Raw genomic sequence first — 51301 nt, 5'->3', positions numbered from 1 at the left:
TTGGCGCAAAAACTAAATGATACTTGCATTCCCATGTGGTATGGGCTAAACTATTCATATCCATTTTGGATACCTCCTATGTGATTTTTGTGGTTGGCAAACCCACAACTATTATAACATAGGAGGTTTTTTGCTTGAAGCTAAAGCTAGTTGGGGACACACCGGCATAGCCGGTGGTTTTATTGTACCGAGATACAAAAAAAGAATCAGACGGTCTGATAAAAACCGTCTGATTCCTGTTATTATAATTGAGTAACTACTTTGCGGGGTGCTGTCATCTTCATACAGCGAAGCAGCTTGTCGTTTGGTTCAAAAATAATCTTTATCCGCTCTGAACCGGACTGGCTGATCAGTGTATAAGTTTTGGCATCCGGAATTCGGGAAGAAAAGTCCAGTACTTTCATGGTGCCTGTTTCATGATCTCTGGCTTCTGTAGAACCGGTAGGCGCTACAATCTGAATTTCCTCCATCGATCCTTCCCAGGCTTTCTTACGTTTGCTTTTGCCGTAAATTCTGTCTATGGACAATGTATTGGTCACAAACAGATACTCGTATTCCACTTCACTGTTGCGGAATACGACGTAGGTTGCAGCTCCGGCAGCGAACAATATGATCACTCCAAAGATACCGAAAACCGGAGAGATGGACAGGAAAAATGCGATCACGCACAGAATTCCCATCACAATTTTCAGTAGCATGGTATAAGCCGGAGACTTCCTCTTTACAAGCCATTCTGCATACATTTCATTCATAATAATACTGGATCCTTTCTCATACCTGCAAGGCGTCTCTTTCGTACAAATCTTACATCATATCCATTCCGCCCGGAGCCGGAACTGCAGGTGCTTTTTCCTTAATATTAGCAACAACAGACTCTGTTGTCAATAAGGTAGATGCAACACTGGTAGCATTCTGAAGTGCACTTCTTGTTACCTTTGTAGGATCAAGAATACCTGCATCAACCATGTCTACGTAAGCTTCTTTGTATGCATCAAAGCCAGTGCCAACTTTTGATTCTTTTACTTTATTGATGATGACGCTGCCTTCCAGTCCTGCATTGGCTGCAATGTGGTATAACGGAGCTTCAAGAGCCTTTAAGATGATCTTTCCGCCTGTCTTCTCATCGCCTTCCAGTCCGTTTACAAGACCTTCAATCTCAGTGATTGCATGGATATAAGCAGAACCGCCGCCTGCGATTACACCTTCCTCTACTGCTGCTCTTGCTGCAGATAACGCATCTTCCATACGAAGCTTTGCTTCCTTCATCTCAGTTTCTGTTGCAGCACCAACACGGATTACTGCTACGCCGCCGGATAATTTAGCAAGTCTTTCCTGTAATTTTTCTTTATCAAAATCAGAAGTTGTTTCTTCGATCTGGCTCTTAATCTGACCGATTCTTGCATCAATGGCAGCCTTGTCACCGGATCCGTCAACGATAACTGTATTTTCCTTCTGGATCTTAACAGATTTTGCACGGCCTAACTGATCAAGAGTTGCGCTCTTTAATTCGTAGCCCAGTTCCTCAGAGATTACTGTACCGCCTGTTAAAACTGCGATATCCTGTAACATCTCTTTTCTTCTGTCACCGTAGCCAGGAGCTTTTACACCTACTACATTAAAGGTTCCTCTTAATTTGTTAACGATCAGGGTTGTTAATGCTTCGCCTTCAATATCTTCAGCAATGATAAGAAGTCTTGCGCCGGACTGAACAACCTGCTCTAATAATGGAAGAATCTCCTGAATGCTGGAAATCTTCTTGTCAGTAATAAGAATATATGGATCGTCAAGATTTGCTTCCATCTTCTCCATATCGGTGCACATGTAAGCAGAAATGTAGCCTCTGTCAAACTGCATACCTTCTACAAGGTCCAGTTCTGTCTTCATGGTCTTGGACTCTTCAATGGTGATAACGCCGTTGTTGGAAACCTTCTCCATAGCGTCAGCTACCATCTCACCCACTTCATCATCTGCTGCAGAGATCGCTGCAACTCTTGCGATGGAAGCTTTTCCTTTGATCGGCTCGCTCATCTTTGCGATTGCATCTATCGCAGCCTGGGTTGCTTTTCTCATACCCTTTCTTAAAACGATTGGGTTTGCACCAGCAGCTAAGTTCTTCATACCTTCATTAATCATAGCCTGAGCCAGTACGGTTGCTGTTGTGGTACCGTCACCGGCAACATCATTGGTCTTGGTAGCAACTTCCTTTACCAGCTGTGCGCCCATATTCTCAAAGGCATCTTCCAGTTCAATTTCTTTTGCAATGGTTACACCATCGTTGGTGATTAACGGTGCTCCAAATGATTTATCAAGTACAACGTTTCTTCCTTTCGGACCTAATGTAACGCGAACGGTATCTGCTAACTGATTCACTCCTGATTCAAGTGCTTTTCTGGCTTCTACGCCATATTTAATCTGCTTTGCCATGATTCATTCCTCCAGTTTAAACTTTATTTTGTGATCTTATATTAGGAAATCACGCCTTTTTTATCAAAATCTGCTGTTACCTGACGGTACTGCGTTTATTATTCAATTACTGCCAGAATATCACTCTGCTTTACAATTACATATTTCTCGTCGTCTTCTCCGGTTTCGATCTCTGTTCCTGAATATTTGGAGAAGATTACTTTATCGCCTGTTTTCACCTGCATGGAAACTTCCTTACCATCTACAAGACCGCCAGGTCCTACTGCGATGACTTCCGCCTGCTGCGGCTTTTCTTTTGCCTGACCCGGCAGAACAATACCGGACTTTGTTGTCTCCTCTGCAACCAATGGTTTTAACACAACTTTGTCAAATAATGGTACTAATTTCATTGCAATTCCTCCTCATAACCTTCTTATTATTTCTTTCTTATGGCCTATAGAAAGAAGTTATTTTTTATTCACATAATATGTTATATCACTCATTATTAGCACTGTCAATAGTTGAGTGCTAACTTTATATTTTTTTTACATTTTTACCATATTTAATCGGATTGAGCCGTTACTTACATAGTTTATAGAAATTTTCTTATTATATACCTTTATTTTTTTTCGGGTAAGTATTACAATAGGTTAGAGAATGAAAGGAGTGTTTTAAAATGGCAAAAAGAGGTAATGGTTTTGGGAAATTCGTGGCACTTGCCACTATCGCCGGTGCTGTTGCCGCCGGCATCTCTTATTTTACAAAATACAAATCCTTCCATAAGGAGCTGGAAGAAAACTTCCATGATTTTGAAGATGACGGGAATGATGACATTTCCAAGATTGACAGTACGATGAACCGCAACTATGTTTCTCTTCATGCTAATAAGGATGAGCTGAAGACAGCAGCCTCCGATATGGCAGACGCAGCGAAAGACGCAGCAACTGCGGCAAAAAACATGATGAAGGATGCAGCTACCATAGTAAGCGATACAGCCAGGGAAGCAGCTTCTGCAGTGGCTGATACAGCGAAGGATATGTTTGATTCTGCAATGGAAAAGGAAGATACGCAAGAGGAGGATTCTGACATTACAGAAGACGGCGGTCTGGATTATTCCGCTTCTGAATCAGGACAACCTGCTGCAGATGAATCACAGATAGACAACACAGTAACAGCGGGATCTTCCGATGATACCACCACCATTGTGGAGGAAGAATTGCAATAAATTTTCTGCTGTATGCAGGTAAAAGGAGTATTTTTTGAAGGAATGTCTCAGAATATACTCCTTTTTTAGTGTTTCTTTCATGGGCAGAAGGCATTAGCTGATAATCATACGGCACCAAGGTTCCATTTGACAACAGCTTAAAATGGTAAACGATAATAGGGAATTCTTTTGCATTCCTCAAATCCTAATTTCCCTGCAAGCTTTCTGGAACCCATATTTCCCGAGTTGCAAGACCAAACAGGTTCCAAGCCATTTTCGAGACAATAATCGATCAATCGTGCGCAAACCCTTGCTGCAAAGCTTAAACCGCGGTACTCTGTGCCCGTCTCAATTCCAATTTCAAGTTTACGGTCAATTACACAGGATGCGAAGGCGGTAGAAGCTGGGATCCTATCTTTTAATAACAGCGTAAATCCAATCCCATTCTTTTCGAAATCACAGTAGCTGTTCCAAAAATATTTCGGCACTACGTTTCCAGCCAGCTGATTGAAAATATCTTCTGTCATTGAGACAATTTCGGCTAGTTCATTTGGAAGACTTCTCCTGAAGGCAAGATACTTTTCTTTCCGGAAGGTAAAATTAATTCTCTGATATTCCAGGACTTTATCAGCTTCCGCTGCCGACGGATCACTGTACGGCTCATCCGCCCCTTTTTTGATTAAATTATCCCCTAAAAGAGTTTCCATCTTCGAATATAGCGCGGCAGGATATACCTGAAGCCATTCCGCTCTTTTTCTGCATTTGTCAGAATTGAGCAGATGTGGTTTCAGTTCTCCATAAAACGCTTCATTACCGTTTTCTCCATATAGTAAAGACATTCCATAGGGATGTTGAAGATAAAATGAAGCTGGTGAGGTGTTATCATCAGCAAAAACTTTTCCGTCTGCTTTTCTCTCCAATACTGACATGGCAAATAAAGTATTAATCTTAGCTGCCTGTAATGTCAAAATCAGATTTTGAAACATTTCTTTTTTTAATTCAATCATTAAGACTGCCCCCTTATATTTTAGTGGCTTTAGTATATAATGCAATTACTTATAGGTCAAATATACAATATTAAATCTGTACTACTACAGACCGGGCATTGAGGATGCATAATTGTCAAATATAAAAGCCGCTGTTTTCACCAGCGGCCTGCTTTAAGTAAAGAAAATATAACTGATTTACCCAGGTTCAATACAGTATTCAAACCCGGCATCCCGAATCATTTTTATCGTGCTGTCAATGCTCTCACCGCCTGCGGTAAGATATCCGGAAGCAAATACAGAATCTACCGCATAAAACATCCATTTTTCTTTTCCTTTTAAATAAAGCTCCCTTCCTGCCGCACACCGGATATCTGAATCCGGGTTTAAAAGTCTGGCAAGGCAAAGAACTTTTAAACAGTACTCTGAAGTGAGAATGGCAGTACTCTGATTCTCCAGTGCTGTCCCTTTTATAGGGATCAGGAAATTAATCGGAACTGCCTTGGGATTTATGGTCTGTATCTCAAACAGCATGTCCACCACATCTTCCGGCTTCTCTCCCAGTCCCACGATTCCGCCGCAGCACAGTTCAAACCCCATCCCTTTCAGCATTTGAATATTGGCAATCCGCTGCTCATAGGTATGGGTCGTGCAGATATTCGGATAATAATTTCTGCCTGTATTTAAGTTGTGGTTTATTCTGTCCACACCCGCTTTCTTTAAAGCCGCTGCCTGCTCTCTTGTGAGAAATCCGATGGAGCAGCAGACCGGAGTATCCGCTGCTTTCTTAAGTCTCTTAATTTCCTCAGCAAATGCCAGAATGGCTTCATCAGAAAAACGGATTCCGCTTAGCCCGATGCAGTGGCGTGCCAGCTTCTTTTCTTTTACCACATAACCGTCTTTTATAAGCTTGTCACTGGTAATCAGCTCATATGTATCAATATCTGTTTTCGCCTGTCCGGACTGGGCACAATAGGCACAGTTCTGCGTACAGTTGCCGCTGCGGGCATTTGTCAGCAGGTGAATATCCACAATATTTCCTTTATGCTTTTTTCTTAAGGAATATGCCGCCTCAAGGAGCTTTGGAAGTTCTTCATCCGGCATCAGGAGTATGGACCTGGCATCCTCCTTTGTAAGATTCTCATATGTATCTGTCATTTACTGCCTCCTCATATCCCGCCTTACCACTGCAGGGCTCTTTGAATCACCGAATATAAACGGCGTACCAACACAATAATAATGCATGTCTTTAATAAATCTCCAGGAAGAAACGGAATCACGCAAAGCCCAAGTGCAGCCGAAAAAGAGGTATGGGTGATATAGGAAAACCACAGGGTTCCAAAAACATAGGTAATCAGCCAGCCGGCAAGAATCGATACTGCCAGCGCCTTAACCGTCCGTTTACCAAAACGTTCCACAATCCAGCCGGTCACGTAAGCAGACACAACATAAGCGATGATATAACCTCCCGTAGGCCCGGCGATCCTGGTCAGTCCGCCGTTAAAACCAGAGAAAACCGGAAGCCCTGCCGCACCCATCAGGACAAAGGTAAGCTGGCTTAATGCACCAAGTCTTGATCCCAGTAAACAGGCAGCAAGAAAGGTGGAAAGATGAGCGAAATTAACGGGAACCGGGCCGATGGGTATGGTGACCTGAGACAGAATTGCAGTCAGAGAAGCAAACAGCGCACATAACGTAATTTCTTTTGTTTTTAAATTTTTCATGAAAAATCCCCCTGTATATTGATGTCATTTTTCACCATTATACAAAGGGATTTTTAAAATGTCAACCAAAATATATAACTCGGTTAACAATCCATCGTTCTATTACAAAACAATCCTCTATTTTTCATAAAGGAACTCTTCCGGCAGTGTCACTTTAAAATCCCGTGCCAGATCTTTAAAGTTCTCCGGTGTGATTGTCTGGAGCTTATCCGGACGTATGGATAACACTTTTACCAGAATCTCCGCAGATTTTTCAACTGTGTGCATTAATCCGAAGGTTAAATCAAAATCCTCACCGGAAGCAAACAGACCATGATGAGCCCATACTGCCACATCATATTTCTTCATCAGTTCACTGGTTGCAACTGCAATATCACGTCCGCCCGGCACCATCCAGCCAACAACACCCACGCCTCCAGGGAAAACAACAGGACATTCCGTAGCCATTTCCCACAATTCTCTTGTAAACACACGATCCTCTAATGGAAGCACAAATGTCAGCGCAATAACGTTTGCCGGGTGGGCATGGTAAATGACGCGGTGCAGCCCTTTGGTTGCATTCTTCTTCACTTCATGATTCATTAAGTGGGAAGGCAGCTCACTGGTGGGGCGGCCTCCGTTTACAAGTCCCCAGCAGATCCGGTAATTTTCTCCGGATTCATCGATCTCTATGATACAGGTATTGGCAGCCGGATCCAGAATGACATTGCGGAAATATTTTCCGCTTCCTGTTACCATAAAATATTCTCCTGCCAGATCCTTAACCGTTGTTCCGATTGGCTGCCAGGGAGTATTTCTGTTTAATTCTTCTTTTACAGACTCCACCTCTTCCGGCTTAATCCGGTAGCTTAAATTGCCTCCGTTTCTTTCATGCCAGTTCTGCTTAAAACCATCGTCACACATACGGATAAAACCTGTTACAAATTCTGCATCTAAAATCTTCATGTTTTTTCTCCTCTATTTGCGGTTTGCCAGTACTTCTTTTTCATATGCGGTAATCTGACTGAACCAGTCTTCTTTTGCAGGTACTCCGTTTAACTCACAGAAATAGTTCCATACATCGCCGACCGGGTAGAGCTTTAACTCTTCCTGAAGCATCATAAGCTCTGTAAAATTACGGGATTCCTGTAAAGCAGCCAGTTTTTCATTTGGAAGCAGAAGTGCATTTAAAAGAGCTTTCTGCATGTTTCTCATTCCTACTACCCAGGCACTTAAACGGTTGATGCTGGCATCAAAAAAGTCCAGGGCCAAAAGGACGCGGTCTGCTCCGCCCCGTACAATCTCCTTTGCAATCTCTTTCGTCTCATCGTCAAATAATACCACATGGTCGCTGTCCCAGCGAACCGGTCTGGTTACATGAAGCGCCACTTTATCAAAGAACAGCAGCATGGAAGATATCTTATCGGAAACTACTTCCGTCGGATGATAGTGTCCGCTGTCCAGCAGACAGAGAATATCATTCTTTGATGCGTAGTTCATGTAAAATTCATGGGAGCCTACCGTACAGCTTTCCATTCCGATGCCAAATACCTTGGATTCCACTGCAACGTATACCTTAGACTTATCGTAATCCATGGAAAGGATCTGGTCAAGGGAATCCTTTAACCTTGCTCTTGGTGAGGTACGGTCGGCGGGAATATCCTTAAATCCGTCCGGTATCCAGATATTCATGGTGCAGGGAGTATTTAATTCCTGGGCAAAATACTCAGAAATGCGGATGCAGGCCTTAACATGACGGATCCAGAACGCTCTTATTTCAGGATCTTCGCTAGATAAGGTGGCATTCTCTGCCTTTGGATGTGAGAATAAGGTTGGGTTAAAATCAATGCCGATCCCTCTTTCCTTTGCAAACTCCACCCATTTAGCAAAATGCTTCGGTTCCAGTTCATCCCGGTCAGCCCATTCTCCCTCTTCAAAGATTCCATAGCTTGCATGAAGATTAATTCTGTGTTTTCCCGGAATCAGGCTCAGCGCCTTGTCCATGTCTGCCATCAGTTCTTTGGGATTACGTGCCCGTCCGGGATAATTTCCAGTGGTCTGGATTCCCCCTGATAATGCACCGGCTCCGTCAAACCCGGTTACGTCATCTCCCTGCCAGCAGTGCATGGAAATAGGGATCTGTTTCAGTGCAAGAAGTGCCTGGTCCGTATCAACTCCTACTGCTTTATAGCTTTCCTTTGCCGCTTCATATCTTTCTTTGATTGTCATGGTTTTTTCTTCCTCTCTTTTCTCAGTCTAAATGAAATACCGGCTTTAACCCGTCTGAAACAGGGCTGTTGTCAGAATTGGTTTTCATAATGTCCGCCATATAGTCCCACCATTTCCGGTTAATGGGTGTATCTGCAGATTTGGCCCACTTCTCCTCATCTTCTATTTCAATATATCCATACAGCACATTGGTTTCTTCATCTAAAAATATGGAATAATTATGGCCGCCGCACTCATGAATCATCTCTTTCATCTCCGGCCAGAGCAGATTATGACGCTTTTCATATTCTTCAGCCATTCCTTCATTTAAATACATTTTAAATGATTTTCTGATCATAGTTCCCTCTCCTTTACAAAACCTCTCACAACGGCTTATATTCTTTTACAGCAAATGACCGGTAAACTGATTCTCTTGCTGATTTTAAATCTTTAAATTCCCCGCTAGCAATCATCTGCGCCAGCAGATTTCCGATTGCAGTCGCTTCTCCCGGTCCGGCGTAAACAGTCTTACCGGTTTGCTTCGCAGTTAATTTATTTAAGTAGGCTGCGTTGGAACCACCGCCGACTACATGAAGGTCTGAATATGTTTTTCCCGTAATGGATTCCAGTTCTTCTGCCGTTTCTTTATAACAAACCGCAAGGCTGTTATAAATTACTGCCGCAATCTCTCCCGCGCTTTTAGGAACGGGCTGTTTTTTATTTCTGCAGAAATTTACAACCGCTTTTATCATGCTTTCCGGAGCCAGAAAACTGCTGTCGTTGCAGTCAACCAGAGAAGGGATCGTCTCTTTTGAAGCAAGGTCACACAGCTCTGCAAAGGAATAATGCTCCCCTCTCCCGGCCAGTTCTTTTTTCACCGACTGGATCATCCAAAGGCCCATGATATTCTTTAAATACCGATAGCGGTAATCATACCCGCCTTCATTGGTAAAATTAGCTTCCATGCTTTCTTTGGAACAATCCGCAGCCAGAAGTTCCGTTCCCATAAGAGACCACGTTCCAGAACTGATATAGAGAATATCATCCTCTTCACCTTCCTTATCCGGAACTTTAGGAACTGCCATGACTGCAGAACCGGTATCATGAGTGGCCGGCAGTACCACTGTACAGGAAAATCCCACCTCTTTTATGATTTCCTCCGTAAACTGTCCTGCATTAGTCCCAGGCATGGATAATGGACCAAACAGCTTTTCCGGATAGGAGAGCATACGGATCAGTTCATAATCCCAGTTCTCTGTTACAGGGCTCACCAGCTGGGTCGTGGTAGCATTGGTATATTCCTGTTTTTTTTCTCCGGTCAGCAGAAAGTTAAAGTAATCGGGAATCATAAGGAAAGATTCCGCTCTCTTAAGAAGTTCCGGCTCTTTTTCTTTAACAGCCATAAGCTGATAAATCGTATTGAAAATCTGTTTTTGAATTCCGGTTCTCTTATATAAATCATTCTGGGAAATGATTTCATATACCTTCTCATCCATTCCCGATGTTCTGCCATCCCGGTATCCTGCTGCCCTTCCAAGAATTTTATTATTCTCATCAAGAAGAACAAAATCCACTGCCCATGTGTCAATTCCCATACTGACAGGTATCTTATCCAGCTTTTTACACTGCTTTAATCCCTCTTTTATTTCTGCAAATAAGGACTCCACATCCCAGGACAAATGCCCGTCCTCCTGCTTCATGCTGTTTTCAAAACGGTAGATCTCTTCCAGAACTATTTTGCCGTCCTGTACAGTCCCAAGTATATGGCGGCCGCTGGAGGCCCCAATGTCTACGGCAAGATAATATTTCTCCATCCGCACCACACTCCTTTCCTTATTCTTGCCCATGCTCTTTGGGCATAAAGGGATACCCGCAGGGTGTTTCCTTGTTCTTGCCCACGCTCTTTGGGCATAAAGGGATACCCGCAGGGTGTTTCCTTGTTCTTGCCCACGCTCTTTGGGCATAAAGGGATACCCGCAGGGTGTTTCCTTGTTCTTGCCCACGCTCTTTGGGCATAAAGGGATACCCGCAGGGTGTTTCCTTATTCTTGCCCATGCTCTTTGGGCATAAAGGGATACCCGCAGGGTATTTCTTTATTTATCATAACGGATATTCACACAAAAAATAAGGTCGCTGTTTAATTAAAACTGCGTCCTTATTTGCATTATAGGCACTGTAACACCTATATGAATGATAGAAAAGGTAAGCAATGCTAAAATGAATGAAGCAAAGGCCATAAGATCTTTAAAGCCATACTTCATCCGCACCACCTCCTATCTATGTAGAGATAGAAGGCCAACGCCCTTGCAGTTACACGATTGTTCCATATCACTATGGTAACATATCCCATTTTAATGTGATATTACTTATCCCTGGTAGCAGGTACAATAACGGTACTGCTGCCGTTTCCCGCCTTTCCCTCGACTTCGTTCCTTTTCTCGGTGTTCTCTCGTGGTTTGCTGCCACTTCTGGAAGCGGACAATACTGTCCCTAATCAAACATACCGCCACCACTATCCATAGGTTTTGGAAAACTGCCTTTAATTATGCAATTATTGCAGTAATGTCCCCCATGCCCACATAAAGATAAATCTTAATAATCAACAACAATGCAAAACGCCACGGAAATACTGAATTTCAGCATACCATGACGCTTGATTGTTATTTTGATACCATTTTGCATAAATAAAAACAACGAGTAATAAACTGAATAACTGGAATTATTTGCATTTTCCAGCCGGCCATTAATACAATCCTTAATCAGTTTTGGAAGAAATAAGTAATTCTTTTAAGTCCATAATAGACATTTCGTGCTCGTCCAGTATTGTGGATACTTCCTTAAACTGTTCCAGCTTTATTTTATCCTGAATTTCTTTTTCTTTTTCATCCAGTGTAATGAGACATTCCTTATACTGCTTAATGGATTCCTGCACTTCCTTTAACTCTTCCTGAAGTTTTTCCAGTGCTGTCTTTCTGACTCCTCTTGGCATATTGGTCCTCTCCTTTACAGATATTATTAAATTAACCATATATAACCAAGTATATGCAGATTTATTTTTCTTTATTACAGAAATACAACTTTTTAATAAATTATCTTAGTTTTCTTTTCTTCTTTTTAAAGCCCCGGTTAAAGTTTTAACTTCTTTGCAAAGAATGAATGTGATTTTATCATCTCTTTCCTTCCGGAAACGGCAATGATAAATTCTTATCCCTGTATTCTTTTGGAGACATGCCATGGTAATTCCGGAAAATCCGGTGAAAATAACTGGTATTATCATAGCCTACTGCAACTGATATATCGGTTATGGAAAGTCTGGTATTAAGCAGAAGAAACGATGCCTGATTCAGCCGTTTAATCTGTATGAGTTCCTTAAAAGTCCGGCCGGTAAGACGTTTTACTGCTCTGCTCAGCCAGTAAATATTGTAGTTTAACCGGGCTGCAAGTTCTGTCAGTTCTCCGTCCTTATAATTTTCATCAATAAACTTTAAAACCTGAAAGGTCAGCTTCTGGTCAAAACTTTCTGTTGTATGGCTGATTTTATCCGTGTAATGCATCAGCTGGAGAAATAAAAGACCCATTGTAACCTGATTGATGCTTCTTTTATTGGGCTGGTCATTGAGCAGGGTCCAGACCATATTTTCCACAAGATTCTGTACCGGCAGAACGTCTGCCACCTGAAAATGTAAGTAACTTGCATAACGTGGATCAAAACACAAACTGCCCACCAGAAAATCCCTCAGAAGGTTTTTCTCCTCCCCCATCATCTGAAAAGCGGTATCAAAAAATTCCGGAAGAATGATAAAGTTAACCGCAATATCTCTCTCACCTGCGGGAAGTATTTCCTGGGATGCATGCTGATTTAGAAACAGCAGTTCCCCAGTCTTTAACACCACTTCTTCCCCGTCAATGCGGTGTGTCGTCTCTCCCTGACACATATAAATCACTTCTATATAATTGTGCTTATGTCTTGGAAAATGAACAAATCTGGTATGTGGCCTGATGCGGATCATTTTACCGTGCTCCAGCATCTTTTTACTGTCAATCACCAGCTCCTGCCCCTCTGTATAACGTTTCCGGTCGATCTCCGTCCGTCCGTTTATGATTTCCCGTTCCTCATCGGTGATGACCGCCAGACGATTAATAATCTCCTGATTCACTGTTTGGTGCCTCCTCCTTCGTTCTGGGAGAACAGGATTAAGTTCTTCCATCTATCCTCACCTATGGCTCGTTCACTGAGTGCATAAGCGTGGTCTTTTTCACCGTTAGCCAGGAGTTTATAGATGACTGCTCCATTTGCATCTGTATCCCTGATCCACCGGTCATTTCGTACTATTACCCCGTCTGCAGTCTGAAACTGCCAGACAGCCGTCTCCCCCTGCCTGTTGGTGCTGGAATAAGTGATTTCTCCCTGCATGAGATCATTCTGAAACATTCCGTTTTTTGAGGTTTTGACTGTAATATCCTGTGTCACTCCATCGTAATAACGGTAACCACATTCTCCGCTGCCGTTCATCTTTCCATTCTTCCAGTTTCCATAAGAATAATCATATCGTCTGCCTTCTTCCAGACTAAGAACTGAAATCGCAGCAGCAGTCCCATCCGGAACTCCATTCTTAAAATCTCCATAAAAGACTACTGCTGGTTTTAAGAATACCAGTCCTGCACCGTCTGTTATTTCACGTTTTAACCTGCCTTCCGAATACATGCAGGGAAACTCATTTAAAGAATTCTGATTTGCCTCTACAAGCCTGGCAGCTCCTTCTAAATCCCCTTCCTGAAACCTTCCGGTCAATCCTTCCAAAAACTCCTGGTCAGCCGCTTTTAAAAATATTCCGGGATCCTGTGTCTCAGTTATGGCCATTTTCTCTGCAGGTGCATCCTGTGCCTGGATCTTACTTCGCTGTGGTTCCTTAATCGGTACCTCCTTACTGTTTCTTACCGTTCCTGCCACACTTAAAAGAAACATCAGAACATACACCAGGGCAATGGTGATTCCTGTCCTTAAATTTTCCTCTCTTTTTGTTTTATTCAGATCATGGTTCACTTAATCACCCCCTACTGCCGTCAACCGACCAGGCTTCTTTTAAAAGAACGATTCCTTCCTGTATCTTTTCCTCAGTCAGATTTGCAAATCCAAGAATGACTGTCGGCGGGTATTTGTTGTGCTCCCTGTGGATAAAGGAACCGGAAAGACCATATACCTTTACGTTTCGCTCCTCTGCCCTTGCAACCAGTTCCTCCTCCGTTCTTCCCCGCCGGTCGGTAAGAAGCAGATGAAGTCCTGCATGCTCGCCGCCGATAAAAAACTGATCTTCAAAGGACTTTAAACCGGCAGTCAGCACATCATGTTTGGATTTATACAACGCTCTCATCCGGTTTAAATGGCGCTCATAATGCCCCTCGGACATGAACTGGTAGAGTATATTCTGGTCAATTCTTGATACAGTGGAAGCGTAGAAACTGATCCGTTTCTGATAAATCCGGCAGAGCGTCATAGGTAATACCACATAACTGACACGGATGGCCGGAGCGATGGATTTGGAAAAGGTTCCGCAGTAAATCACCCGGTCCCTGTCATCCATCCCCTGCAGGGCAGGAATCGGCTTTCCTTTATACCGGAACTCACTGTCGTAATCATCTTCAATTAAATACCGGTCCTCACATTCATACGCCCATGCCAGTAATTCCTGCCTGCGTTTGACCGGCATAATAATTCCGGTTGGGTACTGATGGGAGGGCATGACATAGGCAATATCCGCTCCGCTTTTTTCAAGCAGCCGCACATCCATTCCTGACTGGTCCATATCCACCGGCACAACCTGATACTGCAGACTGTCAAACACCCGGTATGCCTGTCTGTAAGTAGGATTTTCCATGGCAATGGTTCTGTCCCTCCCAAGAATCTGGGAAAGCAGCATCAGCATATATTCGCTTCCTGCACCTACAATGATCTGTTCCGGGAGACAGTTGACTCCTCTGGCAGAATGAAGATAGGAACGGATCGCTTCCCTGAAAGGTAATTCTCCCTGTGGATCCCCGGCTGCAAACATCTCCCTGTTATCATCAATCAGCGTATTTTTCGATATCCTCCTCCATGTATTAAAGGGGAAACTGCACAGATCAATTCCTCTTGGAGAAAAGTCCACAGCCCATTCTTTCTTTCCGCTTTTCTTTTTTGTATCGGAAAAAAAAGAGGGCTGTCTTTTCATTTTTTCCTGACCGGTATCAATAAGTCCGTCGATTTTCAGCACAAAGTAACCCCGGCAGGGAACCGCTTCAATATAGCCCTCTGATAAAAGCTGCTCATAGGCCATCTGGGTGGTGCTCCTGCTGACTTTTAAATGCTCCGCCAGCAGTCTGGTGGAGGGAAGGCGGACCGCCGGTTTTAGATTGCCTTTTACAATTTCACTCTTAATGTAGCTGTAAATCTGGCTGTAATAAGGCCATCCCGGCTGATTCTTTAAGGGTATCATCAGCTCCATGAAATAAACATTCCTCCTTTACCGGATAGGAAAAAATGCCGCACGTCCCTTATCCTTCGGTCATGCGGCATTTTTGTTCAGCTGTACTATTTTGCAATTTTAAAGGAACTCTTTAAGGATACAATCCGGTTGAATACCAGATGTTCCGGTGTGCTGTCCTTGCAGTCAACACAGAAGAAGCCGTTTCTTACAAACTGGAAGCTGTCATATGCCCTGGCTCCTTCAAAGCTGGGCTCCACATAACAGTGTTTTAAAACAGTCAGGGAATTGGGATTTAAGTTTAAGCTTCCGTCTTCGTTTAACTTCCCTTTTTCTTCATCCACGATGTTCTCGTATAAGCGGCACTCCACTTCCTGCGCAGTGGCTGCAGCCACCCAGTGAATGGTACCCTTTACTTTTCTGCCCTCGAATCCGGAACCGCTCTTTGTCTCCGGGTCATAGGTGCAGTGAACAACGGTAACATTGCCGTTCTCATCTTTTTCACAGCCTGTACAGGTGACAAAATAAGCGTTCATGAGGCGGACTTCATTGCCTGGGAATAAACGGAAATACTTTTTAATGGGCTCTTCCATGAAATCTTCCCGCTCAATGTAAAGTTCTTTTCCAAATGGAACTTTTCTCTCACCCAACTCCGGATTTTCCAGGTTATTGGCAACATCCAAATACTCCGTGGTATCCTCCGGATAATTATCGATTACCAGTTTAACGGGATCTAAAATCGCCATCATTCTGGGTCTTTTCAGTTTTAAATCCTCCCTGATGCAGTATTCAAGCATGGCGTAATCAACAGAGCTGTTGGCCTTGGAAACACCTACCAGGTCTACAAACATACGCAGGGATTCCGGTGTATAGCCTCTTCTTCTTAACGCAGCGATAGATACCAGTCTGGGATCTTCCCAGCCGTCAACAATGTTGTCCTCCACAAGCTTTTTGATGTAACGCTTTCCAGTCACTACATTGGTCAGATAAAGCTTGGCAAATTCAATCTGGCGGGGCGGATTTTCAAATTCACATTCCTTTACTACCCAGTCGTACAGCGGTCTGTGATCTTCAAATTCCAGCGTACAGATGGAATGGGTAATATGTTCAATGGCATCTTCTATGGGGTGGGCAAAATCATACATGGGATAAATACACCATTTGTCCCCGGTGTTATGATGGGTCATACGTGCCACACGGTAAATGACCGGATCACGCATGTTGATGTTGGGAGATGACATATCAATTCTGGCTCTTAATACCTTTTCGCCGTCTTTGTATTTTCCTTCTTTCATCTCTTCAAACATCTTTAAGTTTTCTTCCACACTCCGGTTTCTGTAGGGGCTTTCTTTACCCGGGGTTTTAAAATCTCCTCTGTATTCCCGGATCTCTTCGGCCGTTAAATCACAGACAAATGCCTTTCCTTTCTTTATTAAAAGAACTGCACAGTCATACATCTCCTGGAAGTAGTTAGAAGCAAAGTAAAGCCTGTCATCAAATTCTGCACCAAGCCATTTTACATCCTCAATAATGGATTCCACGAATTCTGTCTTTTCTTTTGTCGGGTTTGTATCATCAAAACGGAGGTTGAATTTTCCGCCATACTTTTTAGCCAGGCCATAGTTTAACAGGATGGATTTGGCATGTCCGATATGCAGATAACCGTTTGGCTCCGGCGGAAATCTGGTCTGCACATGGTTATAAACGCCTTCTAAAAGATCCTTGTCTATCTCCTGTTCAATAAAGTTTTTAGAAATTATTTCATCTTTGTTATCTTCCATCTTTCTTCCTCCATGTCAGTCACTTCAATAATACAATATCATATCATACTTCAATCAATTCGAAAAGGGGGAAAACGTCTTAATCCTATATCAGATAGCCTTTCTTTTTCAGCTCTGCCTCAATAAAATCCAGATTTTTCTCCGTATCTGCCTCTACAGTATGATAATGACAGCCTCCAGTCAGTACATTTAAGGGCTGGTCATTGGAGGATTTCATATGCTCCACAAATTCTGCAGCATCCAGACGGTTGTTAATAATTAAATCCACCTCAATCTGTCCGTATAACTGGTGTTCAATCAGCACATTTTTAAGCCTTCCCCCATAATCAACGATGGTATTAAGTTCATCTAAGGTATGCTCTGTCCGGTGGCTGGTCCGAAAGATCCTTATATATGCCTGTTTATCTTCGTCTTCTCCTCTGTGAAGGAGGTAGCCTTTATTGGTGGATATGATTCTCTCATTTTCCGCCCGCAAAAGTGCGATATCCTGTACAACCACCTGTCTGCTTACGCCCAGTCTCCTGGCCAGATCTCCGCCTGCTACCGGCTGTCCTTGCGCAATTAATAGTTCCACTATTTTTTTTCTTCTTCTGCTTCCATCCACGTCTCGTCGTACCTGCCTTGTATTCTGATGTCCTCTGTTGTCAAAAATGCTCCTTCATATCCAAGGAGTTCGCAAAGTCTAGTGATGTGAGGCGGCTCCAGCCGGGCTTTTAAAAGAATGTCCTTCTGGTAAAAAACCTCCTCTCCCGGTCCGTCTGAAATCACTTTTCCCCCTGCCATAACAATAACCCGCTCAAAATAACGGGCCACAAAATCCATGTCATGAAGGATTGCCAGTACGAATTTTCCTTTTTCTGTCATGGTACGGATTAACTTCCCCAATACTTCCCGTCCCCTGGCATCCTGGGCGATGGTGGGTTCATCTAATATCAGCACCTTAGGGTCCATTGCGGCAACGGATGCAATTGCTACCATTTTCCGCTCAGACAGATCCAGATCATAAGGATTTTCTTCTGCTGCATGGAGAAGCCCCACCATCTCAAGGGCTTCTCTGGCGCGATGTTCCGCCTCGTTTCTCGTCATGCCAATGTTTAAGGGGCCTACCATCACCTCTTCCAAAACCTGGTTTTTAAAAATCTGGTCATCGGGATTCTGAAATACATATCCCACCTTTTTTGCAAGCTGGGCCACCGTCCGCCCTGAAATATCTTCCCCTTCAAGCAAAACAGTTCCAGCCTTTGGTTTTAAAAGTCCCTTAAGCAGCTTAACCAGGGTAGTTTTTCCGGCGCCGTTCTGTCCGATCACTGCAGTCGGTCTCGCATCCAGGGTAAGTGTAAGATTTTCAATCACAGGAGCGCCAGGTATATAATAAAACCCCAGATCCTTTATGTTAAATATCTCCGTCTCCTGTTTCACTCCTTTCCTGCCCCTTATTCTTCCGGGAAGGCTGAGAGGAAACTGTTCCTTTAACTTTTGTATCTGTTTTAAGGTTACGGGATAGATAAGCTCCTCTCCCTCTTTTCTGTGCACGGAAAGAGCTTTGGAAACCTGGGTGTATACAGGAGGCTCCACTCCCAGCTTACTTAAATCATCTCTGGAAAAAATACGCTCCGGAACATCATAAGCCACCTGTTTTCCCTGATGAAGCAATAGTATTTTATCACAATAGGCCGCCAGCTTTTCCATCTTTTGTTCTACCATGATGATGGTGATTCCGGTTTTTGCCAGCTTTTCAACCACTTGAAACACATCCTCGCTGCCCTGGGGATCCAGCTGGGAGGTCGGCTCATCAAGGACAAGAACTTCCGGCTCCATGGCAAGAATGCTGGCGATAGCCACTCTCTGAATCTGTCCACCGGATAAATCAAAGGGATTCCTGTCCTTATACCTGATGATATCCAAAATCCGTAATGCATTTTCCACTCTTTTTCCGATCTCTTCCCTTGGAATTCCAAGGTTCTGAAGGCCAAAAGCAATTTCATCATAAACCGTATCCTTCGCACCGGACAGCTGGTTAAACGGATTCTGAAACACAAGGCCCACCTTCTGGCACAGCGCTGCAATCGGTACCTTTGAAGCTTCCATTCCGTCTATGAACACCTTTCCTCCATACGCTCCCCGGAACATGGTAGGAACCAGCCCCGCAAATGCCTGGCAAAGAGTGCTTTTTCCTGCCTGGTTCTCCCCTGCAATCCCGATAAACTCTCCCTTTTCCACTTCAAAACCAATCCCGTCAAGGGCCAGCCTACGGGTGTGGGGATACCGGTATTTCAAACCGCTCACTTCAATGAATGCCATACATCACCCTCCATACAACCGAAGCCGCAATAAACAGAACCATGAGAATCATGAACCGTTTATCCCTGCCCGAAAGCCGGTGTTCTCTTAAAAAAGTCTTTTTATTTTTTGATCCGAATCCTCTCACTTCAAGGGCAATCGCCCGTTCCCTGGTATTGATGAGAGAGCTGCTGACTACGGGAGAAATCAGAGGAATAAACGCCTTCGCCCTGGTAAATAAGCTTCCTTCAGTTTCCATTCCACGGCTCCTCTGGGCATCTAAAATGGTATTCATGGTTGCCATCATCTGAGGTATGATTTGAAAAACAGAGGTGATCATATATCCGAATCTGGGAGAAAAACCGGTCTGTTCCAAATCATCCACCAGATCCGCGGGCTTGGTGGTCAGTACAAATGCCGCAAAAGCAAGAAGCATATTTAAAATATTAAGACCGATCCGGCATGCGTAAAGGAGACCTTCCTGATAAAAGGCCAGAGCTCCGATCCGAAACAGAATCGTCATGTTCTCCTTATTAAACAGACCGTGAATAAGAAAAATAGTGATGATAATGGTAAATGAAAATGCAATCAGCGGAAAAACCTTTTTTAAGATTCCTCCGCTGATCAAAAGGCCCAGACTGATTACCAGAAACAGCCCGTACATCCACAGCGCGCCTCCAATCAGAGGCACGCTGATGGCTGCCAGAATATAAACCATCTTGGCAAACGGGTGAAGTCTGGTTAAATAGCTGTCCTTATCTACGTAGAGACTAATGCTTTTCATAGGAATGAACCCTTTCTTAATCCAGACTTTCTACTTCATCATTGACGTCATAAAGGGAGGTGAGTTTTTTAGGCAGTCCTTTCATTATGGCAAAAACAATGAGGACTGTTATCAGCTTGTCCGGCACATCCACAACCAGTTCATCGAGAAATGATCCTAAGAATACAGGCAATCCGGCTGACTGGGACCACCCGAATAAAAGATCTCCCCAGACGTTTCCGGTTGCACCGCCCCAGAATATCACATTTAAAGGAGTGGAGATGACAACTGCCGTAAGTCCTGCAGCTACTGCAGTCAGAATGGCTCCCGACAGCTTTTCCATATGTCCAAGTCTTGCCATGATTCCCACTGCAGCTCCGATTCCCAGACTGGTTAACGCATAGATCAAAGTGATGGAATCACCGGTGGTAAAGCCAAAAATCAGGTTGTTGGCGGCTCCGCAGACAGCCCCGATGACCGGACCTCCAAGCACTCCACCGATACAGGTTCCGATGGAATCCAGCCAAAGAGGAAGTTTTAAAACTGATGCAAAAAGTTTTCCTAAATAATTAATTCCGATGCAGGCCGGTATCAGCACAAAAGTGGCTGCGTGCAGCCTGGTCTTAAATAAATGATTCATCTCATTTCCTCCATTCATGATCCTGATTGATTCATTCGTACAAACGCTTCCAGCGCTGTAAGGATCTCCATTTGTTCCCCTCTCATCATGGCAGATTCGCCGTCAGTATAGCTGTTAATCTGTTCTGAGAGCTCATCCTGATATTCCACCACTGTATTCAGTATGGACGCCGTTTTAACCCCCCGCAAGCCTCCTGTTACAAATACAGCAGCCGTCTCCATGTCAGATCCAAGTACACCTTTCCCCGCCCAGTAAGCGCAGATTTCCTCTTCCTGATCGATGTAGAAGCTGTCGTGGCTTCTGGCAATTCCAACATGAGTCCTTGCCCCCAATGCTTTAGCGCTTTCCATACAGTCAATCAGAAGTCCCGTATCCGGGATTGCGGGATACTTGGAATCCACATAGGAAGAGGACGCTCCATCATCCCTGACGGCTCCGTTTACCAGAATTAAATCTCCCAGTCCGATTCCTTTTTTAAGGGCCCCGCAGCTGCCGATCCGGATCATTCCACGGACTCCGATTCTTGATAGCTCCTCTACAGCGATTGCGGCCGATGCTCCCCCTATTCCGGTAGAAACCGCCATCACAGGCACTCCATGATAAAGGCCTTTTATGCTGCGGTATTCCCTGTTGTAAGCCAGCTCCTGCACCTCCGACAGATATGGAGCAATCCGGTCTAAGCGGGCCGGATCCCCAGGCAGCAGAGCATAGGGTGCTGCCTGACTGTGAGACAGCCTGATATGGGGCATGATTTCAGCCAAAATTACCATCTCCTTCCTTTTCTCTGCTCTGAATTTAGCACAAAGGAGCTGCCTTGTCAACCAAATGTCAGGTGACAAGACAGCTCCTTTCTTTTTTAAAATTTTTTGTTTTTATTTATTTTCTTATGGCAGCTGACCATAGATCCTGTTTCTCAGTAAACTGTTTATTGATCCACTCCAAAGCCTGCTCTCTTCCTTCCTCCGAAAAAGGGAAAACTGCTTTCGTCTTTTTTTCATCGGGAGTCGCTTCATAACAGTATGGCTGGGGATATACGGTAACTTCAAGCCCCTCTTCTTCCTTATTAATCCGATACCGCATTCCATTCATGCTTCCTGTATAAGCCTCTTTTTTAAAAAACTGGATTGGTACAAAGGTTTCTTTCTTAAGCATGACTAATCAATCTCCTTATTTGACACCGGGACCTGTTTTTTTCTTAGTGGACTTGGAAACTCCGGGGCCGGCTTCCTGCTGGGGGTTATTCATAACAGGGGTTTCCTGGGTGGAAGGCGTTGTTACCGCAGATGTTGCAGGCGCTTCCGTTGTTGGAGCCGCCGTTGTCGGTGCGGCTGTTGTCGCGGCCGCTGTGGCCGGAGCTGACGTTGTGGAAGGCGTTGTTGCCGGCGTTGTCGCAGTCGTTTCGGTTTTCGTTGTACCGTTTGAGGTTGTCTTTGATTCCGTACCAGGTAAATTGTAGCAGAGAACCGGCACTTTTGACGGAATATTTTCAAAAAGAGTTTTGGCCATCGCAGGCGGAAGGTTTACACAGCCATGGGACCCGCTGGTTTTGAAAATGCTTCCTCCAAACTGCTTTCGCCAGGTAGCGTCGTGAAATCCGATGTTGCCGTTAAATGGCATCCAGTAAGCGACCGGGGTTCTGTAATCCTCTCCTTTTAAGGTCGCATCCTTCTGCTTATAGGTAAGGGAGTAAACGCCTGCCGGGGTTGACCAGCCCTTTGATTCATTTCCTGATACAAAATCAGTATCAAGAACCAGTTTACCATCTTTATAAAAATATAAATGCTGGGCTGTGAGATTTACTTCCACATAGGTATTGCCATAATCATTCTCTCCAAAACTGGCGGCCTCCTGCTTATACACAGGAACTCTTTCCTGGCTTTCTCCAGAGCGGATAATTCCTGCCAGTTCATCGGCTTCGGCCTTCTGGTCAATCTTCCAGCCATAACTTCCTCCGGTTATTTTTACCGTCTTACCATAGGAAGTGTTAAGAGTCTTTGCCTTTGATACCGTATCGTACTTTGAAGCCAGCCCTTTTACATAAGCAGTTACCTCAGAACTGCTTAAAAACGCCTTGCCGTCTTCTCCTACTCCCACCCATTTGGAAATGGTATCGCCGTTTAACACTTCTTTCTTATCGCCAAACTGATAGGTTACTTTCACGTTGGTATACCGGTTTAAGGTCTGGACCTGGCTGACCAGGTCAGGATCATCTGCTGTGATCTGCGGTTTTTTATAAGCATCGCCTTCGTCTAAGGATACCTCTGTCTTTAAATCCATGACAGCAGCCGATATCAGCGATTTCACCTTTTCCGGATCAGGCCGGTTTCCCTCATCTGCCGACACAATATGATACCCTTTACCGGACTCATACTGTGAAATGGCAGCATCCTGGGGTTCTTTTATCTTATCTTCCTGGAAACAGGACAGCTTTGTTACAGCTGCATCAAACTGGTCCTGATTATATTTTACCAGGGTTCCTATATCAAAATTTTGAAATTTCCTAATATGCTTTGCCCATTCAAGAGGTTTCTGCTGCTGCAGCAGTTTTTCCACACTTCCGTCAAAAACTGCTTCCATGCCGATATCAGTACCTTTAATGATCTCTGTATTGTCACCCCGTTCTTTAATTGTAAGCTGGTAACCGTCAATGCCGGCTGCAACCATCGTCTTAACCTCATCAATGGATTTTTTGGATGCATCCATACCATTGATAATGGTGTTGGGGAAAAACACCTCTTTATACTGTCTTCCGATCTGTAAATATGTAAGCGCCGCTATTAATGCGACTACGGCAACGGACCCGCCTCCGATTACAGCCAGACCCCCGATTCCCAATGACTTTTTCTTCCTGCTGTGGGGCTTTTGCTTTTCCATTTATTTCCTACCTCTTAACTAGCCTTTTTATTCAGATATTATTATATCGTAAAACCTCGAAATATGTCTAAATATTTATGGTATATTTCTTGACTTTTTTATTACGATTTGACCTGACATTTCCAGAATATTCATATTGACTTCCTGCCTTTCATAAGATATGGATAAGAACAATTGGAAAGAACCAATTTATGGCTAATTATTTATCTGTATACGGAATCATCAGTTCCGTTTCTCCCTTTTATACTTCGGTTTCCGGCAGCAGCTGCTCCCTGCTTCTTTCTGTGAACGCACAAAACCTGGGGCAGATTAATTTTGTCGTAACTCCCCAGACCTTTGTTTTAGAACAGCATACCTTCCGTCCTGGTGAACGGATTATCGGCGTATACGACACCAATGTACCTGTCCCCCTAATTTATCCTCCCCAGTACCTGGCTGTTGTTATGGCACAAAACAGTGATGGTTATGAAGCGGCCCTGGATTATTTTGATGAAGACTTATCAAATGCAGCGCAGACTATAAAGCTGAATATTCCGGCAGATGGAAGTACACAGGTCGTTCTTGCCAATGGACAGAATTATCTTTTCAGCCCCGGTGAGCACTATCTTTTTATTCTTTATATGTCTGCTTCCGATCATATTCCAGCCGAAATTACGCCTTCAAAGATCATCGTATTTTGCTCTGATAATGAATAAACCCATGAAAAAAGCCGTCTTATCCGCTCATCTGGCAGGCCGTAAGACAGCTTTTTTATTAATAATGGCATATAACGGGTATTCCGGTATAAATCAGCTCATAAAGAGCCTTTGCCTTTTTGGGAGGAAGATTAATACATCCATGACTTCCGCCGGTCTGGTAGATGGAACCTCCGAATTTGCTTCTCCAGCTGGCGTCATGAAAACCGATTCCGCCGTTAAAGGGCATCCAGTAATCTACATGGCTCTCATATTCATAAGTTCCGTCCGGTTTTTTATCACCCCGCAGTATACGGTCAGTCTGCTTATAGGCAAGGGTATAAATGCCTTCCGGCGTGGATAGTTTCTTTGATACATTCCCAGTCACACAGGGGGAATCCCATATGACACTGCCGTTCTGATACATATAAACATGCTGGGCAGCCATATCCGCTTCCACATAAGTACCGCCCCAGTCCACATTACGGTCAGCTGCTGCCAGGCTGTACTGGGGATTTCTCTCCTGGCTTTGTCCGCTCTGAACAATGGCAATAAGCGCCTGAGTCTCCGCTTCCTGATTAATCCGCCAGCCATATGCACCGGAAAGAGACAAATCCCTGCCGTCAGCCGCTTTAAACGGCCGTGCTTTTCCAGCCGTATCATACTTTCCTGCCAGTGACTGAATATATGCTGCAGCTTTTGCCCCGCTTATGTGGATACCTGTCTGGTCCGAGCCTTCAATCCAGGTACAGAGCTGTTCTCCAGTCAGCACTTCTGACTGGCTGCCAAATAAATATGTGACTTTCATCTCCCTGATCTGGTTAAGCGCCGCACATCTGGCTGCCAGTCCTGAATCCTGTGATGTCACAGTAATGGTATCATAACAGCCATTTTCCTCCAGACTGATCTGTCTGGTCTCCTGGGTTAATGCAGCCCGGACTACTTCGTCAAGCTTCTTTCTGTTTACGCTGTTCCCCTGAATCTCAGGAATCACTGTGAAGGGCTGTCCCTCCTGCCAGTCCGAGATCTTTGCGTTTTGTGTAACCACAATATCCTTACTGCTTACACAGGCAAGAGAATCCAGCCGTTCTTTCAGCTTCTCTTCCTGGTAGGTTACTGTGCTTTTCAGAACGCTGCTGTTGTCAATATCAGGACCTGCCACCCGTCCGTTACTATTCTGCTGGGCCAGTATATTCTGAAGTCCGTCGGTGATCACTACCTGATACTGAATATCTGATCCCTTAATTACTTCAGAGGCACCTCCCGTTTCTTTTATGGTAAGCTGATACTCTCTTCCATAAAAACCTTCTATCTGTACCTTTGCCTCCTCTACAGTCATACCTCCCACCAAAACTCCGTTGATCTTTGTTCCGGGCACAAACTTAGAAGCATCATCTGCCAGTGCAGTTATAGCTCCTGCCAGTATAAAAACTGCTGTCAGAAAAGCAATTATCCCTACGGTACCTGCATGACTCTGTTTCCTGCTCATTCATCCAAATCCTTTGCTGATTAATTATTATGGGAAAATATCCCACTTCTTCTTAGGTTAGCACGATTCCATCAGAATAACAAGTATCAAAATCCACAAATCAGTCCGCCACATATTTCGTTAATTCATCCCAATGTTCCAATGCCATAGCTCCAATCCGGGGATCATACATGATGCCTAAATTCTTCTTTATTTCCTCATAGCAATATTTCAGTGAATAGGCATCCCGGTACCCCCTGTCCGAAGTCATGGCATCAATAGAATCACAGACGGAGATGATCCTGGCCCCAAGCGGAATCTCATCTCCCTTCAGTCCGTAAGGATAGCCTTTTCCGTCATACCGTTCATGATGATGAAGAACAATGTCTTTCAGTTCATTTAAATGTCGGGATTTGCTTAAAATCTGAGCACCTGTCTGGGGGTGTTTTTTCATGGAAGCCCATTCGTCGGGAGAAAGCCTGTCAGGTTTATTTAATACTGCATCAGGAACTCCGATCTTACCAATATCATGAAGATGAGCGGCAATGTGAATCCGCTCCGTTTCTTCTCTTTCAAGCTTTAAAAACCCGGAAAGGGCCAGCGCCATATCGCTGACCCTTTGAGAATGCCCCGCCGTATAGGGATCTTTGGCGTCCAGTGCACTGACGATGCATTCGATGATTTCATGATAATCAATGCCGTTTTTGCATAAACCAAAACCAGATTCATTCTTCATGTTCTTTTATACCCGCTTTACCAGTTAGCATATGCTAACTCAAAGTTAGTAGCAACCGGCATTTTCACATTCACAAGGCTTTATGGAAATTGAGGTTATTTTCTGATTATCCAAATAACCGCAGGCTGATAATCCTGCTTTTACAACAGAATTCCAGTTTTTGGCAGACAGATGAAAGGTGGTCTGATCATCCAGTATAACCGTACAGGCATCCTCCATGGAACAGCTGTCGGAATAAGCGATCTTATACATGTTCTTTCTGCTGATCGCCCCGATTTCCTCCAGGACATTTACCATACGATAAACAGTTGCAGCACCGATACTCTCATCAACTCTTGAAGCTTTATAATAGATTTCTTTACAGCTGGAGCATTCATGCTCCAGAATAATATCTAATAGTGTGAGGCGCTGCTTTGTGATTCTGCAGCCCTTTCCCTTCAGTCTTTCAATAATAAGCTCCTTCTGCATCTTGGTTCTGTGATAGCTTCTGGAGTCAGCTGTTTTTCTCTTTTCACTGATGTTTGTGTGCATTTCCATTTTGGCACCTCCGTTTAGAAGTATAATATAGTATGAAAACCAGATATCACCCGTTAGTGGCAATGTCCTCCGCAGTCTTTGCACTGCCCGCCGCACTGAATGGATTTTCCGTTTTTCTTATCTCGAATCATGCTTCTTATAATCATTGCCACCACTCCGATGACAACTGCCGATACTGCTAATGTTCCCATATAATACCTCCTGATATCTTGAGCCTGCATAAATAATGCAGGCTCTATTCTGATTGCCGGATTATTTAGCACCGGCGACACTTGTTAATTTTACTTTTGATCCGCTTTTTTCTTTTAAAGGTCTGACAAGCAGATAGATGAAACCTGCAATCAGTGCAAATGCCACTACGGTAAAGAATCCAAAGGAACCGGTAGTTATTAAGGTTCCTACCTGATAGACGCAAAGCGCTACTACATAAGCCAGAAGCGTCTGATATCCCACTGCAAACCAGAACCATCTGGCATTATTCATCTCCCGTTTGATGGCTCCCATTGCAGCAAAACATGGTGCACAGAGAAGATTGAATACAAGGAAGGAATAAGCAGCAACTGCTGTCATACTGCCTGCAAGAGTACCCCAGATCTCTGAACCGTCTTCTGCAACTTCTGCAAAGCCGTAGAGAATACCGAAGGTCCCAACTACGTTTTCTTTTGCTACCAGTCCGGTGATGGCTGCTACTGCAGACTTCCAGTCTCCCCAGCCAAGAGGAATAAAGAGCCAGCTGATTGCGCTTCCCATCTTTGCAAGAATACTGTGATCAAGTTCCATCGCTTCCAGCATTCTAAACTGGCCGTCTACCCAGCCGAAATAGGAAGTAAACCATACAACGATGGTAGATAATAAAATGATTGTTCCTGCTTTCTTAATAAAGGACCAGCCGCGTTCCCACATACTTCTTAAAACATTTCCTGCTGTAGGCATATGGTAAGCCGGGAGCTCCATAACGAAAGGCGCCGGATCACCAGCAAACATCTTGGTCTTCTTTAAAATGATACCGGAACAGATAATTGCTGCAATTCCCACAAAATAAGCACTTGGTGCAACCCAGGAAGCTCCGCCAAAAAGTGCACCTGCAATCAGTGCGATAATCGGAAGCTTGGCACCGCAGGGAATAAAGGTTGTTGTCATAATCGTCATCTTACGGTCACGATCATTTTCAATGGTACGGGAAGCCATAACTCCAGGTACGCCGCATCCGGTACCGATCAGCATCGGAATAAAGGATTTACCGGAAAGACCAAATTTACGGAAGATACGGTCCATGATAAATGCTACGCGGGCCATATAGCCGCAGCTTTCCAAAAATGCAAGGAAGATAAAGAGTACCAGCATCTGAGGTACAAAACCTAAAACTGCTCCTACACCAGCTACGATTCCATCAAGAATCAAACCCTGGAGCCAGTCTGCGCATCCAACTGCAGTTAATATACCTCCCACTACTGCAGGTACACCTGGAACATCAATACCAAAGAAACTGAAGCCTTCGCCGAAAAGCCCGTCATTGGCCCAGTCAGTGGCCCATGTACCAACGGTTGTAACAGAAACATAGTATACAAGAAACATCACAGCTGCAAAGATCGGCAGAGCCAGGAACCGGTTGGTAACGATCCGGTCAATCTTATCTGATACGGTCAGGCCGTTCTTTTTATTCCTTGTAAAACACTGGTCAATGATGGAGGAAATATACACATACCGCTCATTTGTTATAATACTCTCTGTATCATCATCCAGTTCACGCTCAATCCTTGTGATCTCTTCTGTCACATCAGGCACACGTTTCATCTGAGTCTGGATTTTTTCATCCTTTTCCAGCAGCTTAATGGCAAAGAAGCGCTTCTGTTCTTCGGGTATGTCACTGCCCAGTTTCTCTTCAATGGAATCCAGAACCGATTCTACTTCAACTGCAAATTTATGTACAGGCGGTTTGCTGTTCTTCTGGGATGCAAGAGCCACTGCTTTTTCAGCGGCTTTCTGAATTCCAGTTCCCTTAAGCGCGGATATCTCCACTACTTCACAGCCAAGCTTTTCACTTAATTTGTTTATATGAATCTTATCCCCGCTCTTTTCCACGATGTCCATCATGTTGACTGCCATGATAACAGGAATTCCAAGCTCCATAAGCTGGGTGGATAAGTATAGATTTCGTTCTATGTTGGTACCGTCCACGATATTCAAAATCGCATCAGGCCGTTCTCCGATTAAATAATTTCTCGCCACCACTTCTTCCAGTGTGTAGGGAGAGAGAGAATAAATACCCGGAAGATCCATGATAATTACATCTTTATGGCCTTTTAACTTTCCTTCTTTTTTCTCTACGGTAACGCCCGGCCAGTTCCCCACAAACTGATTTGATCCCGTCAGTGCATTAAACAACGTCGTCTTACCGCAGTTGGGATTACCTGCTAATGCAATTTTAATTGACATACTCTACCTCTTTCTGCCTGTCAGCAATTGATTTGTCTCGTATTAGTCTTACCTAACTAATATGTAAAAAAAATTACTCCACAATGATCATTTCTGCATCCGCTTTTCGCAAAGACAGCTCATAACCTCTGACGGTTACTTCAACCGGATCACCAAGAGGAGCTACCTTTCTCACAAAAATATCAACACCTTTTGTGATTCCCATATCCATAATTCTTCTTTTAACGGGACCTTCTCCGCTTAATTTGGTTACCTTCACGGTTTTACCGCATGGAATCTCCTTTAATGTCATCGCCTTTTCTCCTTTTTATTCCACCATGATTTTATTAGCCATATCTTTGCCTATGGCGACTCTGGAATCTTTTACGTTAACAATCATGTTTCCGCTTATTTCAGAAACAACAGTCACAATTCCGCCGGTAACAAAACCCAGGTTTTCCAGAAAACGTCTTGTCTCTTCTTTGCCGCCGATTTTACGAATTACGTTAGGCTCTCCTGCTTTCACCATTGTTAAAGGCATCATGTATCATCTTCTTTCATTTTATTATTGATAATCATTCCCATTTCTCATCAGTTAGTATAATCTAACTTTTGTTCGTTGTCAAGCTTTTTATTAAAATATTTTTGCCATTATGATCACATCTTTCCCACTCAGCAAAAATTCAAGGAGATACAACCGTGATGGCGTATCTCCTCGTCAATGGTAACTTATTTTCTTATTTTCATTAGTTTCTCATTTACTTCTTTTACTTTACTCTCATCAAAGGCACTGCTTCTCCGGTTAATCAGCTTAAACAGCTCATAATGAACCCTCTTTTCAAATGTGGGGTCCTCCCAGAGCCTGGGCAGATCGTCTTTTAAGATCTTCCAGGCATCCGGATTTTCCTTTAAAGCTCCGACTGTATCCCATAGGGAATAGTAAAGATCCTGAGATAATTCCTCACTTTCATCAAGAAACCAGTTTTTAACATTAAAACCAGGATTCGGGTCAATATAGGTAAATTCCTGTACCGGCTCCTGGACCTTTTTTAATATTATTTCATCATGAAGTCCTCCGCATACCGCTTCAATCCGGTTTTCTCCATCCAAAAGACTAATGCCTTTAAATATGAATATGCGTTCTCCCGTTAATTCTCCCACAGATTTTCCATTCACATACAGTCCAACTTTGGATTGATTGGAGTATACTTTTATTTCAACTGTTTTCTGCCAGCGCCTGTCATATCGCCTTCCTGTCACATGAACAAAAGGTTCACTGCTCCAGCATGCCTTATAATAATAAAAAGCATCCTTCTTTATGGACCGGTCATAGCTTACCAGTCCTTTGGCATTCTTCCCTTTCGTGCCTCCCTCATCCCGGATTGCACTGCCAAAATCGAACATATTCCAGATTACACTTCCCCACAGCCATGGATTATTTTCAAAAATCCCATATGCTTTTTCATGGAAAAGACACTGATACTCTTCTGAATAATCTTTTCGTTTCGGAGCATCACTGTGAAAGCCAAGATTACAATCCACTCCATATTCGGAAATACCAAGGCAGACATCAGGATTTTCTTTCCTAAATCTATCAAAGAAATCCTGGTAGTCCTGAATTTCTCCATAGTACCAGCCATAGTATAAATTATATCCCACTATATCAGTTATCCGGTTCATCTTACTTTCCGGTTCCACATTTTTTAAATTTGCGCAGGCGGTCAGCCTGGTTCCATCTAACTCCCTGGCAAGCACGTTCAGTTTCTCCACAGTTTCATACATATATGAATTCTCGCCAAACATGGCAATTTCATTTTGTATTCCCCAGAAAAAAACCGATGGATGATGGCAGTTTTGAAGAATTAGTTCCGTTAATTGCTGACATGCATTTTCAAACAGTTTTTTGTTATCGGTCAGACTCAGCAATGGAATTTCACTCCAGACTACAAAACCATCTCTGTCACACATATCATAAATATAAGGAGCATGAGGATAGTGGGTAAGACGGATCATATCGGCTCCCATCTGGCGGATCAGTGCAAAATCTTCCTCCCGGTCTTTTCTCTCAACTGCATTGCCGCAGCCTTCCCTGTCCTGGTGAATTCCAACTCCATGAAGGCGGATGTGCTCCCCATTTAAATACATTCCTCCATCCGCAGTCATTTTAAAATACCGGAATCCGCAGGTCAGCTCTATCTCATCATAATCCTGTCCGCCTGCAGACAAGACTGCCTGCAGACGATACAGAGCCGGGCTTTTCATGCCATTCCACAGCACAGGATCTGATATGGTAAATCTGTTCCATTTATCTGATGCCGGCACGGTTTGTTTCAATACCAGATTTCCAGATGGATCATAAAGAGAGTAGGTTACAGTTTCACACCCCTTTTCCTTTATAAATGCTTCCAGAGTAAGAACGCCTTCCGCCTCTCCATTCATTTCCGTCAGAAGCTTAATTCCGGGAGAACCATAATGAAGCAGATCAAAATGGATCTTTGGTACTGCAATAACATTTACCTCCCTGTATATGCCGCCGAACATGGTGAAGTCTCCCATGAGAGGAGAGACATCTTCCGTCTGCCGGTTATCCACCAATACGGTAAGAAGATTTTTTCCATCCCAACGGAAATGGTTCGTAATGTCAAATCGGAAAGTGGAATATCCGCCTCTGTGGGTTCCTATGAATTCCTGATTTAAATATACGGTACAAACGATATTGGCTCCCAGGAATTCAAGATAAAGTTCATTTCCCTTAAGCTCCCTGTCCAGCACAAGCTCCTTCGTATAAGCATAAGTTCCCCTATGATAGTCTTGATTTGTGCCGACATTCCAGGTATGGGGCAGACAGACTGGTTCTCCCTGCATGGAGAACGCCTCTGGAACTTCTTTATACGTTTCAAAAAACCAGTCCTGATTGATTGGCAGAGTAATCCGCGGCATATGCCCACCTCCTGATTGATAAATTTATGTAATACATTTAAGCCTTTTCTTGCCGCTCCCTTAAAAGCGCTTTTTTCTCTGCACGTTTAAACCATGGGTACCAGAGAATCGGGGAAACGATAAGCTGTAAAAATAACTGTAGGAGTATAATAGAGAAACTTCCTCCTACCATCGCATGAAATCCCAGAGGCAGACCGAAAATAGGCTGAACTCCTGAGCATCGTGCTACGATACCGATTTTAGTAAGAAAATAAGCAATACAAAGGTTGATCGAATTGTTTGTAACAAACGGAATAAAAAAATCAAAATTAAATACAAGAGGTGTACCAAAAATTACAGGTTCGGTAATTCCAAATAATGCAGGAATGAATGCAACTTTACCCAACTGTCTGTACTGTTCACTTTTGGAACGAAGCATCCAGAAAACCAATCCCAATGCAGAACCTCCCCAGCAGACAATACTAAAAAATCCGTTACCAACAATGTTAGGAAGAGGCATTCCTGCTGCAAGTGCTGTCATATTTTCTGTATCAAGTGCCAGACGGAACGGCGTCACGATAGGACTGACTATATTAGTTCCATGAATACCAAAGAACCAGAGAATCTGCATCAGAAAGCTGGTTAATATGGTTGCCGGCAGTGTACCTCCAATTCCCTGTATGGGCTTTTGTATAATAGAATATATACACTGATGCAGGGAACCAAACGGAGTTGCAACAAAAATCCGGTTCACAATAATAAAGAGAAATCCTACTGTAAAGCAGGGCAGTAAAGAGTCAAATGTCTTGGTTACCATGGGAGGAACGCTGTCAGGCATTTTAATGGTCCAGTTATGCTGACGGAAAATCACAAATATTCTGCCTACCAAAAGTCCTACTATCATAGCTGTAAAAACGCCCTGTGCCCCTAACCAGGTGGTAGGAATTGCCCCTGTCCCATCTGCAGTTTTGCTTAAAGGCGTGATAATCAGAAAACACATTAAAGACAGCGCACCTGCCATGGAACCATCTTCATCCGGCAGCATTCTGTTTACTAAATTTCTGGCAATTAGTACCGTAACGTAAAGAGCCAGAGCACCGATTGTAACAGAATTCACTACTGCTAAAATAGGTGTTATTCCGGTTTTTAACAGAAAATCCTTTACTGCCTGAATGGGAAATGCCAATAAGAGCACTGCTACTGATCCAACCATAACCGGACCGAGTGTTGCCATCATGGTTGTGGAAATAGTCTGCAGATATTTGTTTTCACCAATTTTATTAATTACCGGACTGATACGGCCAAATAAGGCGGTAACTTTGTTTTTTATATTCTCCATACTCTTCTCCTTTTGATTATTCCGATTTGTCCAGCAGCTGAAGGGCAGTATCCAAAACTTTTTCTCCGTTCATCATACCGTAATCCATCATATTAATCACACTGATTTTAATTCCTTTTGCCCCATATTCGCGTACAATCTCATCATAAAGATAGTTGATCTGAGGACCCAGTAACAGTACATCGGTGGGCTTTTTATAGGAGGCAAATGCAGTTGATGCCATTGCGTTGATCTCAACCTCAATATTTTTCTTTTTTGCTGCATCCTTCATTTTGTTCACCATTATACTTGTTGAAAGTCCGCCAGCACAAATTAAAGTAATGTATATCATAGTAACCTCCTAATTATTTTTAGAATAAAAGATACGATACATTTCTACCATTTTTACCGCAATATCATAAGCCAGCATTGCTGTCATCAAATGATCCTGACCATGAACCATTAAAAGGTCAGGTTTTTCTCCATCCTCACCCATATTTTCCTGGATTAATTGAGTCTGAAACTGATGAGCTTTTAACAGCGCTTCATTGCTTTCTTTTAAAAGCTGATCTGCAAGATCCATCTGATTATCCTTTGCAGCATCTATCGCCTTTAACGCCTTTCCTCTTCCGTCACCTCCATTGACAACCAAATTCATAATAACTTCTTCTTGGTTAAACTGTCCCATCAATAATGATTCCTCCTAAAACAAATGTCGTGGTTTTATTTTCATATGAATTATAATTCTGAAACAAGCTGATTACCAGCCATTAAAATACCATATTGAATATGGAAAACTATTCAATATGGTATTATCTCTGCCTTAATAAATTCATCAGCACTTCATATTCAGGATTTTTTATTAAGTATTTTACTGCTTCCGCTTTCAGGATTAATTTCGTGGTATCCTCATAAAATTTATTTAAATCAGAATCTTCTTTCGTACCAACCGATATGAGAAAAATCACCTGTACTTCATATTTGGTCCATAGAACTGGTTTTTCCAGGATTGCAATATAGACCAGTGTTTCTTCAGTCATTGTCTTATACGGGTGAGGCATGGCAATAAAATTTCCAAAATCAGTCTGGGCCAGCCCCTCTCGTTTTAAGACTGCCTCATAAAAGCCCTCAGGAAGCTTCCTCTGTTTTTCGATTCTGTCACATAAATTTTTTAAGATATCCTCCTTGTTGTTTCCTTCGATTCCAACAAAAAATGCACCTTTTTTATAATATTTACAGAGATATCTTTTTTCTCCTGTCTCAAATAATTCCCGGACAGCCGCCTTGTCGGTATCTCCCAGAAAAAGCCCTACTTCCAGAACCGGCTTAGGTACATAGACAGCAATGGAAACTGTGGTCAATACAAACGATACTTTAGAGAAATCGAATGATTTTAATTCTGTTAAATCACAAACATAAATCTCATTGAGATATTCTCCAAATTCTTTTTTATATTTATAAGCCAGCAGTCTGGAGCTTCCTTTCCCTGAGCTGCAGACAATCAATATATTTGTTTTCTGGATCTTTACATTCTGCTCAATCGCAAGTGCAAAAATTAAAGCCAGATAACCGATTTCACTTTCTGATATCTTTTTTTTGTAATGCTCGGCAAGAACTGTGGATGCATGGGCTGCTATGGTATAGGCCATGATATATTTACTTTTAATTTCATCAAGCAGCGGATTCTTAGACTGTATATCATATTTAATTCTGATATCCAATGGCACCATATGCTGGTTAAGCATCATACGAATCTCAAAATTAACTCTGAAATCCATTTTAAACTGATTATTAACCGACTCCAGCATCTGCATTGTAAGATAATCAATTTCTTCTTTAATTACAAAATTGGTCTCATCACAAGAAACCTTTCCGATCATTCTCTTTCCCTTTAAATAAATTTCGATATAGACGATCTCTGATTCTCTGCTTTCCAGATTTTCCAGCTTTGCCAGAACCTCCATCAGCTCATTGGCAAATTCCCACTCCTTCACTGCAAAATTATTGATATCATTTCTTTCAAATGAAACATATTTGCCTCTTTTCATTCGCAGCAGAGCTACATATATCTGTTCAAGGAAGGTCTCCAATGCTGTTTCCGAAAGATAGATGTCATATTTCTGAAGCATAGGTATGACAATATCTGCAATGTTTTTTATTTTATCACCCTTATACTTATCATTAATGATATTCAGTTTATTTCTTTTAACAAAAAAATCACCAATACATCTCCTGCAGTCAAATTCTTCTCCAACTATCCTGATGCCATAATTAGGCTTCCGCTCGATATTCAGATTATATTGTTCCAGAATACATTCTACTTCTTTTATTGTATTCTGCATGGTTGGTCTGGACACAAATAAAAAACTGCATAAATCATCCAATTTTATATACCCATTATAATTCAGCAGATAAGCCAACAAATAGTTTATTCTGTCTGCCACTGTATCAGGAATATTGATATGCGGTCTGCTTTTTAAAAACTCATCTAATCTATTGTTTTCTTTTAACGATAACAGATATCCATATCGTGGTTTTGATTCAATTGAAAAACCATATTGAACTGCAGTATCATTGATTTCCTTAATTCGCATGCGGATCGTTTTTGTACTTACTTTAAAACGATCCGCCAGGGTTTCTGCTGTTATATAAGAACCAGAAGAAAAAGCCTGCAATATATCATAGATTTCTACCATTGAAACGCCCTCCTTACTAAAACCAGTATATATTTTCATATAAGTAAACTCCAAATATATTTTTACCACATTGATTTTAGCAGAATTCTGCAATAGTTTTATTTATCTACCAGATTTTTACCCTCTTATCTGGAGCCACATACATGGCGTCACCTTCTTTTATTTCCGGATACGTTTTATAAAATGCATCTGTGGCACTAAGCACTCCATTGACCCTGACCTTTGCCGGAGAGTGGGGATCCGTATTCAGACGGTCAATCATCGCTTCCGGAGTATACTTGGATGCCCAGATTGTTGCATACTGGCGGAATAACAGATTCAAATCGCTGCCCTTTTCACCTGCAATTGCCGTAATGCATGCCATGGATCCCAGATCTGCGATGTTCTCATTTAAGGTCTGTGCACCATTTACTTTTCTCCCCTGAAATCCATCCATTCCGCTATAATATTCTTCCACCTCTTTGGCCAGCTCCTGAAATTTTTCCCGGTCTTCCTTTGTCCACCATACATGATAATTTCCATTATCATCGTAAAGAGAACCGGAAGAATCGAATGCATGGCTTACCTCATGAGCCATCACCATTCCGATTCCGCCCAAATTAGAGGCGAAGTCTGCTTTTGGATCATAAAACGGAGGCTGGAGAATAGCGGCCGGAAACACAATCTCATTGGCAGTGGGGTTGTAATACGCATTTACAGTCTGGGGCGTCATGCCCCACTGCCCTTTGTCCACTGGTTCCTTATATTTCTTTTTATTCACCTCATTCTGCGCTTTCAGCAGAGAGAGCATATTATCAATTAAGTTTCCCCCCTCTTCTGCCGATACCACCCTGGCGTCCTTATAATCATCGGGCCATTTGTCTGGATAACCCACCTTCAGATTCATATGCTCCAGCTTTCTTATGGCCAAAGCTTTGGTTTCATCGCTCATCCAGGTGAGATTTTCAATCTGTTTTTTATAGGAGGCAAGAATCAGGCGAATCATGGACTCAATGTCCTTTTTATCCGATTTGGAAAAGCATTTCTCTACATAAAGCTTTCCAAATTCAAATCCCAGAGTGTTCTGTGTCAATTCACTTGCCAGCTTTTCGTCTGTTTTTCTATCTTTGATTCCCTTTCTTAAATTATTCCATTCCAGATAGGTATCTCTGATTTCAGGTGTCAGACTGGGGGCAAAATCGTTCACCAGACAAAATAACGTATACTGTTTCAAAAGAGGGAGTGATTCCGGATTTAAATATCCGCCGATTTTTTTCATCTGATCTACCTGAACCACAATGTATTCATCCTGTTCATTAAGGTCTGCTGCTTTTAAAAAGGTCTCCATGGTTCCTTCTGGAAACAGTTTCTTTAATTCTTCACTGGTATACGGATTATATATGACTTCAGGGTCTCCCTGTTTGCTAAGAGAAAGTGCACTTCCGGCCAGATCCTTCTGTAATTTTAGTATGCCGTCTGCAGCCTGATCCGCTTCTTCTTTCTTCATTCCCGTATATTCCATAATCCGTGATATATAATTGCGGTAATGGTTCATCAGTTCTTCCTGGTCGGAATCCTCTAAGGTCTCTTTTCCAGGTCCAAGATCTGCACCATCAAAATACAGGGCATAGCGGGTAGAATTACTCATATCCTCAGACCACTGGGGCAGAATGATACTGCTCACCCCCAGATCATTATAAATTTTTCCTGCCTGTTTAAGATACTCCTCTATAGTAGAGGTACGGCTGATCCCATCCATATAAACAGCAAGTCCGCCAAATCCGGCAGCCCGCCTTCCATCCATATCCATTCCTGTCAGATAGAGATCGGCTATTTTTTGTTCCAGAGACCCTTCTTTTTCATTTTTCCTGTTACTCACAGAATCATGGAGCACTTCATTTAGAATATTATAAGCCTCTCTGTCCAGCTTATAAAACTGGCTCCAGCCGCTTGCATCACCTGGAATTTTAATGCTGTCCAGCATCTGCCCATTAACGAAATCATAATAATCATCTTCCAGACGTACATGGTTTGCTTCCCCTGCAGAAGCCTTTCCCGTTCCACTGGCAGGCTTCGCCTGTGTCTGCTCTTCTTCCGGTTTCGGATCTGTTTTACTTTTGCAGCCGGTAAACGCCAGAGTCAGAACTATCATTGCCGCCAGTATTCTGAAAAAAACTTTTTTCATGAAATCTACCTCTCCTTGCCTTAACGATATATTTTCTGCACCAAAAAAGGAAGCGGATTTCTCCACTTCCCATCTGCTCATTCTTTATTATGCTTAAACTTCGTCAGAATATACAGGTGCATCCTCTGCAGCTGCTTCGTCCTGACCCTGAAGTGCTTTGATGCTTAAGCTGATCTTCTTGTCATCCTCGTTGAAATCAACGACCTTTGCTTCGATTTCCTGACCAATTGCCAGTACATCTGCAGGTTTTTCCACATGATCTCTGGAAATCTGGGAAACATGAAGCAGAGCATCTACGCCTGGCTCCAGCTCAACGAATGCGCCGAAATCAGTCATACGTGCTACTTTACCGTTCACAACATTGCCCACTGCATACTTTTCAGATGCATCTTTCCATGGGTTTGTCTCCGGGAATTTTAAACTGAGGGCAATCTTGTCGCCATTGATGTCTTTGATTAAGACTTTTACTTTCTCACCAGCTTTGAACGCTTTTTTCGGGCTTTCTACTCTTCCCCAGCTCATCTCTGAAATATGAAGTAAACCATCGGCTCCGCCAAGGTCGATAAATGCACCGAAATCGGTTACATTCTTGATTGTACCTTCTACTACATCGCCTGCATGGATCTTATCGAATAATTCTTTCTGAAGCTCGGCTCTCTTAGCAACCATAATCTGCTTTCTGTCACCGATAATTCTTCTTCTCTTAGGATTAAATTCTGTGATAATGAACTCAATTGCCTTGTCTGCATACTTGGTTAAATCCTTCTCATAAGTATCGGATACCAGGCTTGCAGGAATGAAGACTCTTGCGCCCTCTACAACCACACTTAAACCACCGTCAAGTACCTGTGCAACTTTTGCGGTAAGTACTTCGTGGTTTTCAAATGCTTCTTCCAGTCTCTTATTGCCTCTGTCTGCTGCTAACCGCTTGTAGGATAAAGCAACCTGACCCTCACCGTCGTTTACCTTAGTGACTTTCGCTTCCATCTCTTCGCCAACCTGTACAACGGTTGTAAGATTTAAATTCTGGTCATCCGTGTACTCGCTACGCGGGATGATGCCGTCAGACTTGTACCCTATATTCAAGACGATTTCATCTTCTTTTACGTCGATGACTTTACCAGTGACGATCTCTCCTGTACGTATGGTTTTCAATGATTCCTCTAACATTTGTTCAAAACTTAACTCTGACATTAGTATGAACCTCCTCGATAATATGATTCGGGGTTGAAGCCCCGGCTGTAATACCTACGCTGCGCACAGAATTTACACAATCAGGATCTAAATCACCTAGTGTCTGGATATAGTAAGTATTCTTACATTCCCTTCGGCATATCTCGTACAGCTTCTGGGTATTGGAACTGCTTTTTCCGCCAATGACAATCATGGCATCCACTTCTGAAGCTATCCGCTTTGCTTCCACCTGTCTTTCCTGTGTTGCATTGCAAATCGTATTTAAAACAAGTATATCATACCGCGTTTCAGAAATTTTTTCAACTAAATCTTGAAATTTCTTGTAATTAAATGTCGTCTGTGATACAATACACAGCCTCTCTCCCTCTGTGAGCGGTAAAGTTTCCACTTGCTCGGGTGTTTCCACTACTAAAGTATTGGCATTTCCCCAGCCTTTAATACCTTCTACTTCCGGGTGCGATTCATTGCCTATTATAATCAGACGTCTGCCCTCTCTATTCTGCTCCTGGGCGATTTTGTGAATTTTTCTCACATAAGGACAGGTTGCATCAATGATTTCAATCCCGTTTTCTTCCATGATCTCGTAAATGCGCTTTCCGGCTCCATGAGACCGGATCACCACAACTGCGTCGTGGATCTTCTTTAAATCTTCTTCATTATCAATTACTTTTACACCCTTTTCCTCTAAATCCTTTACAACCTCTTCATTGTGGATGATGGGACCATACGTATAAATCGGCTTGTCGTTCCGTTTCAGCTGTTCGTACACCTGATCTACGGCACGCTTCACTCCGAAGCAGAATCCGGCGGATTTTGCTACAATTACTTCCATACATTAGCTCCTCTCTCCCAGTTTTTTTTCCTCAAACAGCAATAAAATCCGGTCGATTACCTCTTTTGCAGTCATCTCAGAGGAATCCAAAAGCACCGCATCCCCAGCCTGCTTTAATGGAGAATGTTCCCGGTTCATATCCTGGTAATCCCGTTTGATAATATCCTTTTCGATCTCATCCAGACTGCATTCGTGACCTTTCTCCTTCAGTTCCAGGTACCTTCTTTCCGCCCGGACCCGGCTGCTGGCAGTTAAATAGATCTTAAGATCTGCATCAGGAAGAACACAGGTGCCAATGTCTCTGCCATCCATGATTACATTCTCCCGTGCCGCAAGCCCTTTCTGCAGCTCTACCAGTTTTTCTCTCACCGATAAATGTACAGATGCAGCAGAAGCCATGGCTCCCACTTCCTCAGTCCGGATCAGCCCTGATACATTCTCTCCATTCAGGATTACCTGCTGCACGCCGTTTTCATACACCAGTGTCACATCTGCATTCTTAACAGCGGCAGATATGGCCGCCTCATCCTGTGCAGATATGCCGTTTCTTAAAAAATGCAGTGCCATGGCGCGGTACATCGCTCCTGTATCCACGTATACAAAATTAAGTTTTTTTGCTGCAGCACGGGCAATGGTGCTCTTTCCTGCTCCAGCCGGCCCGTCGATTGCTATATTATAAACCTTTGTCATCTTTCGTCCTTCTCCTCTCCTGCCGCACTTCCTGCCGCCCAGCCAGTGGACCAGGCAATCTGAAGATTAAAGCCCCCAGTCACCGCATCAAGATCCAGCACCTCTCCTGCAAAATACAGGCCGTTTACAAGCTTGGATTCCAGAGTGGAAGGATTTACTTCCTTAACGGATATACCTCCCTGGGTGATAATGGCCTCATTGTAGCCTCTCAGTGCAGTCAGAGTCATGGTAAACGCCTTGGTTACACGAATCAGAGCCTGGCGCTCCTCCCTTGTAATCTCATTGACCTTCTTTTCCGGCGAAATTTTGCTTGCATCAATGATGACAGGAATCAGTTTGGCCGGATATAAGCTGCCCAGAGCATTTTTAAACTGCTTATTCATGGACTCCTCAAAATCTCTTAAAATTCTGGCGTCCAGCTGTTCCTCCGTCAGCGCAGGCTTTAAATCTATGGAAAGGGTAAGAGGACCTTTCTTTAGTTCCTTAGCCGCATAGCTGCTGGCACTTAAAAGAACAGGGCCGCTGACTCCGTAGTGGGTAAACAGCATCTCTCCGAATTCCCGGTAAATAACCTTGCTGCCTTTCATAACCGTTGCTTCCACGTTACGCAGGGAAAGCCCCTGAAGTTCCTTAATCATGGGTTCTTCCACGACGAAAGGGACAAGTGCCGGAGATAACGTACTTACCGTGTGACCGGCTTCTTTTGCCAGTTCATAGCCATCTCCTGTTGATCCGGTGGTCTGATAAGAGTAACCTCCGCAGGCAATAATAACGCAGTCTCCATGGAAAGACTTCTTTCCTGAACTGTCACTGACAACAATCCCCTTCACAGCACCGTTATCAAGAATGAGTTTTTCCGCCTTTTTCCGGTAATGAATCGTAACTCCAAGTTCCAGAAGCCTGTTGTTTAATGCTTTTATGACATCAGATGCCTTATCCGATGCAGGAAAGACCCGGTTTCCCCGTTCCGTCTTTAACCGGCAGCCAAGGGTTTCTAAAAGTTCCATCATATCGAAATTGGTAAAACCGTAAAAGCTGCTGTAAAGGAATTTGGAATTGGTGACAACATTCCCGAACAGCTCCTCTGTATCACAGGCATTGGTCACATTGCACCGGCCTTTTCCCGTAATATATACTTTTTTCCCAATCTTCTCATTTTTCTCAAAAATGTGGACGGTACTGCCCTTCATGGCTGCTGCTATTCCAGCCAGCATCCCTGCAGCGCCCCCGCCCACGATTAAAACCGTATTCATGCCCTTTCCTCCTGCCTTTGTTCACTTCCTCCTACTTTACACGAAAAAGCAGGAAAACACAAGTGGTCAGGGACGATTATTCACTTCTTTTATCTTGTCTTCCAACGCTTCCACCACAGTTTTTAGAATCTTGACCCTTGCATAATACTTGCAGTTTCCTTCCACTACCACCCAGGGTGCATAGGTTGTGGAGGTACGGACCAGCATCTCATTGACCGCTGATTCATACTGATCCCATTTTTCCCTGTTTCTCCAGTCTTCTTCCGTAATTTTCCACTGCTTTAACGGATTCGCCTGACGTTCTTTAAAACGTTTTTCCTGTTCGTCTTTATCGATGTGAAGCCAGAATTTGATGACAACTGCACCTGCGTTTGCCAGGTGGCTTTCCATCTCATTGATTTCCTGGTATGCCTGCTTCCACTGGCTCTCTCTGCAGAAGCCCTCCACCCGTTCAACAAGCACTCTCCCGTACCAGGTACGGTCAAATATGGCGATATGTCCTGCTTTCGGCACATGATTCCAGAAACGCCAGAGATAATGATGAACCCGTTCAATATCATTGGGGGCAGCTGTGGGATATACTTTATATCCTCTCGGATCCAGATGACTGGTAAGCCGTTTGATGACTCCGCCTTTTCCGGCTGCATCCCAGCCTTCAAACCCCAGTACCACCGGTATCCGCAGGCGGTAAATCTGGCTGTGGAGAAATTCCAGTTTTTTCTGAAGACGGTCTATTTCCTTTTTGTACTCTTCCTTTGAAATGGACTTCGTTAAATCTACGCCGGAAAGAACGCCTGCTTTAAAGCTCTCTGAGCGGACAGGAACTTCCTTCTCCTTTGCGCCTCCGTTTAAATTCTTCTTATTTAAAGCATCCTCCAGACAGTCAGCAACACATGTCATGATCTTGGCTGCAGCATACTCTTTATCGGTTGCCTCAATAATGGTCCACGGAGCGTAATCCATATCCGTATTCTGAAGCATCTCTTCGCAGATATGCAGAAACCGGTCATATTCCGTGTTGCGCTTCCAGTCTTCCTTTGTCACTCTCCAGCTGGTTTCCTTAGAGCTTTCCAACTTTTTAAACCGCTTCTTCTGCTCTTCCCTGGAAACATAGAGAAACAGCTTGATAATTACCATCCCGTCATCGGTGAGCTGACGTTCGAAGGACTGTATGTCATGAAAGGCTCCGGACAGGTCTTCATCCGGAATCTTTCCTGCAAATCGCTCCATGGTTACCTGACGGTACCAGCTTCTGTCAAAGACTGCAATTCTTCCGTGGGCGGGAAGCTTTGTAAAAAAGCGCCAGAGAAAGGGACGCATACGCTCCTCGTCTGTTGATTTATCATTGGCATAGACATCAAAGCCTCTGGGATCAAGGGCCTGAATTAAGTGATTGATCTGAGTTCCCTTACCTGATGCTCCCATTCCCTCAAACACGATCATAACCGGAATCCCGGCTTCTTTGCACTGGCGCTGCAATAACCCCAGCTTTTCACTCTGTTCTTTTTCTGTCTTTTTGTAGGTTTCCTTATCAATTTTTTTAGATAAATCAATTTTCTCCAGCATAAACAGTCCCTCCTTATGGTTTCCGTTAAGCCTGTATCTTTTCAAACACCTTTGCAACTTCCGGCATGACCTGGCTGATTTTAATCATCTGGGGGCATTCCTTTTCACATCTGTGGCAGGTTTTGCAGCTGTCCGCTTTAATCTTAAGGCCTTCATACCCTGCTTTGGCCTCGTCCTCTCTGTGGGCAGCCGTCATATTATAGTAGGAGAATATCTCCGGGATCTCCAGTCCAAAGGGGCAGGGAACGCAGTAGCGGCAGCCGGTACAGCCAACTAAAGCCATGGAGTCAAAGATCTCCTTAGCCTTCCGGTACATGGCATGTTCTTCTTCCGATACCATACCGATATGGCTTCTGTCTGCATACAGAAGATTGTCTTCCAGCTGCTGTTCATCGCTCATTCCGCTTAAAAGCAGGCTGACTTCCGGCTGATCCCATAAAAAGTCAAGGGCATATTCCACACTGGATTTTTCTTCGCCTAACGCTTCTTTTACATGAGGAGCGGGATTGGCCAGTCTTCCGCCTAAAAGCGGCTCCATAATGACTACGGCAAGCCCTTTTTTCGCAGCCTCCTTCAGTCCTTTTAAGCCCGCCTGATGAGTTAAATCCACATAGTTATACTGAATCTGGCAGAAATCCCATCCATCATAATAATCTAGGATATCCTGAAATACATCATATGAATCATGGAAGGAAAAACCAATATATTTAATTTTTCCATCTGCTCTTGCTTTTTCCATCTTCTCTACCAGTTTCAGTTTTTTTATCTTCTCTTCAAACCGGTCTCTGCTTAAGGCATGGAGCAGATAAAAATCCACATGATCTGTCTTTAACTTGCTTAACTGTTCATCTAATACTTCTTCAAAATCTTCTTCCTTTTCAAGCTTCCATACAGGACATTTCGTTGCAAGATAAGTTTTTTCCCTATATCCTTCCTGCAGCGCTTCCCCTACTATCCTCTCGCTTTCCCCCTCATGATAGGGATAGGCAGTGTCAATGTAGTTGACTCCCTGATCAATGGCATGACGGATCATGGCAACCGCCCGCTTCTCATCTACCTGATTTTCTCCCGAAAGAGGAAGCCGCATGGCTCCGAACCCGAGTGCTGAAACTTTTATTCCTGTCTTTCCAAAATCACGATATTGCATATTCTTCCTCCGCATGATAAGATTCGCAATTGAATTAATAGCTGCTTTAATAAATATTGTATCATATTTATTTCCTGTCCAATAGTTTTTTTTACAAAATTTAAAACTTGAAGAATGTGGTTTTAAATACAGGAAAAAGGAAAAATAATCTAAAAACCAGAGAAAGATTATCTTGAAGGAATGTTTAGATTTAAGAAAGTGATGAAATAGTATAGTAAAATAAAATTTATTAGCTTTATGCTAGTCAAGACCACCCATAGTGGTTTATTATTTCACATGGATTCATCTCTCTTAAAGAGAAACTCACCCATGTTCAACAGGCTAAAGCAATAAATTAAAAAACAGATTTAAAATCTGTCAACCAGATTTTAAATCTGTTTTTTGTTATCCCAAAAATATTAAAAATTTATTCTGATACCTTATCTCTATTCCCATAACTTTCTATGCCATTGAACCTGCCAGACTTTCCTCCAAAATCAAATGTGCTGGTATCCCGTTCTCATACTTAACACTTCGTTCTCCCTGAATCAGAGGCCGTAAATACTCTATCATTTTCTCATTAACATCACAGCCACTGCCGCTTATCATTTCTCCCGGCACCTTTTTTTCCCGGTTTGCCGCTTCTCCTGAATATACGGAAGTATACTCCACAATGTAGGGATCAGATGACAGCCTTCTTATGGAAGCCATTTCCCCGTTCTTTCCATCAAGGACGCACTGCAATGCTTTTCCCCCTAGCATCCAGGCCTCCTTTAAGTCTGTTTCACTGGCAATATGGGCTGCACAGCGCTGCATCAGGTTGAGTTCTACCGTCCTCACCTTGCAGTCCAGCCTGGAACGAATCAGATTCTCCAAAATCTTTCCTGCTCCTGATATATATTTGTGGCCAAACGCATCGGTCTGTGCCGTCTGTACCTGTTCTGAGATATAGCAGCCGTATTCATCCTTTAATCCCTCACTGACTGCTATGAGAAATGACTTTTTCCGGGCCATAACCCGTTTCATGTCTACAAGAAACCGTTCCATGGAAAATGATGTCTCGCACAGATAAATTAACTCAGGACCAGGTCCGCCGTTAATCCTTGACAGAGCGGATGCGGCAGCAAGCCATCCCGCATTTCTCCCCATTATTTCTACGATAGTCACTCCCGGAACTGGATAAACGGATATGTCCCGTTCCAACTCCGCCACTGTTGCAGCAACATATTTGGCTGCCGAACCAAAACCGGGGCAGTGATCTGTTCCTTCCAGATCGTTATCAATGGTCTTTGGCACACCTGCTATCAGAATATCTTCAATTTCTTTCTCTTTTAAATATTCCGACATTTTAAAAACCGTGTCCATGGAGTCATTTCCTCCAATATAGATAAAATAAGATATATGGTGCTTTCTTAAAATCCCCACCAGTTTCTCGTATTCTTCTTCATTCTCTCTCCATGGCTTTAAGGAGTAACGGCAGGAACCAAGCAGCGAAGCGGGAGTCTGACACAGCAGCGAGGACTCTTTTGAACTTTTAAGCACTTTTTTCAAATCCACGAACCGCTCGTTTAACACCCCCTGTATTCCATAAAAAGCCCCCAGTATTCCATCTACCCGGCTGCTTACACAGGCGGCTTCCGCCACTCCTGCCAGGCTTGAATTAATGACTGCAGTTGGGCCTCCTGACTGGGCGATCAAAAGATTTTTCATAAAAGCTCCTATCTGATATAGATCTTATCTCTTGTTACATTCTGTACGATGAGTTTCATAACAGGCATAAAATAATCCTGAAAACTTTCCTTCGGAAGAATCAGCGCTTCCCCTTTATTTACATAAAACACAATATCTTTTGGAGTTGATACCGCCTTCTCTACCTGGCTCCAGGAATAGGAATTCTCCACTCCCGCATTCCGCCTTGAAAATCCCTCGTCAAAGAAGGTATACACGGTCTTCGCTCTGTAACAGGAAGCTGCAATCATCTTTTTTGATTTTAAGTACAAAGAAAGAGGAGTGCATGACAAGAACAAAAAACCCGCTCCTACATATAACAGAGCATTCTGCAGTCCAATGCGGTCGGCTCCCAGTAAAATTCCTCCGGCTACAATCACCGCAAGTCCCAGGACATTTACAAGAAAACCGGAAAGCCTGGAATAAGTATGGAACAGCAGCAGATCATAAATATGTTCCGCCCTCATAGTCACCTCAATTTTCATAATGTACCCTCTTTTTTTAATTTACTTTTTCAGCTGCCCAGCCTTCCAGCGAATAGATACCCTTTTTCTGTTTTCTCATCATATTATCAAAAAAGGCAACTATAAATGGGCAAAGGAACAGAGTGATAATCGAAGCGGTGGCACACTGGGCAGTTGCCATATCAGTATACTGTGCCATGGAAGGATCTGCTTCCGCTACTGCTGCCGGAGTCATGGCGGAGTTAAGTGCCGTTGTACCAATAGCCGCGCCCATGGCATTTCTCTCCTTTTTCGGAAGAATCATGTTAAAGATCAGGAAAAAGATGACTGCTGTGGCAGCTGATATCAGCCCCAGGACAATGCCGGAAGCTCCTGCTGTTATAATCGTTTTAATGTCCGTTTTCGCTCCTATGGAAATGGTCATGAAAAAAGTAATAATCGGCTGGGCCGTTGCACAGACACGGCGGAATTCCTTATCAATATTTCCCCATACAAAGCCGATCAGGATCGGAATAATCGTTGCAATCAAGCTGTTAAGAGGGATGGAAGCCAGACCGGTTGCCCCTAGGGCGATAAGTGTGAAAAACGGCCCGTCATTTAAAGACAATACTGAGATAGCACCTGTATCCGTCGCATTGCCGAACTGAGAGGATAAGGATATATATAAGGAACCGTTGGAGTTGGTGATTGCGGCGATCCATACAAATGGAGCAATACCTAAAAATCCATTGACTCCGCACAGTTTTCCCACCAGTAAACCAACTAAAACACCAAGCAAAAATTTCATTCCTGTTAAGGTGACACCTTTATAAAGAGGCATGCCAACCTGGTTGATGTTGATGGAAGAACCGCAGACAATTAAGAATAATCCCATCATTGCTGCATTTCCCTGATAAAATAAAGCCGTTACATAACCGCCGATCTGAAATGCCTGCGGAACAAATGTTGCAATTAAAACAGCTATCACTAATGGTATGATGACAAGGCCCCCCGGCATTTTCTTCATCCTGTTTAATAAATTGAAATCTAGTTCCTTTTTTTCTTCATGATTGACACCCATTACGTTAAATACCTCCATCCATCAGATTATGGTTTTCCTGCCTTCTCCAGATACTCTTTTTCATATTCCATGATCCGTTCCACTTTAGGTCCGGAACCGCCGCCTGAAAATTCACAGGACAGCCAGATATCCACCAGGCACTTGGCAAGCTCCACACCGATCACCCGTTCCCCCATACACATGATCTGTGCATCATTGCTTTTTCTTGCCCGCTCTGCAGAAAACGGATCGTGGCACACTGCCGCTCTGATTCCCGGTACCTTGTTGGCTGTAATTGCCATGCCGATACCAGTTCCGCAAACCAGAATTCCTCTTTCAAATTTCCCTCTTGCGACCGCTTCTGCTGCTTTGACTGCAATATCCGGATACAGTACCGTTTCCCCCTCGTCTGCTCCGAAATCCTGATACTCCACTCCTTTCTCATCCAAATGCTTCATAATTTCTGCTTTCAGCCGGTAAGCGGCTTCATCACATCCAATTGCTATTTTCATGTTCCTGCCTCCTGAATTTATCTTCTGCCTGCTTCCAAAAACAGGCGTTCCACTACATCAACTGCGGTCTGGTCGTTTCCCGTAAGCCCCCCTTTTCCTATAATGGGCAGCCCTTCGTAGTTTCCTGAAAGCCGTCCTACATCCGTCTGTGCAATTACGTAGTCCAGGACTTCTATGGATTCCACGCCCAGCTGGTAACATACATTCACCATAGTATCTCCCCCGGTAGTATACAGTCCGGCGATTTTTTCCCTTCCCGCATCTTTAAGAACAGCAGAAACAATCATTCCGAGCCCTGCGTTAATCCGGTTGGCACTCATTCCGTCGGTATAGTTTCGCCTTGCATCTTCCTGCGAAAGATTTAAAAGTTCCCCGTGCAATGCAGTTTCTAAAAGAATTGCTCTGGGAAGACGCTCTGTTTTAAGATATCCAAGGGCTGCTCCGGCAGCTCTTTTAACTTCCGCCAGTCCCTCTTCCCCGCCTTCGATTAACAGCACGGGATCTACCGCAATCCGCTTTACTCTTTCATCCTGGCAGAGAACCTCCATCTGCCTTTTTGTGACAGGTGTAGCGCTGCCTGCGGCAACGAGAACTGTTTTATTTATATCCGTTAAGTCCGTTTCAGGCAAGTTCGGCTCTTCCTGGCAGATCAGTTTCCTACAATATGCCAGTTTTGCCGTAAACGCCCCCGGATCAACCGCTACCACATTCCACTCCAACTCCACGCAGGCCTTTGCAACAGTTTCAACATCAGACAGGGTAATACTGTCCACAACAATAATTTTGCTGCCTTCCAGCCGTTCTCTTATAAGCTCTTTCTTCACTTCTTCCGGACCTTTCAATACCGCATCCAGTTTTATCAGTCCCACCTGTCTTCTGGTCTGCTTTTCCAAAAGGCGGGGGATATAATTTTCATGTACAGGCGTCCGGACATCCTGCGCCACAGGAGTCTGTATTAAAGCCGCACCATCGATAATGGAAAAGCCTCCTACCAGAATCCTTCTTGATTGGGGCATAGCAGGAACAACCACTGCTACAGCCGTTTCATCCATGCAGTCCAGCATTGCATCAATTTCTGTACCAACGCCTCCCCGCATTGTAGTATCAATTCGTTTGGAAAAATATTTTACACCCATTCTCTTAAGTGTCATGGTTGCTGAACGAACTTTTTCGTAGGCTTCCTCCGGCGGAAGCGCTCTGCTGTTGCTGCTCACCAGTATGGCGTCCAACCGCTGTGCCCCTCTGGCATTCTCCGCGGCCTCTTCATTAAAGAAAACTGCTGTTTTTGCCTTTGATCTGGCAAGAAGAACACCTGTTGTGGTTGCGCCTGTCAGATCATCTGCTACCGCTCCTATTACCGGCATACCTTCTCCTCCTGTCTGATAACTTATGCTTTGCCGTTTTTCTTTCCTTTCATTAAAGCAGCATATTCCGATACAACTCTGGTAGATTCAATAAGGCTCACTGCATTGGCCGTCCCTTTTCCTGCAATATCAAATGCAGTTCCATGATCCACGGAACTTCTGATAAAAGGCAGACCAAAGGTTAGTGTTACCGATTTTTCAAAATCCAGTGTCTTGCATGCAATGTGTCCCTGATCGTGATACAAAGAAAGTATGGCATCATAGCAGCCCGATTTCCCGATGTGGAAGACTGAGTCTGCGGGACAGGGGCCTAAAGCATTAATTCCGGCTTTCTTTGCTTCCTCCACAGCCGGAATCAGTTCATCAATCTCCTCTCTTCCAAACAGTCCGTTGTCACCACCATGGGGATTTAAAGCTGCAACGGCTATACGGGGCTTTTCAATTCCGATTTTCCTTAGCTCTTTGTCAATATTAACCACATACTCCAGAATCCGTTCTTTTGTGGCATAATGGCAGGCATCCACCAGGGACATATGCCGGCTTACAAAAAACACACGCAGCTTGTGACAGGAAAACATGGTAAGGGCATAAGGGGAATGAGTCTGATTCTCATAAATCTCCGTATGACCTGGTTCCTTAACACCTGCAAGCTTAATTGCTCCTTTATGTATGGGTGCAGTGGATACTGCGTCAATCCGGCCGGACATGCCAAGTTCAATGGATTTCATAATCCAGTCGATGCTCATCCTTCCCGCGAGAACCTGAACCTCCCCCCATACAATGGAATCCGTGTCATAATTGCCTGTTTCCAAAACATCAACGGTTCCCGGTTCAAATAATGCCTCTTCGGGATCTGTGATTTTTCGGCACTTCAGTTCCTTATTCAAGACCCGGGCCGCTTTCTTAAGTATTTCAATGCTGCCTATTACAAATGGTCGGCAGCATTCATGAATCTCCTGCGCCAGCATGGTCATAACAATTGTTTCAGGCCCTATCCCCGCAGGATCTCCCATTGTAATTGCTGTGACCGGTTTGAATTTCGTCTCTTTCATACTGATCTCCTGTTTCGTTTTTTCTTTGTTTACTTTCGTTTAATTTTTTATTTTTATTTTTATCTCAAGGAAATAATACATCTTTTTTGAGTTATTTACAATATGCATTTGCATTTTTTCTCTTTTTACTATTTTTAATCCTGTGTTTTTGTGCATTTTGCTATATTTTGTTTTTAATGCAAATAATATTATTTTGTTTTTGCTTTCGTTTTATATTGATTTTATTTTGTTTTTATTTTAAACTATTATTA

50 protein-coding genes are annotated in these 51301 nt (G+C 43.4%); 3 read left to right on the top strand and 47 right to left on the bottom strand.

Annotation, left to right across the window (positions count from 1 at the left end; translation table 11 throughout):
• Positions 1–130 precede the first annotated feature (130 nt).
• Complete coding sequence (locus DS742_RS29830; protein ID WP_278336089.1) at positions 131–256, top strand: hypothetical protein; 126 nt, start codon at positions 131–133, stop codon at positions 254–256.
• Here DS742_RS29830 and DS742_RS23455 read toward each other — a convergent pair.
• The 3 genes from DS742_RS23455 to DS742_RS23445 form a co-directional block, all read right to left on the bottom strand.
• Complete coding sequence (locus tag DS742_RS23455; RefSeq protein WP_117419384.1) at positions 243–752, bottom strand: DUF6106 family protein; 510 nt, start codon at positions 750–752, stop codon at positions 243–245. The two genes, DS742_RS29830 and DS742_RS23455, sit on opposite strands and share 14 nt — an antisense overlap.
• A gap of 52 nt (positions 753–804) precedes the next feature.
• Complete coding sequence (gene groL / locus DS742_RS23450; RefSeq protein ID WP_117419383.1) at positions 805–2424, bottom strand: chaperonin GroEL; 1620 nt, start codon at positions 2422–2424, stop codon at positions 805–807.
• A 98-nt stretch (positions 2425–2522) separates the two neighbouring features.
• Positions 2523–2813 carry a co-chaperone GroES gene (locus DS742_RS23445; RefSeq protein WP_097005136.1) on the bottom strand — a complete coding sequence of 97 codons (291 nt, stop codon included), beginning with the start codon at positions 2811–2813 and terminating at the stop codon, positions 2523–2525.
• A 266-nt stretch (positions 2814–3079) separates the two neighbouring features.
• Here DS742_RS23445 and DS742_RS23440 point away from each other — a divergent pair, with 266 nt between their 5' ends.
• On the top strand, positions 3080–3628 hold the full coding sequence (locus tag DS742_RS23440) for a hypothetical protein (protein WP_242996710.1): 549 nt from the start codon (positions 3080–3082) through the stop codon (positions 3626–3628).
• Between the two features lie 137 nt (positions 3629–3765).
• Here DS742_RS23440 and DS742_RS23435 read toward each other — a convergent pair whose 3' ends face one another.
• From DS742_RS23435 to DS742_RS23345, 19 genes are all read right to left on the bottom strand, one after another.
• The gene (locus tag DS742_RS23435; protein ID WP_117419382.1) at positions 3766–4614 is read right to left on the bottom strand and encodes a GNAT family N-acetyltransferase; all 849 of its coding nucleotides are present in this window, start codon (positions 4612–4614) and stop codon (positions 3766–3768) included.
• Between the two features lie 177 nt (positions 4615–4791).
• Complete coding sequence (gene bioB / locus DS742_RS23430) at positions 4792–5751, bottom strand: biotin synthase BioB (RefSeq protein ID WP_117419381.1); 960 nt, start codon at positions 5749–5751, stop codon at positions 4792–4794.
• Positions 5752–5774: 23 nt separating this feature from the next.
• Entirely contained in the window at positions 5775–6317 is a 543-nt protein-coding gene (locus DS742_RS23425) for a biotin transporter BioY (protein WP_117419380.1), read from the bottom strand.
• Between the two features lie 117 nt (positions 6318–6434).
• Positions 6435–7262 (bottom strand): rhamnulose-1-phosphate aldolase, encoded by an 828-nt coding sequence (gene rhaD / locus DS742_RS23420; RefSeq protein ID WP_117419379.1) that lies wholly within the window; start codon positions 7260–7262, stop codon positions 6435–6437.
• 12 nt (positions 7263–7274) lie between these two features.
• A complete protein-coding gene (locus DS742_RS23415; RefSeq protein ID WP_117419378.1) occupies positions 7275–8525 on the bottom strand; it encodes an L-rhamnose isomerase in 1251 nt (416 codons plus the stop codon).
• Positions 8526–8547: 22 nt separating this feature from the next.
• Complete coding sequence (rhaM, locus tag DS742_RS23410) at positions 8548–8862, bottom strand: L-rhamnose mutarotase (protein ID WP_117419377.1); 315 nt, start codon at positions 8860–8862, stop codon at positions 8548–8550.
• A 25-nt stretch (positions 8863–8887) separates the two neighbouring features.
• Positions 8888–10318: a rhamnulokinase gene (gene rhaB / locus DS742_RS23405; protein ID WP_117419376.1), complete on the bottom strand. Its 1431-nt coding sequence runs from the start codon at positions 10316–10318 to the stop codon at positions 8888–8890.
• Between the two features lie 941 nt (positions 10319–11259).
• On the bottom strand, positions 11260–11493 hold the full coding sequence (locus tag DS742_RS23400) for a hypothetical protein (RefSeq protein ID WP_117419375.1): 234 nt from the start codon (positions 11491–11493) through the stop codon (positions 11260–11262).
• 178 nt (positions 11494–11671) lie between these two features.
• On the bottom strand, positions 11672–12661 hold the full coding sequence (locus tag DS742_RS23395) for an AraC family transcriptional regulator (RefSeq protein WP_117419374.1): 990 nt from the start codon (positions 12659–12661) through the stop codon (positions 11672–11674).
• Complete coding sequence (locus tag DS742_RS23390; RefSeq protein WP_117419373.1) at positions 12658–13548, bottom strand: MORN repeat-containing protein; 891 nt, start codon at positions 13546–13548, stop codon at positions 12658–12660. The genes DS742_RS23395 and DS742_RS23390 overlap by 4 nt, the downstream gene beginning before the upstream one ends.
• Before the next feature lie 4 nt (positions 13549–13552).
• Positions 13553–14986, bottom strand: coding sequence for a MocR-like pyridoxine biosynthesis transcription factor PdxR (gene pdxR, locus DS742_RS23385; protein ID WP_117419372.1), 1434 nt, complete (start codon positions 14984–14986; stop codon positions 13553–13555).
• 86 nt (positions 14987–15072) lie between these two features.
• A complete protein-coding gene (locus DS742_RS23380; protein ID WP_117419371.1) occupies positions 15073–16746 on the bottom strand; it encodes a glutamine--tRNA ligase/YqeY domain fusion protein in 1674 nt (557 codons plus the stop codon).
• A gap of 85 nt (positions 16747–16831) precedes the next feature.
• Positions 16832–17320 (bottom strand): transcription repressor NadR, encoded by a 489-nt coding sequence (locus tag DS742_RS23375; protein ID WP_242996708.1) that lies wholly within the window; start codon positions 17318–17320, stop codon positions 16832–16834.
• Positions 17320–19047, bottom strand: a complete 1728-nt coding sequence (locus DS742_RS23370; protein ID WP_117419369.1) for an ABC transporter ATP-binding protein — start codon at positions 19045–19047, stop codon at positions 17320–17322. The genes DS742_RS23375 and DS742_RS23370 overlap by 1 nt, the downstream gene beginning before the upstream one ends.
• Positions 19034–19810, bottom strand: coding sequence for an energy-coupling factor transporter transmembrane component T family protein (locus DS742_RS23365; protein ID WP_117419368.1), 777 nt, complete (start codon positions 19808–19810; stop codon positions 19034–19036). Before DS742_RS23365 ends, DS742_RS23370 begins: the two co-directional genes overlap by 14 nt.
• A 16-nt stretch (positions 19811–19826) precedes the next feature.
• Positions 19827–20429, bottom strand: coding sequence for an ECF transporter S component (locus DS742_RS23360; protein WP_117419367.1), 603 nt, complete (start codon positions 20427–20429; stop codon positions 19827–19829).
• A gap of 14 nt (positions 20430–20443) precedes the next feature.
• Positions 20444–21190: a nucleoside phosphorylase gene (locus DS742_RS23355; RefSeq protein ID WP_117419366.1), complete on the bottom strand. Its 747-nt coding sequence runs from the start codon at positions 21188–21190 to the stop codon at positions 20444–20446.
• A 115-nt stretch (positions 21191–21305) separates the two neighbouring features.
• Complete coding sequence (locus DS742_RS23350) at positions 21306–21581, bottom strand: GNAT family acetyltransferase (RefSeq protein WP_117419365.1); 276 nt, start codon at positions 21579–21581, stop codon at positions 21306–21308.
• A 15-nt stretch (positions 21582–21596) separates the two neighbouring features.
• Positions 21597–23303, bottom strand: a complete 1707-nt coding sequence (locus DS742_RS23345; protein WP_117419364.1) for a L,D-transpeptidase family protein — start codon at positions 23301–23303, stop codon at positions 21597–21599.
• 191 nt (positions 23304–23494) lie between these two features.
• Between DS742_RS23345 and DS742_RS23340 the strand changes: the two genes are divergently transcribed.
• Positions 23495–23998 (top strand): hypothetical protein, encoded by a 504-nt coding sequence (locus DS742_RS23340; protein WP_117419363.1) that lies wholly within the window; start codon positions 23495–23497, stop codon positions 23996–23998.
• A gap of 58 nt (positions 23999–24056) precedes the next feature.
• Here DS742_RS23340 and DS742_RS23335 read toward each other — a convergent pair whose 3' ends face one another.
• The 25 genes from DS742_RS23335 to pdxA all read right to left on the bottom strand — a co-directional run bounded on the left by DS742_RS23335 (position 24057) and on the right by pdxA (position 51050).
• The gene (locus DS742_RS23335; RefSeq protein WP_117419362.1) at positions 24057–25466 is read right to left on the bottom strand and encodes a L,D-transpeptidase family protein; all 1410 of its coding nucleotides are present in this window, start codon (positions 25464–25466) and stop codon (positions 24057–24059) included.
• A 100-nt stretch (positions 25467–25566) separates the two neighbouring features.
• Entirely contained in the window at positions 25567–26181 is a 615-nt protein-coding gene (locus tag DS742_RS23330; RefSeq protein ID WP_117419361.1) for an HD-GYP domain-containing protein, read from the bottom strand.
• A 45-nt stretch (positions 26182–26226) separates the two neighbouring features.
• Positions 26227–26718, bottom strand: a complete 492-nt coding sequence (locus DS742_RS23325; RefSeq protein ID WP_117419360.1) for a transcriptional repressor — start codon at positions 26716–26718, stop codon at positions 26227–26229.
• 53 nt (positions 26719–26771) lie between these two features.
• Complete coding sequence (locus tag DS742_RS23320) at positions 26772–26909, bottom strand: FeoB-associated Cys-rich membrane protein (RefSeq protein WP_117419359.1); 138 nt, start codon at positions 26907–26909, stop codon at positions 26772–26774.
• Positions 26910–26970: 61 nt separating this feature from the next.
• Complete coding sequence (gene feoB, locus DS742_RS23315; protein WP_117419358.1) at positions 26971–29154, bottom strand: ferrous iron transport protein B; 2184 nt, start codon at positions 29152–29154, stop codon at positions 26971–26973.
• A 73-nt stretch (positions 29155–29227) separates the two neighbouring features.
• Positions 29228–29446 (bottom strand): FeoA family protein, encoded by a 219-nt coding sequence (locus tag DS742_RS23310; protein ID WP_104436552.1) that lies wholly within the window; start codon positions 29444–29446, stop codon positions 29228–29230.
• Positions 29447–29461: 15 nt separating this feature from the next.
• A complete protein-coding gene (locus tag DS742_RS23305) occupies positions 29462–29677 on the bottom strand; it encodes a FeoA family protein (RefSeq protein WP_117419357.1) in 216 nt (71 codons plus the stop codon).
• Between the two features lie 185 nt (positions 29678–29862).
• Entirely contained in the window at positions 29863–32073 is a 2211-nt protein-coding gene (locus DS742_RS23300; RefSeq protein ID WP_117419356.1) for a glycoside hydrolase family 2 protein, read from the bottom strand.
• A gap of 37 nt (positions 32074–32110) precedes the next feature.
• Complete coding sequence (locus DS742_RS23295; protein ID WP_205692791.1) at positions 32111–33391, bottom strand: PTS sugar transporter subunit IIC; 1281 nt, start codon at positions 33389–33391, stop codon at positions 32111–32113.
• A gap of 16 nt (positions 33392–33407) precedes the next feature.
• Positions 33408–33722, bottom strand: a complete 315-nt coding sequence (locus DS742_RS23290) for a PTS sugar transporter subunit IIB (RefSeq protein ID WP_117419355.1) — start codon at positions 33720–33722, stop codon at positions 33408–33410.
• Between the two features lie 9 nt (positions 33723–33731).
• The gene (locus DS742_RS23285; RefSeq protein ID WP_117419354.1) at positions 33732–34058 is read right to left on the bottom strand and encodes a PTS lactose/cellobiose transporter subunit IIA; all 327 of its coding nucleotides are present in this window, start codon (positions 34056–34058) and stop codon (positions 33732–33734) included.
• Between the two features lie 124 nt (positions 34059–34182).
• Positions 34183–36066, bottom strand: coding sequence for a BglG family transcription antiterminator (locus DS742_RS23280; RefSeq protein ID WP_170313558.1), 1884 nt, complete (start codon positions 36064–36066; stop codon positions 34183–34185).
• Positions 36067–36172: 106 nt separating this feature from the next.
• Positions 36173–38230: a M13 family metallopeptidase gene (locus DS742_RS23275; protein ID WP_117419352.1), complete on the bottom strand. Its 2058-nt coding sequence runs from the start codon at positions 38228–38230 to the stop codon at positions 36173–36175.
• A 93-nt stretch (positions 38231–38323) separates the two neighbouring features.
• Positions 38324–39424, bottom strand: a complete 1101-nt coding sequence (gene rpsA, locus DS742_RS23270) for a 30S ribosomal protein S1 (RefSeq protein WP_117419351.1) — start codon at positions 39422–39424, stop codon at positions 38324–38326.
• Entirely contained in the window at positions 39405–40256 is an 852-nt protein-coding gene (gene ispH / locus DS742_RS23265; RefSeq protein ID WP_117419350.1) for a 4-hydroxy-3-methylbut-2-enyl diphosphate reductase, read from the bottom strand. Before ispH ends, rpsA begins: the two co-directional genes overlap by 20 nt.
• Positions 40257–40259: 3 nt before the next feature.
• Positions 40260–40946 carry a (d)CMP kinase gene (gene cmk / locus DS742_RS23260; protein WP_117419349.1) on the bottom strand — a complete coding sequence of 229 codons (687 nt, stop codon included), beginning with the start codon at positions 40944–40946 and terminating at the stop codon, positions 40260–40262.
• Entirely contained in the window at positions 40943–42199 is a 1257-nt protein-coding gene (locus DS742_RS23255) for a BaiN/RdsA family NAD(P)/FAD-dependent oxidoreductase (RefSeq protein ID WP_117419348.1), read from the bottom strand. The genes cmk and DS742_RS23255 overlap by 4 nt, the downstream gene beginning before the upstream one ends.
• A 66-nt stretch (positions 42200–42265) precedes the next feature.
• Positions 42266–43765, bottom strand: a complete 1500-nt coding sequence (gene pap, locus DS742_RS23250) for a polyphosphate:AMP phosphotransferase (protein WP_117419347.1) — start codon at positions 43763–43765, stop codon at positions 42266–42268.
• 25 nt (positions 43766–43790) lie between these two features.
• Positions 43791–44912: an aldo/keto reductase gene (locus tag DS742_RS23245; protein ID WP_117419346.1), complete on the bottom strand. Its 1122-nt coding sequence runs from the start codon at positions 44910–44912 to the stop codon at positions 43791–43793.
• A 441-nt stretch (positions 44913–45353) separates the two neighbouring features.
• On the bottom strand, positions 45354–46601 hold the full coding sequence (locus DS742_RS23240) for a 6-phosphofructokinase (protein ID WP_117419345.1): 1248 nt from the start codon (positions 46599–46601) through the stop codon (positions 45354–45356).
• Between the two features lie 8 nt (positions 46602–46609).
• Positions 46610–47104 carry a YcxB family protein gene (locus DS742_RS23235; RefSeq protein ID WP_117419344.1) on the bottom strand — a complete coding sequence of 165 codons (495 nt, stop codon included), beginning with the start codon at positions 47102–47104 and terminating at the stop codon, positions 46610–46612.
• 16 nt (positions 47105–47120) lie between these two features.
• Positions 47121–48143, bottom strand: a complete 1023-nt coding sequence (locus DS742_RS23230) for a 2-keto-3-deoxygluconate permease (RefSeq protein WP_117419343.1) — start codon at positions 48141–48143, stop codon at positions 47121–47123.
• Positions 48144–48169: 26 nt separating this feature from the next.
• Positions 48170–48634, bottom strand: coding sequence for a ribose 5-phosphate isomerase B (rpiB, locus tag DS742_RS23225; protein ID WP_117419342.1), 465 nt, complete (start codon positions 48632–48634; stop codon positions 48170–48172).
• Positions 48635–48651: 17 nt separating this feature from the next.
• Positions 48652–49998, bottom strand: a complete 1347-nt coding sequence (locus tag DS742_RS23220; RefSeq protein WP_117419341.1) for a four-carbon acid sugar kinase family protein — start codon at positions 49996–49998, stop codon at positions 48652–48654.
• Positions 49999–50021: 23 nt separating this feature from the next.
• Positions 50022–51050: a 4-hydroxythreonine-4-phosphate dehydrogenase PdxA gene (gene pdxA, locus DS742_RS23215; protein WP_117419340.1), complete on the bottom strand. Its 1029-nt coding sequence runs from the start codon at positions 51048–51050 to the stop codon at positions 50022–50024.
• Between the last annotated feature and the right edge of the window lie 251 nt (positions 51051–51301).

The sequence above is a fragment of the Lacrimispora amygdalina genome (assembly GCF_003432035.1).
Taxonomy (GTDB): Bacteria; Bacillota; Clostridia; order Lachnospirales; family Lachnospiraceae; genus Lacrimispora; species Lacrimispora amygdalina.
The sequence above is the reverse complement of the archived record's forward strand: the minus strand, read 5'-3'. Positions and strand labels throughout refer to the sequence as shown.

Excerpts from the sequence above, each read along its gene's own strand:
- DS742_RS23455 (WP_117419384.1), bottom strand. The coding sequence starts at position 752 with ATGAATGAAATGTATGCAGAATGGCTTGTAAAGAGGAAGTCTCCGGCT.
- groL (WP_117419383.1), bottom strand. The coding sequence starts at position 2,424 with ATGGCAAAGCAGATTAAATATGGCGTAGAAGCCAGAAAAGCACTTGAA.
- DS742_RS23445 (WP_097005136.1), bottom strand. The coding sequence starts at position 2,813 with ATGAAATTAGTACCATTATTTGACAAAGTTGTGTTAAAACCATTGGTT.
- DS742_RS23440 (WP_242996710.1), top strand. The coding sequence starts at position 3,080 with ATGGCAAAAAGAGGTAATGGTTTTGGGAAATTCGTGGCACTTGCCACT.
- DS742_RS23435 (WP_117419382.1), bottom strand. The coding sequence starts at position 4,614 with ATGATTGAATTAAAAAAAGAAATGTTTCAAAATCTGATTTTGACATTA.
- bioB (WP_117419381.1), bottom strand. The coding sequence starts at position 5,751 with ATGACAGATACATATGAGAATCTTACAAAGGAGGATGCCAGGTCCATA.
- DS742_RS23425 (WP_117419380.1), bottom strand. The coding sequence starts at position 6,317 with ATGAAAAATTTAAAAACAAAAGAAATTACGTTATGTGCGCTGTTTGCT.
- rhaD (WP_117419379.1), bottom strand. The coding sequence starts at position 7,262 with ATGAAGATTTTAGATGCAGAATTTGTAACAGGTTTTATCCGTATGTGT.
- DS742_RS23415 (WP_117419378.1), bottom strand. The coding sequence starts at position 8,525 with ATGACAATCAAAGAAAGATATGAAGCGGCAAAGGAAAGCTATAAAGCA.
- rhaM (WP_117419377.1), bottom strand. The coding sequence starts at position 8,862 with ATGATCAGAAAATCATTTAAAATGTATTTAAATGAAGGAATGGCTGAA.
- rhaB (WP_117419376.1), bottom strand. The coding sequence starts at position 10,318 with ATGGAGAAATATTATCTTGCCGTAGACATTGGGGCCTCCAGCGGCCGC.
- DS742_RS23400 (WP_117419375.1), bottom strand. The coding sequence starts at position 11,493 with ATGCCAAGAGGAGTCAGAAAGACAGCACTGGAAAAACTTCAGGAAGAG.
- pdxR (WP_117419372.1), bottom strand. The coding sequence starts at position 14,986 with ATGGAGCTGATGATACCCTTAAAGAATCAGCCGGGATGGCCTTATTAC.
- DS742_RS23380 (WP_117419371.1), bottom strand. The coding sequence starts at position 16,746 with ATGGAAGATAACAAAGATGAAATAATTTCTAAAAACTTTATTGAACAG.
- DS742_RS23370 (WP_117419369.1), bottom strand. The coding sequence starts at position 19,047 with ATGGCATTCATTGAAGTGAGCGGTTTGAAATACCGGTATCCCCACACC.
- DS742_RS23365 (WP_117419368.1), bottom strand. The coding sequence starts at position 19,810 with ATGAAAAGCATTAGTCTCTACGTAGATAAGGACAGCTATTTAACCAGA.
- DS742_RS23360 (WP_117419367.1), bottom strand. The coding sequence starts at position 20,429 with ATGAATCATTTATTTAAGACCAGGCTGCACGCAGCCACTTTTGTGCTG.
- DS742_RS23350 (WP_117419365.1), bottom strand. The coding sequence starts at position 21,581 with ATGCTTAAGAAAGAAACCTTTGTACCAATCCAGTTTTTTAAAAAAGAG.
- DS742_RS23345 (WP_117419364.1), bottom strand. The coding sequence starts at position 23,303 with ATGGAAAAGCAAAAGCCCCACAGCAGGAAGAAAAAGTCATTGGGAATC.
- DS742_RS23340 (WP_117419363.1), top strand. The coding sequence starts at position 23,495 with ATGGCTAATTATTTATCTGTATACGGAATCATCAGTTCCGTTTCTCCC.
- DS742_RS23335 (WP_117419362.1), bottom strand. The coding sequence starts at position 25,466 with ATGAGCAGGAAACAGAGTCATGCAGGTACCGTAGGGATAATTGCTTTT.
- DS742_RS23330 (WP_117419361.1), bottom strand. The coding sequence starts at position 26,181 with ATGAAGAATGAATCTGGTTTTGGTTTATGCAAAAACGGCATTGATTAT.
- DS742_RS23325 (WP_117419360.1), bottom strand. The coding sequence starts at position 26,718 with ATGGAAATGCACACAAACATCAGTGAAAAGAGAAAAACAGCTGACTCC.
- DS742_RS23320 (WP_117419359.1), bottom strand. The coding sequence starts at position 26,909 with ATGGGAACATTAGCAGTATCGGCAGTTGTCATCGGAGTGGTGGCAATG.
- feoB (WP_117419358.1), bottom strand. The coding sequence starts at position 29,154 with ATGTCAATTAAAATTGCATTAGCAGGTAATCCCAACTGCGGTAAGACG.
- DS742_RS23310 (WP_104436552.1), bottom strand. The coding sequence starts at position 29,446 with ATGACATTAAAGGAGATTCCATGCGGTAAAACCGTGAAGGTAACCAAA.
- DS742_RS23305 (WP_117419357.1), bottom strand. The coding sequence starts at position 29,677 with ATGATGCCTTTAACAATGGTGAAAGCAGGAGAGCCTAACGTAATTCGT.
- DS742_RS23300 (WP_117419356.1), bottom strand. The coding sequence starts at position 32,073 with ATGCCGCGGATTACTCTGCCAATCAATCAGGACTGGTTTTTTGAAACG.
- DS742_RS23295 (WP_205692791.1), bottom strand. The coding sequence starts at position 33,391 with ATGGAGAATATAAAAAACAAAGTTACCGCCTTATTTGGCCGTATCAGT.
- DS742_RS23290 (WP_117419355.1), bottom strand. The coding sequence starts at position 33,722 with ATGATATACATTACTTTAATTTGTGCTGGCGGACTTTCAACAAGTATA.
- DS742_RS23285 (WP_117419354.1), bottom strand. The coding sequence starts at position 34,058 with ATGGGACAGTTTAACCAAGAAGAAGTTATTATGAATTTGGTTGTCAAT.
- DS742_RS23280 (WP_170313558.1), bottom strand. The coding sequence starts at position 36,066 with ATGGTAGAAATCTATGATATATTGCAGGCTTTTTCTTCTGGTTCTTAT.
- DS742_RS23275 (WP_117419352.1), bottom strand. The coding sequence starts at position 38,230 with ATGAAAAAAGTTTTTTTCAGAATACTGGCGGCAATGATAGTTCTGACT.
- rpsA (WP_117419351.1), bottom strand. The coding sequence starts at position 39,424 with ATGTCAGAGTTAAGTTTTGAACAAATGTTAGAGGAATCATTGAAAACC.
- ispH (WP_117419350.1), bottom strand. The coding sequence starts at position 40,256 with ATGGAAGTAATTGTAGCAAAATCCGCCGGATTCTGCTTCGGAGTGAAG.
- cmk (WP_117419349.1), bottom strand. The coding sequence starts at position 40,946 with ATGACAAAGGTTTATAATATAGCAATCGACGGGCCGGCTGGAGCAGGA.
- DS742_RS23255 (WP_117419348.1), bottom strand. The coding sequence starts at position 42,199 with ATGAATACGGTTTTAATCGTGGGCGGGGGCGCTGCAGGGATGCTGGCT.
- pap (WP_117419347.1), bottom strand. The coding sequence starts at position 43,765 with ATGCTGGAGAAAATTGATTTATCTAAAAAAATTGATAAGGAAACCTAC.
- DS742_RS23245 (WP_117419346.1), bottom strand. The coding sequence starts at position 44,912 with ATGCAATATCGTGATTTTGGAAAGACAGGAATAAAAGTTTCAGCACTC.
- DS742_RS23240 (WP_117419345.1), bottom strand. The coding sequence starts at position 46,601 with ATGAAAAATCTTTTGATCGCCCAGTCAGGAGGCCCAACTGCAGTCATT.
- DS742_RS23235 (WP_117419344.1), bottom strand. The coding sequence starts at position 47,104 with ATGAAAATTGAGGTGACTATGAGGGCGGAACATATTTATGATCTGCTG.
- DS742_RS23230 (WP_117419343.1), bottom strand. The coding sequence starts at position 48,143 with ATGGGTGTCAATCATGAAGAAAAAAAGGAACTAGATTTCAATTTATTA.
- rpiB (WP_117419342.1), bottom strand. The coding sequence starts at position 48,634 with ATGAAAATAGCAATTGGATGTGATGAAGCCGCTTACCGGCTGAAAGCA.
- DS742_RS23220 (WP_117419341.1), bottom strand. The coding sequence starts at position 49,998 with ATGCCGGTAATAGGAGCGGTAGCAGATGATCTGACAGGCGCAACCACA.
- pdxA (WP_117419340.1), bottom strand. The coding sequence starts at position 51,050 with ATGAAAGAGACGAAATTCAAACCGGTCACAGCAATTACAATGGGAGAT.